Origin of the sequence: Aureimonas glaciei (assembly GCF_014643375.1) — a bacterium.
GTDB lineage: Bacteria > Pseudomonadota > Alphaproteobacteria > Rhizobiales > Rhizobiaceae > Plantimonas > Plantimonas glaciei.
In genome coordinates, this window is the sequence record NZ_BMJJ01000006.1 from 115,344 (window position 1) to 171,876 (window position 56,533).

A 56,533-nucleotide genomic window follows, 5' to 3' on the forward strand; every position below is an offset into this window, starting at 1 on the left:
GAGGCCGCAGCCGAATTTCGGCCCGTTCAGATGGAGATCGTTGCGCAGGACATGCAGAAGCGCGGTGTCGGGCGGCACGGTGACGACGTGGTCTCTGCCGTTGACGTGAAGCGTGATCGGCCGCGCGACCTTGGACGCCATCTCCGCCTCACACCGCCAGGTACTGGTCGCGGAGGCCGGCGTCGGCGTCGAGATCGGCGATGGTCCCGGAAAAGCGGATGCGTCCCTTTTCAAGGATATAGGCACGGTTGCTGATCAATCGCGCGAAGTGCAGGTTCTGCTCGGACAGAAGAATGGCGAGACCCTCCCGCTTCATCGCCAGGATCGCGTCGGCCATCTGCTCGATGATTTTCGGCGCCAGGCCCTCGGAGGGCTCGTCGAGGAGGATGACGGAGGGATTGCCCATCAGGGTCCGGGCGATGGTCAGCATCTGCTGCTCGCCGCCGCTCATCTCGCCACCGCGCCGCCGCCGCATCTCGGCAAGATTGGGGAACAGCGTATAGAGCCGCTCCGGCGTCCAGGCGGCGGCGCCCTCGCGGGTCTTCTGCGTGCCGACCATCAGGTTCTCCTCCACCGTCAGGTCGCGAAAAATGCGCCGGTCCTCCGGCACATAGCCGAGGCCGCGGCGGGCGATGGCATAGGTCGGGAGCGCCGTGATGAGCGCGCCGTCGAACCGGATCTCGCCTTCGCGCCGGACGGTGAGCCCCATCAGGGCGCGAAACGTCGTTGACTTGCCGGCGCCGTTGCGCCCGAGCAGAGCGACGACCTCGCCGGGATGGAGCTCGAAGGCGACGTCGAAGAGGATCTGCGCCGGGCCGTAGAAGGCGTTCAGCGCAGCGACGGAGAGCCTGGTCTGTCCGGTCATGCGGGCACCGTTCTCTCGCCGCTGTCGTAGACGCGGCCGTCGCCGAGATAGACGGCGCGGACTTTGGGATCGCGCCGCACGCTTTCCGGACTGCCCTCGGCGATGAGCCGGCCGCGGTCGAGCACCATCATCCGGTCGGCATGGGAGAAAACCACGTCCATGTCGTGCTCGGTGAACAGGACGCCGATGCCGCGCTCCTTGGCGATGCGGGCCGTCAGCGCCATCAGCGCGACCCGCTCCAGCGGCGCCATGCCGGCCGCCGGCTCGTCCATCAAGAGCAGTTTCGGGCCGGCGGCCAGAGCGATGCCGAGCTCCAGCTTCTTGACGTCGCCATAGGCCATGTCGGCGCATGGGCGCTCGGCCATGTCCGCCATGCCGATCAGCTCGAGCACCGCGTCCGCGGCGGCAACATGCCGTTTGCCGGCGGCGCCCCAAAGTCCGGCCAGTCCGGTATCCCCCGTCATCAGCACCGCCTGGACGTTCTCGCGCACCGTCATCGAGGAAAAAACCTCGGCGATCTGGAAGGTGCGGCCGACGCCGAGGCGAAACACCTGGCGCGGCGACAGGCCTTTGGTGTCGCGGCCGCCGATGCGGATGCGGCCGGTGTCGGCGGGGATCTGGCCGTTGACCATGTTGAAGCAGGTGCTCTTGCCGGCGCCGTTCGGGCCGATCAGCGCCAGCATTTCGCCGGCATGAAGCGAAAAGCAGACATCGACCACCGCGTGCACGCCGCCATAGGATTTCGACAGGTGCTCGACCTCGAGCAGCAGGGCGCCGGTCATGGCTGCGTCTCCGCTGTCACGAGGCGGCCTGTCGTGGCACCCCGCCGGGCGCGCCAGGCCTCGACGGGCCGCATCCCGGCGATCGTGCCGACGATCCCCTGCGGGAAGGCGACCACGAGGAAGACGATGAGGCCGCCGAGAACGAGGCGCGACAGGTCGGTCTGGCTGACCAGCCAGATCGAGGCCAGCGTGTAGACAAGCGCCCCGACGACCGCACCGGAAACGGTGGCGACGCCGCCGAGCAGCACCATCACCAGCGCGTCGATCGAGAAGGGGATCGACAGGACATCGGGAAAGACGCTGCCCTTCAGGAAGGCGAAGAGCGCGCCGGCGAGGCCCGCCAGCGTGCCCGAGATCGCGAAGGCGGCGTATTGCGTGCCGCGCCGGTCGATGCCGATGGCTTCCGCGCGCGTCGGGGAGTCGCGCAGGGCGCGCAGGCGATAGCCGAAGGGCGAGAAGGTGAGGCGGCGCAGCACGACGACCGAGACCGTCGCCGCGGCCAGCGCCAGCCAGTAGAAGGCCTCGGGTCCGGACGCCCATTCCGCCGGCCAGACCCCGAGAATGCCGTTGTCGCCGCCGGTGACGTCGACCCACTGGAAGGCGACCGACCAGGCGATCTGGGCGAAGGCGAGCGTCAGCATGGCGAAGTAGACGCCGGACAGGCGCACGCAGAACCAGCCGAAGACGAGCGCGCCGGCGAGGCCCATCAGCGGGCCGGCCACGAGCGCCAGTTCCATCGGCAGCCCCAGCCATTGCACGCCGAGCGCCGCACCATAGGCGCCGAGGCCGAAATAGGCGGCATGGCCGAAGGAGTCGAGGCCGCCGGTCGACATCATGAACTGCAGGCTGGCGGCGAAGATGACGGCGATCAGCATCTGCGCGCCGACGCCGAGGCCGTAGGTGCCGAGCACCAGCGGCATCAGCGCCGCGATCACGAGCAGCGCCAGGCCTGCCGCCTGCAGGGTCGGCGACAGCGGACGCCAGGGCCGGCTGACGGCGCCGGCCGGGCGGCGGTCCGGCTTGGTCGGGCGGCCGAGAAAGCCCCAGGGCCGCACCACGAGCACCGCGGCCATCACCAGGAACATCAGCACCAGCGAGATGCCGGGGAAGACGAGGATGCCGAAGGCGTTGAGCTCGGAGATCAGGATGGCGGCGAGGAAGGCGCCGGTGATCGAGCCGAGGCCGCCGATGACCACGACGACGAAGACCTCGACAATGATGGTGAGATCCATCAGATGGGTGACGGCGGTGCGCGGGATCTGCAGCCCGCCGCCGAAGGCGGCGAGGAAGACGCCGAGGGTGAAGACGCCGGTGAACAGCCATTTCTGGTTCACGCCGAGCGCGGCGACCATGTCGCGATCCTGCGTCGCCGCGCGCACCAGAACGCCCCAGCGGGTGCGGTGCATCAGCAGCCAGAGACCGGCGAGGACCAGCGGGCCGAGAGCGATGAGCAGGAGATCGTAGGTCGGCACCGGCAGGCCCATCACCTCGACGGCGCCGGCAAGGCCGGGCGCACGCGGGCCGAGAAGGTCCTGCGGGCCCCAGACGAGAATGACGAGATCCTCGACCATCAGCGTCACGCCGAAGGTGGCGAGCAGCTGGAAAAGCTCGGGCGCCTTGTAGATGCGCCGCAGCAGCGTCATTTCGAGCAGCGTGCCCAGCAACGCGACGAAGCCGGCTGCCAGGACGATCGCGCCCCAGAAGCCGATGGCGCCGTCCAGACGCGTCGTCAGGCTGTAGGCGACATAGGCGCCGAGCATGTAGAAGGCGCCGTGCGCGAAGTTGACGATGCGGGTGACGCCGAAGATCAGCGACAGGCCGGAAGCCGCCAGGAAGAGCGAGGCCGCATTGGCCAGGCCCGTCAGAAACTGAACCACGATGAAGGCCATCAGCCGATCCCCGGAACGAGCATGAGGGGGCCGGGCTTAAGGCCCGGCGCCGGGATCAATCCTGCGGCCGCAGCTTTTTCACTTCCTCGTCGGACGGCAGGTAGTCGGCGCCGTCGCGATAGCCGAAGTTCTCCATCACGCCCTTGCCGTCCTTGACCGCGGTGGTGCCGACGAAGGCGCCGAGCGTCGACTGGTGATCGATGGCGCGCATCTCGATCGGCCCGAAAGGCGAGTCGACCGTGATGCCTTCGGCCGCGGCCACCAGATCGTCGGCCTCGGTCGTCTCGGCCTTTTTCAGGATGGCGGCGATCATCATCATCTCGGCATAGCCGACGACCGAGCCGAGGCGCGGATAATCGTCGAACTTCGCCTGATAGGCCTTCACGAAGGCATCATGGGCGGGCGTCTCGATGGCGTACCAGGGATAGCCGGTGACGATCCAGCCGACCGGCGCCTCGCCCTTCATCGGGTCGAGATATTCCGGCTCGCCGGTGAGGAAGCTGACGACGGAGACGTCCTTGAACAGGCCGCGCGTCGTGCCCTCGCGCACCAGCTGGACGAGATCGGCGCCGAAGGTGACGTTGAGAATGGCCTCGGGCTTGGCCGAAGCGATCGCCTGGGAGACGGCGCCCGCATCGATCTTGCCCTGCGGCGGCCACTGCTCCGTGACGAACTCGACGTCCGGCCGGGCCTTCTGCAGGAGCTGCTTGAAGATAGCGACGGCGGACTGGCCGTATTCGTAGTTCGGCGCGATCGTCGCCCAGCGCTTGGCCGGGAGTTTCGCCGCCTCTTCGGCGAGCATGGCCGCCTGCATGTAGTTCGAGGGGCGCAGGCGGAAGGTGTACTTGTTGCCCTGGCTCCAGGTGATGGCGTCCGTCAGCGGCTCGCCGGCGAGGTAGAAGACCTTCTTCTGCTTGGCGAAGTCGGAGATGGCGAGGCCGAGATTGGAGAAGAAGCCGCCAGTCAGGAGCACGACGCCGTCGCGCGAGACCAGCTCGTTGGCCGCACTGATCGCACCGCCCGGCTTGCCGCCATCGTCCTTGGAAATGACGACGAGATCGTCGCCCTTGATGCCGCCCGAGGCATTGATCTCCTCGACCGCCAGCTGCCAGCCCTTGCGGTAGGGTTCGGTGAACGCGGGCAGGGCGGAATAGCTGTTGATCTCGCCGACCTTGATCTCGGCCGAGACCGCAGCGGGCGCGGTCGCGCCGAGCGTCGCGGCGGCGAGGACGAGGCCCGTGGCCACGCCAGCGAGAAGCTTCGACAGGGAAAACGTCTTCGACATAGGTGCCCTCATCTGCGCGGTGGTGCCCGACGGGTCGGACGTTCGGATCGGTCGATGGCTGCCCGTACCATTAGTATACGAATGACGCCGTGCCTCTCGTCAAGCCACTTTCTGACCTCGCCTATTTATTGTTCAGTGCAGCATGGCGTCGGCCATATTTTGCAGTGCGGCAATTCTCTGCTGGTGGCATCCGGGCGATTTCCGCCTAGCGCAGGCGGGCGAGAAGACGCAGAAGCCGCTCGCGTTCGGCGCCGGTGAGGGGCGCGAGCGTGGCTTCCGTCACGCGCGCAGCGTTCGGCAGGTGGTGCCTGAACAAAGCACTGCCCTCCGGCGACATCGAGATCAGCAATTGCCGCCGATCGTCGGGGTCGGGGCGGCGGGCGAGGAGGCCGCGCTCGAAAAGGCGCTGGACCACGCCCTTGATGGTCGCCACGTCCATCGCGGTGTAGCGCCCGAGCAGGTTCTGCGAACACTCGCCGATTTCGCCGAGCTTGGCGAGCACGGCCCACTGCGTCGGCGTGAGATCGCCGCCGAACAGTTCGGCAAAGAGGATGGAATGGCGCTGCTGCACCTGGCGAAGGACGAAGCCGATCTGCGCGTCGAGGGCGTAGTCGTCGCTCTCGCTGGCCGGTCCGGGTTTGACGTCCAATCGATTCTCCATGCCGCAGTCTATGCCGAGAGAGCGGGCGCGCGACAGGGGGCGTCGCGCGACCTGCGGCGGCGTCGCAGCGGGATGCCGGCGAAACCTTGCGATCCCCGCCGGCCGTACGATGGCGTCGACCGGAGGGGCGAAAGCGGGCCGCGGCAGGCCCGCCACACGTCGGCAAGCGGTCCCGCGGCTCGGCGGGAAAAGCCGCCGAGAACATCGCGATTGCCAGTCCCGATCATTTGTGTACCAATAACCGAAGCGCCCTCCCGAAGCGGGCGGCGCGCCGGACGACGGGCCGACAGAGGCAGGGGAGAAGACCATGGCGCATGACGTTCAGCCGACGGCGGCGGCCGACCAGAAGCTCGTGATCCGCAACATCGGCCTGCTGCTGTCCGGCGACATCCACCAGCCGATCCTCGACGCCGACACCATCGTTTCCGTCGGCGGCCGCATCACCGCCATCGGCAAGGCCGCCGACCTCGATCTCGAGAAAGCCGACAGCGTCATCGACGCGAACGGCACGGTGGTCACCCCCGGCCTCGTCGACAGCCACGTGCACCCGGTCTCCGGCGACTGGACGCCGCGACAGAGCCAGCTGAACTGGATCAACTCCTCCCTCCACGGCGGCGTGACGACGATGATCTCGGCCGGCGAGGTCCACACCCCTGGCCGGCCGCGCGACATCGTCGGCCTGAAGGCGATGGCGATCTATGCCCAGCGCATCTTCACCGGCTACCGGCCGAGCGGCGTCAAGGTCCTGGCCGGTGCGCCGGTGGTCGAGCCCGGCATGGTCGAGGCCGATTTCAAGGAAATGGCCGATGCCGGCGTGCGGCTTCTCGGCGAGGTCGGGCTCGGCGGCGTCAAGGACGGCGCGACGGGGCGCCAGATGGTGGCATGGGCGCGCAAGCACGGCTTCAACTCGACCATCCACACCGGCGGCCCGTCGATCCCCGGCTCCGGCCTGATCGATGCCGATGTTGTGCTGGAGGTCGATCCCGACGTCATCGGCCACGTCAATGGCGGCCACACGGCGCTGCCGGACAAGGAGATCCGCTGCATCTGCGAGGGTTGCAAGCGCGGCCTCGAACTCGTCCACAACGGCAACGAACGCGCCGCGCTCTATACGCTTCGGATCGCCAGCGAGATGGGGGAATTGAACCGCGTCATGCTCGGCACCGACGGGCCGGCCGGCTCGGGCGTGCAGCCGCTCGGCATCATCCGGATGATCTCGATGCTGTCCTCGCTCGGCGACGTCAAGGCCGAGACCGCCTTCTGCTTCGCCACCGGCAACACCGCCCGCATCCGCGCCCTCGATACGGCGATGATCGAGGTCGGCCGCGCCGCCGACTTCGTCTTCATGGACCGGGCGCAGCATTCGGCCGGGCGCGATTTCCTGCATTCGATCGAGCTCGGCGACCTGCCGGGCATCGGCATGACCGTCATCGACGGCATCGTCCGCTCCACCCGCAGCCGCAACACGCCGCCGGCGGAGAAGCTGCCGAGCGTGGTGGCGGGGTAAGGCCTGTCAAACTTGGCGCTGGATACCCCCCTCTGCCCTGCCGGGCATCTCCCCCTCAAGGGGGGAGATCGGCTGTGCCGTTGACGGTGTCCGCACGCGCTCGGACGTTGCCGAACAAGCAGAGACATCAAGGCGCCTGATCTCCCCCCTTGAGGGGGAGATGCCGGCAGGCAGAGGGGGGGGATACCGCCCGCAGCCCTCCCACACCCTCAGCGCAGGCCGTCCTCGCCCTTGATTTCCCCGTGCTGCAGGCCGCCGACGCGTGGCAGCGGACGGCCGCCGTCGGTGACGACGATGGCGACCATGATCTCGTCCGCGCGCGGCGCGTCGGCAATCCTGATCTCCATGCCGTCGAAATGACTGCGCACATAGGCCGCATCCTTGTGGCCGAGTGGCACGTCGAGCGTGCCGCCGACGCCGCAGCGCTTCTTCGACGAAGGCACCAGGGCGGCGCCGCCGCCGAGCGCGGCGCGCACCGGCGCGCCCATCTTCGGGTGCAAGATGGCCGCGGCATGTTCCAGCTCGCCGTTCTCGCCGACGGCCGCGGCCTTGCCATAGCTCTGGACGAGGGTACCGTCGATGCCGAGAGCGGCGACGGCGCGAGCCGTCAGGAGGGCGCCAAGTTCCTCGCCGATGTCGATCAGCGGCGTGAGGTCCTCGGCATAGGTGGACGCGAAGGGATTGGCGATGACCGCGATGGCGGCCGCGCGCCGCTGGGGTGGATCGACGGGCCGGCCCATTTCGGTCGCGACTTCCTCGGTGATTGTCACGATCTTGCGGATCTTTGCGCTCATCGCAGTCCGTCCTCGCCTTTGATCTCGGAAGCCTTCAGCCCGCCGGTGCGGGCGTGGATGCGCGCGCCCGTGGTCATCACCAGGACGAAAACGATCTCGTCGGCGCGGGGCCCGTCGGACAGGCCGACTTCCATCGCGTCGAAATGGCTGCGCACGTACGAGGCGTTGATGTGGGTGATCGGCACGTCGAGCCGCGTGCCGGGGCCGCCGACCTTCTTGGCCGAGGGCACGATCGCCCGGGCCTCGCCGAGGAGTTCGCGCATGGCGTAGCCGCCGGGCGCATGCCAGAGCGCGCCGTGCTCCAGCTCGCCGCCGGCGCCGATGATGGCGCCCTTGCCATAGCCCTCGATCGCCTGCGGGTCGTTGCCGAGGGCAGCGAGCAGGGTGCGTGCCATTTCCAGACCGAAGGGCTTCAGGTCGTCCATGAAGGGCATGAGATCCTCGACATAGCGGCCGGCATAGGGATTCTGCAGCACCGCCAGCACCGCGCCGCGGCGCAGAGGCTTCTCCTGCGGCGGGCCGCCCTCGTGAAAGATCTCCTCGACGACGAGGATGCGCTTGCGCATCAGGATGTCCGGCATGTCTGTTCTCCCTCAGGCGGCGATGATGGCGTGGCGGCCGGTGACGAGCGTCTGGCCGGCAAGATGAAGGGCGGCGGCCTGGATCAGGCCGGCGCCGACAAGGCGCTCGGCCCTGTCCAGTCCCCGGCCCAAGGCCCGGTCGATCTCGTCCGGGGCCAGCGGGCCGACGGCGCGCGTCACCAGGCGCTCCCCGAGATCGCTGTCCGGCTGCAGGTCCGCGGCCGGAACCCGAGTGATCGCGGCATGGCCCGGCAGGTCGACGGCGTTGGCGACGATCGTCGCCGCGGCATCGGCCTCGGCGGCGGTCCGCGCCAGGATCGTCACGGCGTCGGCGATCCCGAGTGAGAAGCTGCGGCCGCCGCGGCCGCTGGTGGCGATGCCGCGGACGGGATCGCTTGCGGCGATCTCGCAGCGCCCGAACAAAGACGGGCGCTCGCTCCGGCCGACGAGGCCGGCGGCGAGCCGCTGGCCAAGCCCCAGATGCAGCGCGATGTCGCCGCCATTGTTGACATAGGCGCGGTCGAGCGGCGCGGCTTCGACCATGGCGGCGAGGATCGCGTCGGCCACGGCGCCGGCGACGGCGGCCATCGGCGTGATGAAGTCTTCCACCGCATAGAGCGCGACGGCGTCGTGCATGCGCCGCCCGACGGGATCGGCGGGCGGGGCGCTTCCCGGACTGACCGGCGCCCGCAGCAGTGGCAGCTCCTGGCACAGCGCGTCGAGCAGGCCGTCGAGCCTTTGCGCCGCCGCTCGATAGGCCGCGCCGACAGCCTCCGAAGCGCCAAAGGCCTCGACGATCAGGTCGATCGGCCCGTCCTGCAGGTGCAGACGGCGACCGTCGGCCAGAAGCGCCACCTGGGGTCCGCGCCGCATGGCGGTCGGCGCCGTCAGCTCAGGCGCCTGCCCGCGGGGCCGCGGGCGAAGGGCCAGGGGTTCTCCGCGTGCGGCGCGACCTGCCGGCGCCCGGTGTCTCCGAGCGAGGCGAGCGGGCGGACATGGTCCATATGGCCGCCGAGCGCTTCGTAGTCATCAAGGCGCAGGGTGAACTCGATCGGCGCGACAAGGGCCGGCGTCGGCACGTAGCCGAAGGCATTGGCGGGCAGGCGTGTGACATCGACCATGAAGGTGATGCCGCCGCCCGGCCAGAGATAGACCGGCGCGCCGCCCGAGGTGACCTTCGTCAGCGCCTCTTTGACCGAGCGGGTGAGGCGGACCGGGTTGTCGGTCACCCCCGCCCGGAGCGAGCCGCCGGCGCCGCCGACGAAAAGCACGGTGCACATTGCCGGCTCGCAGTTCTCGGCGATCTTGTCGACCGCCCCGACGAGATCGGCGGGCATTTCCTTCGCCACCGGCACGAGGCTCTCGTCGAGCTCGTAATAGCCGGAATGCTCGCCCGTGGTCGATACCATCAGCAGCCGCAGGCCTGGAAAGGCCGTCTTCGGATCGAAGGGACCGAGGATGTCGAGGGGATCGGAGATATTCGTGCCGCCCCAGCCGGTGCCGGGCTCGGCCACCTGGAAATAGCGGCCGGGAGTCGAGCGGCGTCCCTTCAGCCTTATGCCGGTCGGCGGGATGTCGAGGAGCTTGCCGGCCTGGTGCTCGGAGAGGACGCCGGTGATGTGGTCGTCGACGACCACCACCTCGTCGACCTTGCCCAGCCATTGCCGGGCGAAAATGCCGATCGTCGCCGAGCCGCAGCCGACGCGCATCCGCTGCTCCGTCGTGCCGTTGACGATCGGCGGCTGGCCGGCCTGGACCACCAGCGTCGCGCCGCCGTCGACCTGCATTTCGACGGCTGCGCCGTTGCAGAGGTCGAGCAGCGCCTGGCAGGCGACGCGGCCTTCCTTCTTGGAGCCGCCGGTGAGGTGGTGCACGCCGCCGAGCGAGAGCATCTGCGAGCCGTACTCGCCCGTGGTGACGTGGCCGACGACCTCGCCCTCGACGCGGACAGCATTCGTCTCCGGGCCGACGAAGCGGTCTGTATCGATCTTCACCTTGACGCCGCAATAGCTGAAGATGCCTTCGGTGACGACGGTGACCATGTCGACGCCGTCGACCTCGGACGAGACGATGAAGGGTGCCGGCTTGTAGTCGGGATAGGTCGTGCCGGCGCCGATGGCGGTGACGAAGCGCTGCGGCGGCAGGATCGTGCCGTCCCAGTCGGCGGGCTGGCTGAAGGGCACGAGTTCGCCGTCCCTCGAGACGGTGCGCTCGAGCAGAATGTGCGGATCGACTCGGATCAATTCGCCCGCCAAATTGGCGTAGCGGTCACAGGCGCCGGTCATGCCCAGCTTGATGATGCACATCACCGGGCAGGCGTCGCAGCGGACTTTTGCCTCGCCGAGCTGGGTGCCGGATTGCTCTTCCAGGGACATCGATCGCACCCGCCGCCGCATCTTCCATGACGTTTGTATGCTAACAATACGCCGGACCCGGGCGCTGTCAACTCGGCATGGCCGTCCAGCCTTTGAGCGGTCCCGGACACCGGCAGGCAGCGCGCGGCCGGGCGGAACCCTTCAGGGCGTCCTGATCCGGACGAAATAGTCGTCATGGCCGACCTGGCCGCCCTTCAGTGCGATCTCGATGCCGTCGAAGGCGGCGTCGTCGCTGTACGCGGTGGTCAGCGGCGAGCCGGGGGTCTGCGGGAACGGCTGGCGCACCGTCAGGGCGAAGATGCCGAGCTCGCGCAGCGCATGGCTGGACGTATCGCCGCCGGCGATCACCACCCGCTTCAGCCCGGCCGAGCGAACCATCCGCGCCTGCAGGCGGCCGAGGCCGCGGCCGATCGCATGGCGGGCGCCGTCGATGCCGTCGAGCGCGGAACCCAGATCGCTCTCCGGCCCCATCGCGGTGTGGATGATGACGCTGCGGCCCGCCGCGAGTTCCCGCTCGGCCGCCACCGTGACGGTATCGACGGCAGCGCTGTCTCCGGTCAAAAACGCCCGCGGGTCGAGCGGGAGGACGCAGAAACCTTCAGCCTCCGCGTGACGGATCTGCCGCTCGGTGGTCGGCGAGCAGCTGCCGGAGACGACGACGAGGCGGTCGACGGCGCCGAGCGGCGCGAAGTCGGCCGTGCCGGCAATTCGCCCGGCGGCGGCCCATTCGGCGGCGAGGGCGTATTCGACGCCGGACGAGCCGACGACGAAACGGCTGCCGCGCTCGCCGAGGCGGCGCAGCTGGCGTCCGGCCGCCGCTTGCGTGGCGGCGTCGAGGACGTCGAGGAAGATCGCGTCCGGCAAGTCCGCCAGCAGCGCGTCGACGGCGGCATCGCCCTGGCCGATCGCGAGAGCGGCGCAGTCGACCAGGCCGATTTCCAGCGACGTCTGCAAAGCGAGGTGGCGGCGGAGATCGGCCTCGGCCATCGGCGTCACCGGGTGATGCGCCATCACCGGATGGCGGTCGATGCGAAAGACCTCGCCGCGATAGGCGGCAAACAGCGTGCCGAAGGCGGTGTAACGTTTCAGCTGCGGGCCGCCGACGAGGATCGGCACCGGGGCATGGTCGAAGATCGCCCGGCCGATCTCCATCGCCCGGCCGATGCTGCCGATGCCGGGGCTGGAATCGAAGGTCGAACAGACCTTGTAGTGGCAGAACTCGGCGTCCTCGCTCTTCAGCCAGCCCAGCACCGGGGTGAGGTGCGCGTCCATCCAGGCCGGTGTCTCGCTGCGGCTGGTGCCGGCGATGCCGAGCGCGCGCACGCCGGGAAAGCGGGCCCGCTGAGCGGCCGTCGGGATGTCGGCGAAGAGCACGGTCGGCACGCCCTTCAGCGATAGCGCCTCCATCACGTCAGTCGAGCCGGTGAGATCGTCGCCGTAGTAGCTGAGCAGCAGCCGTTCCCGGTCGTCGTCGGTGGCGGACGCGGCGGCCCCGGTTTCAACGGCCATCACGCGCTCTCCCCGGCGCCGCCGAACTTTTCGATCGACCGGGCAAGCTCCGGATGGTCTTTGGCATAGACGGCGAGGTCGATGCCGGCCACCGCCGCCTCCCAGGCCTGGCGGACGGCGCGCACCCCCGCCGCCGGCCCGTCGGGATGGCTGACGACGCCGCCGCCGCAGAGATACAGGAGGTCCAGGGATCCGCCGGTGGCCGCAAAAGTGTCCGGCGCCTGGCCGCCCCACTGGCCCGAGCAGACCACGGGCAGCGGCCGGTCGGCGGGCGAGAACAAGGGCCGCTGCAGCGCCTGGAAGGAGCGCACGAAGGATTCGTCCGGCTCCCAGTATTTTGCGCGAATGCCGTTGATCTGGAACTGGTCGACGCCGAGGAGGCGCCACAGTGTCTCGTAGACGGAAAAATCCATGCCGAGCGCCGCGTGCCGGGTGAGGATGTCCCAGCCGTTGCGGTGGGCGTGCAGCGCGAGGCGCGAGCGCTTGCGCAGGAAGGACATGCCGCCGAAGCCGACGGAGTTGATGTTGACGACCGCGGCAGTGCCGCCGGCGTCCGCGACGATGTCGTGGTTGCGCAGCATCACCTCGGGGTCGGCGGCGGAGATGCCGAAGGCGTACATCACCTTCCGCCCCGTCCGCTGCTCGGCGTCGAGGACGATCGGCATGATCGCGGCGACGCGGTCGGCAAGGCTGGAATAGGCCGGGCTCATCAGCTTCTCGTCGTCCTTGATGAAATCGACGCCGGCCTCGACGAGGCCGCGCACAATTTCGGCGGTCTCGTGCGGCCGAAGCCCCAGCGCCGGCTTGACGATCGAGCCGATGATCGGACGGCCGTACACGCCGGTGAGGCGCCGGCTGCCCGCGATGCCGAACTGCGGGCCGGGATGGGCGTCCTTGAAGGCGTCGGGCAGCTTCAGCCCGGTGACCCGCACGCCGCTGAACTCGCGGATGGAATAGACGCCGGAGATGGCGATGGTCATCAGCGCCGCCAGATCAGTACCGATGGCCTCCAGCGGAAAGGCGATGTCTGCCTCTGCGCGGTTGAACAGCGCCGCATGGGCGAGGCCGGGATGGTCGCGGCCGAAGCCGGGCTCGGCGACCGGGGAGAGTTGCCGGACATCCAGGACGCGCGCCGCCACCCGCGCCTTCAGCTCGGGCGTCTCGCCCGGCAGGTCGACGAAGGTCCCGGTCGACTGGTCGCTGGCGATCTTGGCGGCAAGGCGTTTGGGATCACCCGGTGTCTCGATGCGATAGGTAACGACGATGGTGTCTGACATCAGGACGATCTCGGCTGGTTGCGGCGGTCGCGGTGCAAAGACCGCAACGGTGAAGGGCTTCGCCAGCCCCGCCACCGGAAGGGCGGGAGCCCGATCATCCTCCGATCGAAAGCGTCGGGCTGGTATGATGACGAGAGCAGGCCGGTGACAGCCGTGTCCACTGTCCCTATTTTCCGCCCGGGCATAGCGAGAACCAGATGATGTCGACACCCTCCGAACCGATCGTTAGGCGAAAACTCTCGAGCGAGGTCTACGACCGGCTGAAGTCGATGATTACGCTGGGGGATCTGAGGCCGGGCGACCAGATGCCGTCGGAGCGCGAACTGATGGAGCGGTTCGGCGTCGGGCGGCCGGCGATTCGCGAGGCGATGCAGGCGCTGAGCAATATCGGGCTTCTCACCATCTCGCATGGCGAGCGCGCCAAGGTGATGATGCTGACGCCGAAATCGCTGTTCGGCCAAGTCGATGCCGCCGCGCAGATCATGCTCTCGACCTCGCCGGATTCGCTGAGCCATTTGAAGGAAGCGCGCCTCTTCTTCGAGCGCGGGCTGGTGCAGCAGGCGGCCGAGCGGGCCGAGGCGGCAGACGTCGCGGCGCTGCGCGCGCTCATCGACGTCCAGCGCGCGGCGCTCGGCGACGCCGACGCCTTCATCGCGGCCGACATGCGCTTTCACACGCGTATTGCTGCCATCCCCCGCAACCCGATCTTCGAAGCGGTGGCCGAGGCCATGCTGGGCTGGCTGAAGACCTACCACACGGAAATGCTGATCTGGACGGGCAAGGAAAACCTGACGCTCGCCGAGCATGTCGAGATTGTGGACGCCATTGCGGCGGGCGATGCGGTCGCGGCCGAGGCCGCCATGGTGCGCCATCTCCAGCGGTCGAGCGCGCTCTACGTCCACCAGTCGGCCTGAGGGCCACCGGCACGGCAAGGGCGGGATTGGGCCAGTGGACAGGCGGCCTACCGTGTTCATGCCAGGCCCGTCAGCCGCGCCACGCCGTAGGCGGGCAGCGTCAGCGGCGAGGCGCGGTCGGCCTCATCCAGCAGACGCCCGGCTGCCGCCGCGTCGAGATCACTGAGACCCAGAACGAAGCCGCGCCAGCCCCCCTCGGGCAGAGCGACGACGGTTTCCTCCGGCCCGAGATTGGCGATCCAAAGCACCGTTTCGCCATGCCATGTCACCGCGGCAAAGCCGTCGACGCGCGAAGCGTCGGACGAGGCGAACGCGATCCGCCGGCAGCCGGCGAGTTGCGCCATGCCCCGCAGCACGTGGAAAGCGGGCACGACGCCCGCCTCGGGTTTCTCGGTATCCAGCCACTGGCCGCGCGGACCGGCCAGCGCGCCCGCCGTCCAGGTCTCGATGCCGGCGCCGGCCAGCCGCGCGGCATAGCCGACGAGCCAGGCCGCGCCGAACAGGCCACGCTGGCGCGAATCGTCGCCGGCCATGGCGATGCGTCGCCCGTCCGGGTTCGGCATGGTGCGCGAGCCGTAGGGGTTCTGGCGCATGCCGATGGTCGTCGGGCCGAGATGGTAGGGGGCCTTGCCGATGATCGCCCGGGTCGAGCGGGTGATGAAGGGGATCGCCTCCAGCGTCTCCATGACGCTGCGGTCGTCGGCAGCATGGACGATCGGGCACGTCGCATGGGTGACGTAGTCGAGCAGCGCCACGGGCGGGCGCTTGCGGTTCAGTTCGGTAAAAAAACTGAACATGCCGCCGCCGAGACGGACGCCGGGAAAGGCGTTTCGCGCCTCGGCATAGATCTCCGCAAGCGGCGGACAGGCCGGCCAGGGGCTGCCGGGCGGCGTCGACTGGCGATCGACGGCGGGGCCGACGGTGACGGCGTCCAGCCGGAGCCCGGCGCGCTCGACGGCGGCGGCGGCGGCTGAAACTTCCGCCCTGACGCCGTCGCGGGCGGGCAGGATGCATTCCAGCACGGCTCTTGCCGAAGGTTGGAGCGCGGCGATCGCGGCGAAGCGCTGGAGATCGTCCACCCCATCGCCCGCCAGCGGATCGTAGGAAAACAGCAGCGACTGAGGCGCAAGATCGTGAAGTGTCGCGGGATAAGCGAGGATCGCGCGGGCGTCCTCGGCGGCGATCACGACGCCGATCGCCGGCATGGCCTCGCCGAGGTTTTCGCCGAGCGTCAGTTGCACCCGGACGGGCGAGGCACTCGCCGGCGCGATGGCCCGCGTCTCCAGACCCGCGACGTCGCCCGCCAGACTGAGCGTCACGCTCTGCGTGAACGGCTGGCCCGCCGGCAGGACATAGGGCCAGGGCAGGGCCAGCGGCCGCACATAGGTCTTGAACGAGGCGTCGGACCAGGCGCGCTGGTCCTCCATCTCGAAGGCGTCGCCCTCCAGGTGGCAGGTGGCGAAGACGCCGGGCGCGATTTCGTGGCGGAGGGCGCGGATGTCCTTGAACGGCTGCCAGGGCGCGATGAGGTCCGGAAAGCAGGCCTGCTCTACCGTGCCGTCGGTGTGGGTCACCTCGACGGGCTGTCCGGCAACGCCGTCGATCGGATGCAGCACGCAGAAGCCGCAGCGGTTGGTCTCGAAATCGCCCCGGGGCTCGGCGGTGACGGTGAAGGTCAGCCGGCCACTGGCATCGCCGGTGATCTCGGCCTCGGCATGCAACTCCGACCCGTCTGTGGCGCGGCAGACGCTCCGCGTCCGCACCGTGAAATCGAATTCCGTCTCCTCCAGCGAGACGATCTCCACCGCCGGGGCATAGGTGCCCCAGTCGCGGTCGCGCACGACATAGGCCACGGTGCGCAGCACTTCGTGCCCGGCAAAGCGGACAGCGCGCAGATTGCCGCCGATGAGCTCGGCCTCCAGGGTGCCCGCCCGCAAACGGTAGATCTCGGGCAGGGGCTCCGCCGTGCCGAAGAGCTTTTGGCGATCGGCTGCGTCCATGCCGGCACTCTCCCTGTTCACAGCGACCGCGGGTCGACCGTCGCCCCGCCGTCGCCGGCGCTGCGATAGGCCGCTTCGACCAGCGCCAGCGTCGAGAGGTTGTCGCGCCCCGACGTCGCGGGCTCGCGGTTCTCGCGCAGGCAGTCGATCCAGTGCTGCTGGATGGTGAGCACGCTCTCCTGGATATTGTGCCAGGGACGGCTCGCCCAGGGCAGCAGCACCGGCGACACGTCGGCGTGCCGGGAGCCGGCGGCGCCGGTCACCGTCAGACGGTAGTCGGCGCCGAGCCGAAGCGAACCGTCGGCTCCGTCGATGTCGACCAGCGTTTGCGGAAACAGCTCGGCCTCGGCGCGGGTGGCATAGGAACAGTCGACGACGCTCGTCATGCCCGAGGCGTGGCCGAGCATCATGGTCGCGACGTCCTCGCCGCGAATGCGAGGATTGACCCGCTGGGTGCGCGCGGTGATCGCCGTCGCTTCGCCGAACAGGAAGCGGGCGGTGTCGAGGGCGTGGATGCCAAGATCCTCGATGATGAAGCGCTCGCCCTCGGCGAGATAGGGCTGGCCGGCATAGACGTCATAGGCCGAGCGGAACGACACCCGGCCGAAGAAGGGCGTGCCGATCTCACCCGTGTCGAGCACGGCGCGCACCGCCTGGATCGGCGTCTGCCAGCGGAAATTCTCGTGCACCATCAGCGGCACGCCGGCTTTCTCGGCGGCTTCAACCATGGCCCGGGCGTCGGCCATATCCGACGCGAAAGGCTTTTGGCAGATCACCGGAATGCCGCGGGCGAGGGCGAGTTCGACCAGCGGCCGGTGGCTTTTCACCGTCGTCGCGATGTCGACGAAGTCCGGCTTCACCTCATCCAGCATTTCCGCCGCATCGTCGTAGCGTGCGGCGATGCCGAATTCGTTGCCGACTGCGGCGAGCCGCGCGGGATCCAGATCGCAGATCGCGACGATCCCGCCTCCCGCCGCATCGCGCCAGGCATGCATCTGGTTGACCGCAAAGAACCCGCAGCCGATCACCGCGCCCCGGAACTCGCCCATGTCAGGCTCCCCCGCTGTCGCTCAGGTGATCCGCCGGATCGAGTCGGCGAGCTCCTGCGGCTCGAAGACGCGCTTCCAGTCATCCTTCATCAGCATCGGCTTGCCGAACTCGATCGCCTTGTTGCAGGCATCGGAGAAGACGCCCGGCGTCTCCTCGAAGATGACGGCGCCGAGCACATTCATGTGGCCGAGCAGAAAATCGCGGGCGGCCTCCTTCGGCACGCCGCGGGTGACGACCTCGTCCATCGCCTCGCGCATGACGGCCAAAAGGCTGGCGCAGACGGTTTCCGACAGGCCGGGCTCGAGCAGCGCCATCTGCTCGACGGTGATGCGGTGCGAGCGCATGACCGGCGCCCAGATGACCTTGGCGACCTCTTCGCCGAGGGCGAAATGTGCGTCGGGACCCTGCATCAGCGCCGAGACGATGTGCTGCTTGGCGGCGACGCCGCCGAAGAAGTCGCGCTTGGCCGCCATCTCGGTTTCGTCATTGAAGATAGGGGGATGGCAGGGATGAGTGACGAAATAGGTGAGGTCCGGACGCTGCGGAAGGTGCCCGGCGAAGGGCGCGGCGGCGTCGAGGATAACGACGATGGTGCCGGCCTTCAGCTTCGGGCCGAGGCTGGTGGCGACCTTGCCGATCAGCGTGTCCGGCACCGCGAGGATCACCACCTCCGCCCCGTCGAGGGCGACCTCGTCGGAGACACAGTCGAAGCCGAGGCCGTCCTTCAGGCGGGTGCGGCCGGCTTCGCCGAGCTCGACATGGCGGACGTCGAAGCGCGAGCCCTTGAGGTTGCTGGCGAGGCGGTAGCCCATCTTTCCGCCGGCTCCGAACAGTGCGACCGAGGTCATGGCATATTCCTTCTGCTGCTTGGACAGTGTGTGTCTCGGGAGGGACTCAGCGGCCGAGAGCGGCCTGGCGCTGCAAGGCGATCTTCTGCTGCAGGCGCTGCTGGAACTGGTCGACGACGACGGCGGCGATGATCACGAGACCCTTGATCACCGTCTGCCAGAAGCTTGAGACGCCCATCATCACCAGGCCGTCCGACAGGATGCCGATCACGAAGGCGCCGACGATGGTGCCGCCGATGCGGCCGCGTCCGCCCGACATCGAGGTGCCGCCGAGCACGGCCGCAGCGATGGCGTTGAGCTCGAAGGTCTCGCCGGTCGCGGGATGCGAGGCGACGAGCTGCGAGGCGATGATCAGCCCGACGATCGCCGCGCAGAAGCCGGAGAACATGTAGACGAACATCTTTGTCCGGTTGACCTGGATGCCCGAGAGGGCCGCGGCACGCTCATTGCCGCCGACGGCGTAGATGTGCCGGCCGAGCGGCGTGCGGGCCGCGAGATAGGCCGCACCGACGCCGACGACGATGAGGGCGCAGATCGAGACCGGAATACCGAACAGCGAGCCGGCGCCGATGAAGGGAAAGCTGTTCGTGCCCCATTCGGCGCTGCCGCTGAGATTGGGAAAGGTCGCGCCGTCCGACGACAACAGCGCCATGCCGCGGGCGACATAGAGCGTGCCGAGCGTGGCGATGAAGGGGGCGACGTTGAGCCTGGTGATCAGGAGGCCGTTGACGACCCCCACGAGCACACCGACGAGGAGCGTCAGGACGACGATCTCGGTGGTGTTGAAGAAGACGGTGTAGCCGAGAAAGCCGAGGTCGACGCCGTTGAGGACGAGATAGCCGGCGACCATGCCGCAGAGCCCAACGATCGAGCCGACGGAGAGGTCGATGCCGCCGGTGATGATGACGAAGGTCATGCCGATGGCGAGGAACGCGTTCAGCGCCACGTGCTCGGACATGATCACGAGATTGGCGGTCGACAGGAAATTCGGCGCCGCCGCCGAGAAGAACAGCACCACAGCGATCAGCGCGATGAAGGTGCGCGCCTTCAGGAGCACGAGGGTGAAGGAGAGGTCGCGGGCGGGCGCGCCGGCGGTCATGGCGTTCGCCGTCATGGAACGAGCTCCGGTTGCGAGGAGGAAGCGGTCGGCCTGGTCGGCGGCGACCCAGGGGCGGAGATGCCGTGGCCGACGGCGGAGAGGGCGACCACCTTCTGCTCCGTGGCCTCGCTGCGGGGCATCTCGCCGGTGATGCGGCCGTTGGACATCACGATGATGCGGTCGGACAGCTCCATCACCTCGTCGAGATTGGAGGTGACGAAGAGGATGCCGAGGCCGTCGGCGGCGAGCTGGCGCATGACGCGGAACACTTCGGCCTTGGCGCCGATGTCGATGCCGCGGCTCGGCTCGTCCATGAGCAGCACTTTCGGGCCGGTCATCAGCGCCTTGCCGATGACCACCTTCTGCTGGTTACCGCCCGACAGCGACAGGATCGGGTTGTCGGGATCGGCGACTTTCACCGCGAGCTTGCGGATGTAGTCGAGGACGCTGGCGCGCTCCCGCTTCACGTCGAGGTGAAAGATCCGCGTGAAGGCCGAGAGGCTGGACAGGCTGGTGTTCTCGGCGACCGAGAGGCTCGGGACGAGCCCTTCCGCCTTGCGGTCCTCGGGGATCAGCGCGATGCCGCGCTTGATGCGGCCGTGGATGGATTTTTCCGTGAGCGGCGCACCGGCGAGCGTCACGGCGCCGGTCGCCAGCGGCTCGCGGCCCATGATGCAGTCGAATAGCTCGGTGCGTCCCGCGCCCATCAGCCCGTAGATGCCGACGATCTCGCCGGCCCGCAGCGACAGGCTGACATGGTCGACGGCAAAGCCGCCGGCGGCGCGCGGCAGGGTCATGTCGGAGACGGAGAGGATCTCGGGCCCGAAGGCGTGGTCGACGGTCTTGGCGAAATCCTTCGACGCCGCCCCGATCATCGCGGTGACGATCCAGGGGACGTCCACCTCCGCCATCTCGCGCGCGCCGGTGACGTGCCCATCGCGCAGCACGGTGATGTAGTCGCCGATCCGCACCAGCTCTTCCAGCCGGTGCGAGATGTAGATGATGGCGACGCCCTGCGCCTTCAGGTCGGCGATGACGCGGAAGAGGATGTCGACCTCGGCCGCGGAAAGCGCCGATGTGGGCTCGTCCATGATCAGGATGCGGGCGTCCTGCGACAGCACTTTCGCGATCTCGACGATCTGCTGCTCGCCGATCCGGAGGTCGCCGACCTTGGTGTCCGGTCCGTTGGCGTGTTCGAGCCGCTCCATCAAAAGGCGGGCCGCCTCGCTCTGCGCCCTGGTATCGATGTCGAAGCCCAGCCGTGTCTTCTCGCGGCCGATGAAAATGTTCTCGGCGATCGTCATGTTGGGGAAGAGGTTCAGTTCCTGGAAGACGATGCCGATGCCGTGGCGCGCGGCATCCGCAGTGCCGTTCAGCGTCACCGGCGTGCCGTCGAGGATGACCTCGCCCTCCGTCGGCTGTTCGACGCCGGCGATGATCTTCATCAGGGTCGACTTGCCCGCGCCGTTCTCGCCGACGAGGACGTTGACGGCGCCGGCGCGCACGTCGAAGTCGACGCCCTTCAGCGCCAGCGTGCCGGGATAGACCTTTGTCGCGCCGCGGACGCTGAGGACGATCTCGTGGCTCACGACGGCGAGCCGCTGAGTTGCAGCGTGACGGGGGTCACCAGGATCTTGTCGGAGCCGGAGCGCAGCGTGAAGACGCCGACGGCCTCGACCTTTTTGCCCACCAGCCCGTCGCGGGAAACGTCCTTCAGCACCTTGTCGTAGGCGACGGTGTTGAAGCTCTTGGCGACGCCGGCGAATTCGATTTGGTTGGTGTATTGCGTGAAGGAGACGAAGGGCAGGGCGTCGCGGATCGAGGTCCCCTTGATGACGGGGCCGAGCTGCAGCGTCACGTCCGCCTTGCCGTCGCCGTCGGTGTCGACGCCGGCGGTCGCCGCGCGCGACGTCGTGTTGGCCTCGACCACGGTGCCGGCAATCCTGGCGACGAAATTGAACGGCGAGCCCTCGGCGTTTTCGCGATAGCCGTACTGCTTGCCCGCCTCGGCATAGTCGGCCGCGAGCGCCGCCCGGACGTCGGCGATCGGAACAGCCTTCTCCGTGAGGTGGGGCACGACCTTGTCGCTCCACATGCCGACCGCATCGGCCGCCGCCGTCGGCTTGGCCGCGGCCGCCGCCCGCTGGGCGAGCGCCTCGGTCTTGATGAACTTGCAGCCCGGCAGCGTCAGCGCCGCCAGCCCAAGCGTCAGGAAAAACAGCGTCTTCCGCGTCATGACGCGCCTTCCGCAAAACAGGAAAAGAGCCGCGGCCAGAGGCTGGCGGCAGGCAGGGCCCGGCGCGCCAAGCGCCCCGGGGCCCGCGGGCACTCTCAGTCCTTCAGCGCGAAGGTTTCGAGCTTTGCGGCATTGTCGGCGTTGATCAGGATGCAGTCCATCAGCTGCTTCTCATCGACGCCGGTCTTGCCAGTGTCGAGGAACAGCTTGGCCTGCTCGACGGCGAGCTGCGCCTGGCGGTAGGCCGGCTGCAAGACGGTCGCCTTGATGCCGCCCTTCATGATGGAGTCGCGCACGTCGTTGGAGCCGTCGAAGCCGACGACGATGACGTCGGTGCGGCCGGCCGCCTCGAGCGCCGCCCAGGCGCCCATGGCCATGGTGTCGTTGCCGGAGATGACGCCCTTGATCTCGGGATTGGCCTGCAGGATCGTCTGCATCTTCTCGAAAGCCTCGGTCTGGCTCCAGTTCGCCGACTGCTTGGCGGCGAGCTTCATGTCCGGATACTGGTCGATCACGTCGTGATAGCCGCCCGAGCGGATGCCCGCATTGGTGTCGGCCTCGCGGCCGACGAGCTCGGCATAGGGACCCTTCTCGCCCATCAGCTTGACGAATTCCTCGGCGCCGAGCTGGGCACCCTGGTAGTTGTTGGAGACGATCTGCGACACGGCGATGCCGGTCTCGTTGATCTCGCGGTCGATCAGGAAGGTCGGGATGCCGGCGGCCTTGGCCTTGGCGACCGGGGCGGTGGTGGCGGCAGCCCCGGCATTGTCGAGCACGATCGCCTTGGCGCCGCGCGCGATGGCGGTGTCGAAGAGCTGGCTCTGCTTGTTGGCGTCGTCGTCGTGGACGAGGATCAGGGTCTCGAAGCCGAGCTCCTTGGCCTTGGCGTCGGCACCCTCGGCCTCGGCCTTGAAGAACGGGTTGTCATGGCTCGGCGTGATGATGGCGAGGAGGTCGGCGGCCTGCGCACCGATCGGTGCCGCCAGCGTCCACAGGGCCAGCGCAGCCGTCGACAGCATGATCTTCTTGAACATTCCGTTCCCTCCCGAACGTTGTTGAACTCCGAAGGGCGGCCCGGTCCATGCCGGTGCGCGTCGCCTTCTCCGACCGGCGTTTTGACGCTCGGCGGTCCGTCCTGCCTCCCAGCAGCCGACGCGAAAAGACATCGCATGGGGGTAGGGGGTCGTCAACTGGTATAATGAGGTGCCATGTCGCGTCGTCGGCGGCGGTTGCTTTCGGGCAAGCGGAGGCACCCGCCCGACGTGGTCGGCAGGGCACTGGGTACTCGAGGAGAGAAAGGAAGGGCAGGGAACGGGGTAAGCGGCACCGGCGGCGACGGTCGCGGGAGGCCAGCCGCCGATCGGTATCTTCAGCTGCGGGCCTCGCGGCCACTCGATCAGCCGAAACCCGGGGCGAGGCGGAGGATTGCTCCCGGGAAGCGACCGCCCGCAAGGGGCGGCGCTTCCCGATGAGGCCTCAGCGGCCCGCGTGATACTTGGCGTCGAGGGCGTCGATCGCGTGGACATTGTCCGCCGATCGGCCGGTCGCGTCGAATTCCGCCGCGAGATAGACGTCGGCGATGGATTTCGCCAGTTCCGTGCCGATCACGCGGGCGCCCATGGTGATGATCTGCGCGTTGTTCGACAGGGCGGCCCGCTCGGCCGAATAGGTGTCGTGCGTCTGGGCGGCGCGGATGCCGGGTACCTTGTTGGCCGACAGCGCTACGCCGATGCCGGTGCCGCAGCACAGGATGGCGCGGTCATAGGTGCCGTCGAGCACGCCGCTCGCGACCCGGTCGGCGAGGTCGGCATAGAATTTTTCGGCGCCTTCCGGCGGCTGGCTGACCTCGAACACCTCGAGATCGGGGCGGCTGGCCAGGTGATCGGCCAGAATTTTGGCGAGCGGGGCTCCGGCGCTGTCGCCGGCGATTGCAAGTTTCATCGAAGTTTCCTCGATCGGGCGGGTTGTCCTGCGCGGCGGCCACCGCGCGGAGCGATGCGTCGGACGGGATGAGCGAAGGCTCTTCCCATCCGCCGCGGGCAGGAATGCGGCGGCTTCCTCTAGCTCGTCCAGAAGGCCTCGTTCAACGGGAGTCGGGCGATTTCCAGTTTGTCGGGGTCGAGAAGCCGGACATGCGTCTCCTCGCCCTGCGTATAGCCGAGCTCTGTCAGGGCCGTGCGAAGGCTTCCTTTAGCGGCCGTGTCGTCGGCGGCGTTGAACGCTTCGTGAAAGCTGCCGGCGGTCCAGCCACCCGTCGCATCGGTCCCGGTCTCGATCACATATCGTGTTCTGGGCATGGCATCGTCCTCCCTTTACGCCGGCCTTGTCGCGCGCCGGCTCCCTTCATGTAGAGCGCTTCTTGGCGGTGCCATCAAGGCGGCGCCGGCGTCACGACAGGCCCATCGCCCGCCGGCGGCGACGCCCGCCGGCGGCGGCCTGCGGCCGCGTCGCGCCTCCCGCGGAGGCGAGAAGCCAAGCCGGCCGAACGACCTACCGCAGCGCGATGAATCACTTTCGCAGGTCCTTGATTCCCGATGGAAACGCGGCGGCGGGCCACCGGGCGCTCAGCCTGTGGCGGGTGATGCGCCTTTCTCGGCCATAGCGCATAGCAGCTCGAACAGCATGGTGGCGCCGGTCAGCGCGGTCAGCCCGGTCGGGTCGAGCGGCGGCGAGACCTCGACGAGATCGGCGCCGACTATGTCGAGCTACTGAGGCCACGCACCAGCGACTGCGCCTGGAAGGCCGAGATGCCGCCGATCTCCGGTGTGCCGGTGTGCCGGTGCCCGGGGCATAGGCCGGGTCGATCACGTCCACGCCGACGGCGTGACTATCGGCCGGCGTTTGCACTGCGAAAAGGAAATTCGCTGCTGCCGCCGGAGATTTTGGCGGGCAGGGATTGAAGACCTGGCCCGCTCCCGTCGGTCCTCTCGCGAGCCGGAACGGCACCCCGGGAGGGCGGGTCATGCCGCGACGGCTCGCCCGCGGCAGGTCTCGCGCTATGGCCGCAAGCGGCATTGCTCCGCCGCTGGTGCCGGGCTCGGCCGGGCTTTCACGGTCGGGACGACTGCGGGCTGGTTGTCCGACGGCGCCCGCGGATGCTTTACCTCTGCCACGAGAATCGCAGGGAGGAGCCCACCATGGACCGCACCGACACGGAAGTCAGTCTCGACATCGACGGCGGCATCGCCGTCGTCACGGTCGATTCCCCACCGGTCAACGCCTTGTCCCAGGTCGTCCGCGCCGGCCTCGTCAACGCGTTCGAGGCGGCGAGGCGAGATCCCGCCGTCGAGGCCGTCGTGCTGGTGTGCGCCGGAAAAACCTTCATCGCAGGGGCCGACATCACCGAGTTCGGCAAGCCGCCGCAGGCGCCGTCACTGGCCGAGGTGCAGGCGGCGATCGAGGCGATGGATCGGCCAGTCACCGCCGCGATCCACGGCACGGCGCTCGGCGGCGGCCTGGAACTGGCGCTCGCCTGTCATTTTCGCGTGGCCGTGCCCTCGGCGAAACTCGGCCTGCCCGAAGTGAAGCTCGGCCTCCTGCCGGGAGGCGGCGGGACGCAGCGCCTGCCGCGCCTCGTCGGCGCTGCCCGGGCGCTGGAGATGATCCTGTCGGGCACGCCGATCGGTGCTGCGGCGGCGAAAGCTGCCGGTCTCATCGACGCCGTGCTTCCCGACGAGGATCTCAGGGCGGGCGCGCTCGCCTTCGCCCGCAGCATCGTCGCCGAGGACGCGCCGCGGAACCGCACGCGCGACCGCACGGACTGGACCGACCGCGATCGCGGCGACGAGACGATTTTTGCCGCGGCGGAGAAGGCCCATGGCCGTAAATTTCGCGGTACCAGCCAGCTCGGCCATGTCGTCGCCGCCGTCCGGGGCTCGCTTGAGCTGCCGTTCGAGGAGGGGCTGGCGCTGGAGCGAAAACTGTTCGCCGAACTGGTCGCCAGCCCGCAATCGGCGGCGATGCGCCATGTCTTCTTCGCGGAGCGGCAGGCGGGCAAGGTGCCGGGGCTGAAGGCGGGAACGCCGACGCTGTCCGTCGAGACGGTCGGCGTCATCGGCGCCGGCACGATGGGCGGCGGCATCGCGATGAACTTTCTCAACGCCGGCCTGCCGGTCACGCTGGTCGAAACGACGCAAGCCGCGCTCGACCGGGGAATGGCGACCATCCGCGCGAACTACGAGGGATCCGTGCAGCGCGGGCGGATGAGCGAGACGGATGCCGCGGCGCGGCTGGCGCTGCTCTCGGGCGCGCTGGACATGGAGGCGCTGGCGGGTTGCGACCTTGTCGTCGAGGCGGTGTTCGAGACCATGGCGGTCAAGCAGGCGGTTTTCTCCCGGCTCGACGCCGTGGCCAAGCCCGGCGCGATCCTCGCCACCAATACCTCCTATCTCGACGTCGATGCGATCGCCGCGCTGGCGAACTGGCCAGAGCATGTGCTCGGCCTGCACTTCTTCTCGCCGGCCAATGTCATGAAGCTGCTCGAGGTGGTGCGCGGCGCCAAGACGGCGCCCGCCGTGATCGCCACCGCGATGCAACTGGCCAAGCGCATCGGCAAGACCGCCGTCGTCGTCGGCGTGTGCCACGGCTTCGTCGGCAACCGCATGCTGGCGCAGCGCAAGCTCCAGGCCGACGCCCTGCTGCTGGAGGGCGCCATGCCCTGGGACGTCGACCGCGTGCTCACCGATTTCGGCCTGCCGATGGGCCCCTTCGCCATGTCGGACCTCGCCGGCCTCGACCTCGGCTGGAGCGCCGAGACGTCGAAAGGCGAGACCGTGCGCGAAATCCTCTGCGAGCGCGGTCGCCGCGGCCAGAAGACCGGCGCCGGCTTCTACGACTACGACGCCGCGCGCAAGGCGACCCCGTCCGCCGATGTCGAGGCGCTGATCCTCGAAGTCTCGGCCCGGGACGGGTACGTGCGCCGCTCCGTCAGCGATCAGGAAATCCTCGAGCGCTGCCTCTATCCCATGATCAACGAGGGAGCGAAGATCCTCGACGAGGGCATCGCCGCCCGGGCGTCCGACATCGATATCGTCTGGATCCACGGCTATGGCTGGCCGGCCTATACCGGCGGGCCGATGTACTACGCCGACCGGCTCGGCCTCGGCACCGTGCTCGCCGGCCTTCGCCGCTACGAAGCCACGCACGGCGAAGCGTTCCACCCGGCGCCACTGCTGGAGCGCCTGGTGGCCGAGGGCAGGGGCTTCGGCGACCTCTGAGGCTGTCGGTTGGCTCCTGATGAGGGCATTGGGGCCACCGTGAGCTTCACCTCGCTTCCGTATCGTCATCCTCGGGGCCCTGGCCCCGGGGATCTATGCCTCAGCGGAAGCGCGCCTATCCGGTGCCGGAATGCCACGGCCTCGTTGGGGAATGGGTCCCGGCTCAAGGCCGGGGTGACTATTTGGAAGGGACAGTGCTTCGCGCTCGGCAGGCAATGAAGCTTCCTGCGACCTTCCAAGTTTAGTCATTCCGGGCTTGACCCGGAACCCATGCCGAGGCGTCGTCACTGCCCAATCGGGTCAGGATCGGGAATGTCCGCCGTCCTCGATCATGTTCAGCGATTTGGAATGGGTCCCGGATCAAGTCCGGGATGACTATCCGGAGAGGACGGCGCTTTGCGTTCAACAGGCAGTGACCTCTTCCGCCACCCTCCAACATCAGTCGTTCGAGGCTTGACCCAGTTCCCATGCCGAGGCGCTCGTCCCTGCGAAAAAGGCTCGTCACTCTCAACGCCATCGCCCGAGACAACGAGCCATGAAAACATCAAAACGCTTGACGGTAAAGACGCGAGATCCCCGGCCTTCGGCCGAGGAGGACGACCTCTGGGGTTCGTGGCTGGGTGTGCAGACGCTCTGTGAGGTGCAGGTTGAGGCATGCGAGGGCGCGCAATCCTGTCACGCTAAGTCGGCCCGACGTGCCGCTCCGCCGCGACCGATCGTCCCGTGGTCACAACGACCCCACCGCCCCCTTGCGCGAAAATACTTTAACTCTAAACTATCTCCGGACACCGAAGCTCAGGAGACATCGGATGCGCATCACCGTGATCGGCAGCGGCCCCGGCGGTCTCTATTTTGCCCTTCTCACCAAGAAGCGGCGGCCGGATTGGCAGATCGATCTCTACGAGCAGAACCAGGCCGACGACACGTTCGGCTTCGGCGTCGTCTTCTCCGACGAGACGCTGCACGAGTTCCTGGCGCGCGACCCGAAGAGCTTCGACCGCATCCGCCACGAATTCGCCTATTGGGACGACGTCGCCGTGCACAAGCAGGGCGCCGAGATGCGCTGCGGTGGCAACGGCTTTGCCGGCATTTCCCGGATGAAGCTGTTGAACATCCTGCAGGCGCGCTGCCGCGAGGAAGGGATCGGCCTGCATTTCGGCGTGTCCGTGCCGCCGGAGGCGATCGCGACCCGCTTTGCCGATAGCGACATCGTCGTCGCATCCGACGGCGTCAACTCGCGCATCCGGGAGCATTTCCGGGAAAGCTTCCAGCCGGAGGTGACGATCAAGGCGAACCGCTTCTGCTGGATGGGCTCGACCCGGCCGATGGACGAGTTCAACTATTTCTTCCGCGAGACCGAGCACGGCGTGATCTGCGCCCACACCTACCAGTACGAGGCCGGCCGCTCGACCTGGATCTTTGAGATGGACGACGCCTGCTGGCGCGGCCACGGTTTCGACGGCATGGACGAGACACAGTCGAAGGCGGCGCTGGAAGCGCTCTATGCCGAGGAACTGCAGGGCCATCCCTTGCTCCTCAACCGCTCAGCCTGGCGGCAGTTTCCGCGCATCTACTGCCGCCAGTGGAGCCACGACAACATCGTGCTGCTCGGCGACGCCAAGGCCTCGGCGCATTATTCCATCGGCTCGGGGACCAAACTGGCGATGGAATGCGCGATCGCGCTCTCCGACGCCGTCGTCGACAAGGCCGAGAGCGACGTCCAGGCGGCCTTTGCCGCTTACGACAAGGCGCGGCGCACGCCCTGCGAGATCACCCAGCACAATGCCGACGTCTCGCTCGCCTGGTTCGAGCACATGAACCGCTCCTGGGACATGAGCCCGGAGCAGTTCGCCATGGTGGTGATGTGCCGGGCGAAGGCGATCACCTATGACAACCTCCTCGTCCGCGATCCCGGCTTCGTCGAAAAGGTCGACACCGCCTTCTATGAGGAGCTCTTCCAGGCGACCGGCGACGACTACCGGGAGAGCCGTCCGACGCCGATGTTCACGAATTTCCGGCTGCGCGGCATGGAACTCGCCAACCGCGTCGTGATGGCGCCGATGGCGCAGTACTGCGCCGACGCGGAGGGCAATCTCACCGACTGGCATTTCGTCCACTACACCTCCCATGCGCTGGGAGGTGCCGGCATGGTCTTCACCGAAATGACCTGCCCCTCGGCCGATGCGCGCATCACGCCGGGCTGCCCGGGCCTGTGGACGGACGAGCACGAAGCGCAGTGGAAGCGCATCGCTGACTTCGTGCATGCCAACAGCCGGACCAAGATGGTGATGCAGCTCGGCCATGCCGGCCGAAAAGGCTCGACGCAGCTCGGCTGGGAGAAGATGGACCGGCCGCTGGTCGACGCCGCCGCCAACTGGCCGATCACCTCGGCCTCGCCGATCCCCTATCTCGACGGCGTCAGCCAGGTGCCGGCCGAGCTCGACCGCGCCGGCATGGACCGCATCCGCGACGAATTCGTCGCCGCGACCGAGCGCGCCGCGCGGGCCGGCTTCGACATGCTGGAGCTGCACTGCGCCCACGGCTACCTCATGGCCTCCTTCCTGTCGCCGCTGACCAATTTTCGCCAGGACGAATACGGCGGCTCCATCGAAAACCGGCTGCGCTACCCGCTAGAAGTGTTTTCCGCCATGCGCGCGGCCTGGCCCGCGGACAAGCCGATGTCGGTACGCATCTCGGCGACCGACTGGATCGACGGCGGCATCGAGGAGGCGGACGTCTTCGCCATCTGCGAGGCTTTTGCGGCCGCCGGCTGCGATCTCGCCGACATCTCCGCCGGCCAGACGGTCGCGGGCCAGAAGCCGCTCTACGGCCGCATGTTCCAGGTGCAGTTCGCCGAAGCCGTGCGCAACGTGCCGAGGATGGCGGTGATGGCCGTCGGCGCGATCACCGAGGCGGCGCAGGTCAACACCATCCTCCACACGCGCCGGGCCGACCTCGTCGCCCTCGGCCGCCCGCACATGTGGAACCCGGCCTTCACCCTGCAGGCCGCCGCCTCCTATGACGCGCGCAACCAGCACTGGCCGAAACAGTATCTGGCGGGCCGCGACCAGGCGCACCGCGAACTGACGAAGAAGCGCGAGCAGGAGACCGAGCTCCGCCGCAAGGCACGCCTGCGCCCGGCCGAACTGGCCAAAGCCACGTCGGCAGACGGGGCCCGGCGCGAGGCGGCGGAATAATGGACAGGTCCGCGACGGATCCCGTGTCTGGCAACGCTGCCGATGCAGAGAAAGAGGATGCCCTGGACCGGAACGCAGGCGCGTCGGGGCAGGGCGGAAAAACCTTCACCGCCGACTACACGCTGCGTTTCGGCCAGTGCGATCCCGCCGGCATCGCCTTCTTCCCCCGGCTGATCGAGATGCTCAACTGGGTCGTCGAGGACTGGTTTGCCAAGGCCCTCGACGCCGACTTCCGCTCCATCCACATCGCCCGCGACGAGGGCGTGCCGGCGCGGTCGCTGTCGATCGACTTTATCGGCCCGGCGGAACTCGGCGACGTGCTCACCTACCGCCTGCAGGTGGCCTCGCTCGGCCGCTCGTCGATCAACCTGGCGATCGCGGCGGAGCGGGAGGGCGGGCGCCCGGTGCTGACGGCGACGCACACGATCGTCTACTGCGACCTCTCGGGGGCGGCGCCGAAGTCGATGGCGATCCCCGACGCGCTGCGGGAGCGGATGGCCGTTTTTCTCGTCCCTGCCTGACAGCGGAGACGCGGATTTGCAGCTGATGATCTCCGGGATGGGGTCGGCGGGCCGCTAGCGGCCCGCCGCGTGCTCTACAGGCTGGGATCGAGCAGATACTTCTGGCCGGTCGCCTTCTTCGTGACCTCCGTGATGATCGCGGGGTCGAGCAGGTCCTTGAGCGAGATCGTTTTCGTGTAGTGGCTGGCGAAGGTGGTGGTGAGTTCGCGCGCGACGCGCTCGCGAAGTCTTTTCGCCACCTCGGGGCCGGCCTTGCCGAGAAAGTTCATCAAGAGGAACCCACTGACCGCCCAGGTCAGGCCAAAACCGCGATCGAGCTGGGTCGGCCCGGTGTCGAGCATGCCGTAGATATAGACCTGCTTGAAGGTGGAGGAGCCGTAGCGGTTGTAGGCGGTGGCATGCCGGCTGGCCGAGGCTTCCATCGCGTGCAGGACGCTGTTGGCCATCCAGCCGCCGCCGATGGCGTCGAAGCAGATCGTTGCGCCGGTCTCGTCGACCGCGCGGGCGAGGTCCTCGGCAAAGCTCTCGCGGCTGCTGTCGACGACGTGGCGGGCGCCGGCGCCGCGAAGGAGCTCGGCCTGCGCGTCGCTGCGCACGATGTTGACGAGCTCGACGCCGTCGGCAAGGCAGATCCGGTTCAGCATTTGCCCGAGATTGGAGGCCGCGGCGGTGTGCACCAATGCCGTATGGCCTTCCCGCCGCATCGTCTCGACCATGGCGAGGGCCGTCAGCGGATTGACGAACATCGACGCGCCGTCGGCGGCACTCGCCCCTTCGGGCAGCACGATGCAGTCGCGGGCCGGAAGCCGGCGGACCTGCGTGTACATCGCGCCGCCCCACATGCCGACGCGCTGGCCGAGCAAAGCCTGCACGTTCTTGCCGGCAGCGACGACCGTGCCGGCACCCTCGTTGCCGACCGGCAGCGACTGGCCGAGCCGCGGCGCCATAGCGGCCATGCGCGCCGGCGGTACCGTGGCGATCAGCTCGGGACGGTCGGGCGAGCCGGTCTTGCGCATGGTCGAGAGATCCGCCGGGCCGGTCAGCAGGCCGAGATCGGACGGATTCAGCGGCGCGGCTTCGACCCGGACCACCACCTCGTCATCCCCGGGTTCGTCAATCGCAACAGTTTCCAGCGAGAGCCGGAGTTCGCCGTCCGGCGTGATCGTCGTTCGGAGTTCAAGGCCCTGATCGGGTTTGTCGGTCATCGCGATATCCTTCGTGCACGGTTCGCTGAGGTGCGAGAAAATGCAGGCCGCCGCGAGAAAATCGGTCGATCCCGGCGCCCGTCCTTTCGCCAGCTATGGTGCCGGCCCCGGATTGCAATGGCGCCTCCTTCCCGAGGCGAAACGAGCGTCTGCCCCGAACGTCCGGCGTTGATGCGCCGTCTCGATACACAAACGCCGCCCCGGGCTCGGGGCTCGGGACGGCGGTTCGAAAGGCTGAGCGGGGCAGTGCCCCGGGATCTGGAGGGTTCAGAAGAACGCCTGAATCCCCGTCTGCGCCCGGCCAAGGATCAGCGCGTGGACGTCGTGCGTGCCCTCGTACGTGTTCACCGTCTCGAGGTTCTGCGAGTGGCGGATGACGTGGTATTCGCCCATGATGCCGTTGCCGCCGTGCATGTCGCGGGCCTGGCGGGCGATGTCGAGCGCCTTGCCGCAGTTGTTGCGCTTGACGAGGCTGATCATCTCCGGCGCCATCTTGCCCTCGTCGAACAGGCGGCCGACGCGCAGGCTCGCCTGCAGGCCGAGCGCGATCTCGGTCTGCATGTCGGCGAGCTTCTTCTGGATCAGCTGGGTGGCGGCCAGCGGGCGGCCGAACTGCTGGCGCTCCAGCGTGTAGGAGCGGGCGCGGAACCAGCAGTCCTCGGCGGCGCCCATCGTGCCCCAGGAAATGCCGTAGCGGGCGCGATTGAGGCAGCCGAACGGGCCCTTCAGGCCGGAGACGTTCGGCAGGAGGTTCTCCTCCGGCACGATCACGCCGTCCATGACGATCTCGCCGGTGATCGAGGCGCGCAGCGACAACTTGCCCGAAATCTTCGGCGCCGACAGGCCGGCCATGCCCTTTTCCAGGATGAAGCCGCGGATCTTGTCGTCATGGGCGGCGGACTTCGCCCAGACGACGAAGACGTCGGCGACGGGCGAGTTGGAGATCCACATCTTCGCGCCGGTCAGGCGGTAGCCGTCGGCGACCTTCTCGGCCCGCGTGGTCATGCCGCCGGGATCGGAGCCGGCATCCGGCTCGGTCAGGCCGAAACAGCCGATCCATTCGCCCGAGGCGAGTTTCGGCAGATATTTCATCCGCTGCTCTTCCGAGCCGTAGGCGTAGATCGGGTACATCACCAGCGAGGACTGCACCGACATCATCGAGCGGTAGCCCGAGTCGACCCGCTCGACCGCGCGGGCGACGAGGCCGTAGGAGACGTAGGAGGCGGCGGCGCAGCCATATTCCTCCGGCAGCGTCACACCGAGGAGGCCGAGCTCGCCCATCTCGTTGAAGACCGCGCGATCGAAGCTCTCGTCGCGATAGGCGTCGACGATGCGGGGGCGCAGCTTCTCCTCGGCATAGGCGGCGGCCGAGTCGAAGATCATCCGCTCGTCTTCCGAGAGCTGGTCGTCGATCAGGAAGGGATCGGCCCAGACGAAGGCGGCGTCGGCCTTCGGCTGCGTGCCGAAGCTCTGGGCGGGGGTGGTCGGGGCGGCGGCGGACATGGCGCTCTCCTTGCAGACACGACCGTCGGCCGCGTCGATATCAGGTCTTCAATGGCAGGGCCGGGAGGGTTCCGGCAAGTCCCGGCCGGTGTTTCCGGTCGCGGCATTTCAGCGTCCCGGCGCCAGCGGCGCCCGGCAATGGCGGTCGCGCGGCGTTAGTCCGGGATGATGGCCGTCGCCTCGATCTCGACCAGCGCCTTCGGCTCGACGAGATTGGCGACTTCGACCAACGCCATGGCGGGATAATGGCGGCCGAAGGTGGCGCGGTAGATCGGCCCGAGATCCGCCAGCGATTCCCGGTAGGTCTCGACGCTGCGAACGTACCAGGTGAGCCGGGCGACATGCTGCGGCCCGCCGCCGGCCTCGGCGACGACGGCGAGGATATTCCTCAGCGTCTGCTCGACCTGCGGCAGGAATCCGTCGGCCAGAACCTCGTCGGCGTCCCAGCCGATCAGGCCGCCGGTCATCACCACCGTGCCGCGGCCGGCCATGCCGTTGGCGTAGCCGCGCGGCTTTTTCCAGCCCGCGGGCAGGAGCACGGTGAGAGGGGGCTCGGCGGTTTCGCCCGGTTCGGCGGGGCCGCCGATCGGCCTTGTCAGGTTCACGCAGTCTCTCCCAGGCTGGCTTCTTGTTCCGCCCGGCTGCGCAGCGCAAAACGCTGCAGCTTGCCGGATTCGGTCTTGGGCAGGGCATCGACGATGGCGATGGCCCGCGGGTATTTATAGGGCGCCAGTTCCGCTTTCACATGGTCCTGCAACGCCTTGACCAGATCGGGCGTCGCCTCGGCGCCGTCGCGCAGCACGACATAGGCCTTCACGATCCGGCCGCGCTCGCCGTCCGGCGCGCCGACAACGCCGCATTCGGCGACGGCGGCATGGGCGAGCAGGCAGGATTCCACCTCCGGCCCGGCGATGTTGTAGCCGGAGGAGACGATCATGTCGTCGTTGCGCGCCTTGAACCAGAAGATGCCGTCCTCGTCCTCGACATAGGTGTCGCCGGTGATGTTCCAGCCATTCGAGACGTAGACCCTCTGCCTCTCGTCGGCGAGGTAGCGGCAGCCGATCGGGCCGCGCACCGCGAGACGTCCCGGCGTGCCGGGCGGGCAGCGCTCGCCGTTCTCGTCGATGACGCGCGCCTCGTAGCCCGGCACCGGACGCCCCGTGGCGCCGGGGCGCACGTCCTCCTCGCGCGCGGCGATGAAGATGTGCAGCATCTCTGTCGCGCCGATGCCGTCCATCAGCGTCAAGCCGGTCGCGGCAAGCCAGGCATCGAAGGTCGGCGCCGGCAGCGTCTCGCCGGCCGAGACGCATTTGCGCAGGGAAGACAGGTCGTAGTCGTCGATCTTGCCGAGGATGGCGCGATAGGCGGTCGGCGCGGTGAAGCAGATGGTAGCGCGGTGCTCCTCGATCGCCTTGGCGAGGTCCGGCGGCGAGGCGCGTTCGAGCAGCACGACCGAGGCGCCGACGCGGAAGGGGAACAGCACGAGGCCGCCGAGGCCGAAGGTGAAGGCAAGCGGTGGCGAGCCGATGAACACGTCGTCCGGTTCGGCCCGGAGGATCTCCTTGGCATAGGCGTCGCAGATGACGAGGAGGTCGCGCTGGTAGTGGATGGTCGCCTTCGGCAGGCCGGTGGTGCCGGAGGTGAAGCCGAGGAGGCAGGGATCGTCGGCCCGCGTCGGCGCCGCCTCGAACGTTTCGGGCACGCCCTGCATCAACGTGCCGAGCTCGCCGCCGCCAGCGCCTTCCCAGAAGACGGTGCGCTGGAGCATCGACGTGCGCGCCGCCGCCTTCTCCATCTCGTCGCGGAGGCTGGCATCGCAGAGCGCGAGGCGGATCTCGGCCTTGTCGATGATCTGCACCAGCTCGCCGGCCCTCAGCAGCGGCATGGCAGCGACGACGATGCCGCCGGCCTTGATTACCGCCATGTAGAGCGCCACCATCACCGGATTGTTGGCCGAGCGCAGCAGCACGCGGTTGCCCGGCACGAGGCCGAGTTTGCCGGTGAGGACATGCGCCATCCGGTTGATCTGCCGCGAGAGCTCGGCATAGGTCCAGCGAAGCCCCGGCGCGACCAGCGCAATCCGGTCGCCCCGGCCCTCGGCGACGTGCCGGTCGACCAGCTCGACCGTGGCGTTCAGGTGCTCGGGATAGCCGAGGCGATCGAGGTTGATGAAGTCCGGCTGAAGCTCGGCGGGCGGCAGGTTGTCGAGGACGAAGGTGTCGACATGGCAGGAGCCGGTCATGGAAACCTCCTCAGGCGGGTTGGGTCAGGAGTTGACGGGCGATGACGAGCTTTTGCACTTCGCTCGCGCCCTCGTAGATCCGAAGCGCCCGGATCTCGCGGTAGAGCGTCTCGGGCACCGAGCCCGAGCGCACGCCTTCGCCGCCATGCAGCTGCACCGCACGGTCGATCACGGCCTGCGCGTTTTCGGTGGCGACCATTTTCGCCATCGCCGCCTCGCGGGTGATGCGCGGCGCGCCGCGGTCGCGGGCCCAGGCGGCGCGGTAGACGAGGAGGGCGGAGGTATCGATCGCCGTCGCCATCTCGGCCAGCGCCGTCTGCGTGAGCTGCATGTCGGCGAGCGGCGCGCCGAACAGTTTTCGGCTCCGGCAGCGTTCCAGCGTCACGTCGAGGGCGCGGCGGGAGAAGCCGAGCGCCGCAGCGCCCACCGTCGAGCGGAAGACGTCGAGCGTCGCCATGGCGATCTTGAAGCCGTCGCCACCGCCGCCGATGCGGTTCGACGCGGGGATGCGGCAATCGTCGAAACGCAGCCGGGCGAGGGGATGCGGCGCGATCGTCTCCAGCCGCTCGGCGATGGAGAGGCCGGGCGTGTCGGCCGGGACATGATAGGCGGAAAGGCCGCGCGCGCCCGGCGCTTCGCCGCTGCGGGCGAAGACGACGTAGTGGCCGGCGATGCCGCCGTTCGAGATCCAGGTTTTTTCGCCGTCGAGCCGGACCATGCCGCTCTCGACGGAGGTCGCCGCCAGCGCGATCTGCGCGACGTCGGAGCCGGCCTCCGGCTCGGTCAGCGCGAAGGCGGCAAGGCTGGTGCCGGCGCGCACGCCGGGCAGCACGGCCGCCTTCAGCGCGTCGGAGCCGAACAGCGTCAGCGCGCCGGTGCCGAGGCCCTGCATGGCGAAAGCGAAATCGGCCAAGCCGTCGTGCCGGGCAAAGGTCTCGCGCAGGATGCAGAGGCTGCGCACGTCGAAATGCCCGTTCTCGGGCGCGGCATACTGGAGGAAGCCGGCCTCGCCCATGGCGACGGCGAGGCGCCGGCAGGAGCCGTCGACGTCGTGATGGTCGGCGAGCCCGGGTATATGCGTCGCCGCCCAGGCCTCGGCTTCGGCCGCCAGCGTCCGGTGGAAGGGGTCGAAGAAGGGCCAGTCGAGAAAGCTCGTGTCCGCCATGGTCTCAGTTCCCCTCGAAGACGGGCGTGCGCTTCTCGGCGAAGGCCTCGAAGGCCCGGCGGAAATCATCGGTCTTCATGCACAGCGCCTGCGCCATCGCCTCGGCATCGATCGCCGCGTCGACGCCCATCGCCCATTCCATGTGGAGCATCCGCTTGGTCACGCCGTTGGCGTATGTCGGGCCCTGGTTCAGCTGAGCCGCCATGGCCGCGGCGGCGGCAAGCGCGCCGCCCTTGTCGGTGACGCTGTTGAAAAAGCCCCAGCGCTCGCCTTCCTCCGCCGGCATGAACCGGCCGGTGTAGAGCAGCTCGGAGGCTCGGCCCTGGCCGATAATGCGCGGCAGCATGGCGCAGGCGCCCATGTCGCAGCCGGCGAGGCCGACGCGGTTGAACAGGAAGGCGACCTTCGCGCCGGCGCCGGCGATGCGGATGTCGGAGGCCATGGCCATGATCGCCCCGGCGCCGGCGCAGATGCCCTCGACGGCGGCGATCACCGGCTGCGGGCAGCCGCGCATCTCCTTGACGAGGTCGCCGGTCATGGTGGTGAAGGCGTGAAGCTCGGACGCGCCCATTTTGGTCAGCGGCTCGATGATCTCGAACACGTCGCCGCCGCTGGAGAAATTGCCGCCGGCGCCGGTGACGACGACGGTCTTCACCTGGTCGTCGAAGCGCAGCGCGTGAAAGGTGTCGCGCAGCTCGGCATAGCTCTCGAAGGTGAGGGGGTTTTTCTTCTCCGGCCGGTTCAGCGTGATCGTGGCGACGCCGGCCTCGATGGCGAGGAGAAAATGCTCTGGCGCGGTCTGGCCGAGCGGGGCGCGGGTCTTGGTCTGGCGCGTCATGGGGATTCCTCGGATGCGGGGACGGCGCGAGACGGGTGGGTGGCGCCGCGGATCGAAAGTTTCAGCGCGCCGAGGCGCGACCACAGCGCTTCCTGGTCGCCGGGAGAGAGGCCGGCGAGAAGCTCGGCGACCCAGTCGCTGTGGGCGGCCGCCATTTTGGCGAAGGTGCTGCGGCCGATCGGCGTCAGCCGGACGCGCGCGGCACGGCGGTCGCTTTCCAGCACCTGCCGCTCGATCAGGCCTTCCAGCACCAGCCGGTCGACGAGGCCGGTGATGTTGCCGTTCGAGACCATCATCCGGCGCGACAGCTCGCCGAGCAGGATGCCGTCGACCGAGCGCTCCAGCTGCGCCATCAGGTCGAAGCGCGGCAGGGTCGTGTCGAACTCCTCGCGCAGACGCTTGCGGATCTCGGCCTCGATCATGTTGGCGCAGGTGAGGAGCCGGAGCCAGAGCCGCAGTTCCGCCCGGTGGTCGTTCGGGCTCTCGCGCACCTTGGATTCGGCATCGATCGGATGGGCGCCGGCGGCGTGGTCGAGGCTCACAGCTCGCCTCCCGCCACCGCGATCGCCTGGCCGGTGATCGCGCCGGCGCCGCGGCCGGACAGCCAAAGCACGCAATCGGCGACTTCCTCGGGGCGGATCAGCCGGCCCATGGGATTGACCTTGGTGAATTCAGAAAGGAGCGCCGCGCGGTCCCGGCCGGTCTTCGCCTCCAGCTGGTCGAGCGAGCCGGAGACGAGATCGGTGTCGGTGAAGCCGGGGCAGACGGCGTTGACGGTGACGCCCGTCGTCGCGAGTTCCAGGGCCAGCGCCCGCGTCAGGCCGACCACGGCGTGCTTGGCGGCGCAATAGGCGCCGACATAGGGATAGCCCTTCAGCCCGGCGGTGGAGGCCACGGTGACGATCCGCCCGAACTGCCGCTCCTTCATCGCCGGTAGCACGGCGCGCACGGCCGTCAGCAAGGGCTCGACGTTCAGCGCCATCATCCGCCGGAGCTGGTCGACGTCGAGGCGCGAGACGGGCGCCGTCTCGGCCCCGCCGGCATTGTTGACGAGGACGTCGATCGGCCCGCCCTCTGCCGCTGCCGAGACGAGTGCCGCCGTCAGCGCCTCGGCATCGGTGACGTCGGCCGCCACGGACCCGGCCGCGCCGATCGCCGCGGCGGCAGCGGCTGCGCTCTCCGGGTTGCGGCCGAGCACCGTCACGCGGTGGCCGGCGGCGACGAAGGCGAGCGCGATCGCCCGGCCGATGCCGCGCGAGGCGCCGGTGACGAGAACATGGGAAGAGGCGTGGCTCACGGGCGGGTCCCTGCCGAAAATAATACTTTAATCATAAACTATCGTCGCGTGCGAGCAACGCCCAATCCGGCTTTCGCCTCTCAGGCGTTGGCCGCGCGTCGCTCGGCGGGAGACGAGGGATCCCGGCCAAAGCCGGCCTTTCCGGCATAGCCGCCGACGATCGCCTGCCGCTCCGCCCGGCTCATCACCGCGTCGATGTCGTCGAAGCCGCCGGGGGCGCGCTTCTCCACTTCGTCGATCACCCGCTCCGGCCCGCCCTTGCGGTTGAGGCGGACGACCTCGGCCGTCTTGTCCAGCCGCTCGCGCTCGTAGCGCCACAGCGCCTGCGCGGGATGCTCGGACTCCGCCAGCGCGTCGGACAGCGCCCGCGCGTCGAGGATAGCCTGGCTCGCGCCGTTGGAGCCGACCGGGTACATCGGATGGGCGGCGTCGCCGAGGAGGGTCACGCGGCCGAACGTCCAGCGCGGCAGTGGGTCGCGGTCGCACATCGGGTATTCGAAGGCCTGCGGCGTGGCCTCGACGAGCGCGGAGACGTCGAAATCGGGAATGCTGAAGCGGCGGGCATAGGGCAGGACGAGCGAGCGCAGCGCCGGGCGCGACCAGCTCTCCTTCGGCGGCGGCGAAACCGCGGCGTCCGCCATCTTGACGTTGACCACCCAGTTCATCAGCTGGCGGCCGTTGGCCGCTTCCGCAATCGGATAGAGCACGAACTTCGCGCCCATGCCGCCGCCGATGGCCATGGTCTTGCCGTCGCCCCAGGGCGTCCATTCGGTGGCCCCGCGCCACATCAAAACGCCGTTCCAGCAGGGCGCGGCCTCGCCGGGATAGAAGTGCCGGCGCCCGGCCGAGTGGATGCCGTCGGCGCAGATCAGCACGTCGCCGGTGACCGTCCTGCCGGCATCGCCCTTCACCGCATCGGTGAAATGCGCGGTGACGCCGCCCTCGTCCTGCTGGAAGCCGGATAGGGCAAGGCCGGTCTTCACCGCGCCGGGGCCGAGACGCTCGATGACGGCGTCGTGGATCAGCTTCTGCAGCCGCCCCCGGTGGATGGAGAACTGCGGCACGGGATGGCCGGCTTCGGTGCCGCGCGCCTCGCGCCAGACTTCCTGGCCCTGCCGATTGTAGTAGACGAGCTCGCGGGTGCGGATGCCGGTCGCGTCGAGCGCGGGCAGAAGGCCGATCTCGGCCAGCTCCCGGATGGCGTGGGGCAGGGTGTTGATGCCCACGCCGATCTCGCGGACCTCGGGCGACTGCTCGTAGATCTCCGCCTTGATGCCGCGCCTGTGCAGCATCAGGGCCAGAGTGAGCCCGCCGATCCCGGCGCCGGTGATGATGACCTTCATGCCCGTCTCCTCAAGTTCCGCATTCCGCCAGAGGTTACGCGGCGTCTGGCGGCGGCAGGAAATCCACCTCGTGCCGTGCTGCGATGGCGACGACGTCGGCCGGATTGGCCGCGGGGCCGAGATTGTGCAGGGCCCAGAACAGGTCGTAGAGCCGGCGGGCGGGCGAGACCCAGAAGAAGCACTTCACGTCGGATTGGCTCTTGTTGAACAGGCCGTGCGGGATGCCGCGCGGCAGCCGGATCAGATCGCCCGGCTCGGCCGCGCCTTCCTTGCCGTCGTTGATGAAGTCGAGCCGTCCCTGGAGGATGTAGACGAACTCCTCCTGCGACGGATGGATGTGCGGCGGCACGAAAGTGCCGACCGGGAAGGTCGCGTGCCAGGACAGCGAGCTCTCGCTGTGCTGCTTCGGCACATAGATCTGGCCGAGGATGTTCCACTTGATCCCGTCGATGCCGTCGCCGGCGAGGGTGACCCCGGGTGTCATCAGCGTCATGTCGTTCTCCCTTCTGTGCCGCAGGAAAGAGCTTGGATGCGGCAGGTGCTACTCTTGTGTCCGGAATGCCTGGCCCCGCTGGGCGTCTCAGACATGCAGGAATCGATCCTTGATCTCGGGCGTCGCGAGAAGCTCGGGCGTCGTTCCCGTCCACACCACGCGGCCCTTCTCGATGACGACGTGGCGGTCGGCGAAGCGGGCGAGGGCGTCGACATTCTTGTCGATGACGAGGATCGCCTCGCCCTCGTCCTTGATGGCGCGAAGGCAGGCCCAGATTTCCTCGCGGATCAGCGGTGCCAGACCCTCCGTCGCCTCGTCGAGAACGACGAGGCGCGGATTGGTCATCAACGCCCGGCCGATCGCCAGCATCTGCTGCTCACCGCCGGAAAGCTGGTTGCCCATGTTGCGGCGCCGCTCCTTCAGCCGCGGAAACAGCCGGTAGACGCTCTCCAGCGTCCAGCGTGCCGCGCCGGTCCGGGTGCGGCGGGTGGCGACGAGATTCTCCTCGACCGACAGCGTCGGAAAGATCTGCCGCCCCTCGGGCACGAGGCCGAGGCCGCGCTGGGCGATGGCGTGCGGCGAGCGGCCGGTCATGTCCTCGCCGTCGATGACGACGCGGCCGCCGAGCGGCTTCAGCAGGCCGAAGATCGACTTGATCGTCGTCGTCTTGCCCATGCCGTTGCGGCCGAGCAGCGTCACCACTTCGCCGGCGGCGACATCGAGATCGATGCCAAAAAGGATGCGGGACTGACCGTAAGCGCTTTCGATCGCTTCGAGTTTCAGCATTGGGCTGCCTCCTCCTCGCCGAGATAGGCGCTGCGGACCTCGGGATCGCGGCGCACTTCTTCGGCCGAGCCGGTGGCGATCAGCCGGCCGTAGACGAGGACGCTGACCTTGTCGGCGAGGGCGAAGACGGCCTCCATGTCGTGCTCGATGAGGACGATGGTGTGCGTCGCCTTCAACTCGCGCATGAGCTCGACGAGGACCGCCGATTCCTCGTGTCCGGTCCCGGCCAGCGGCTCGTCGAGCAGCAGCAGCTTTGCGCCCGTCGCCAGCGCGATGGCGATTTCGAGCTGGCGCTTCTCGCCATGCGACAGGCTGCCGGCGAGGCGGTCGGCGCGGTCGTCGAGCCGCACGCGGGAAAGCGCCGCCATGGCCTGATCGTTCAGCCCGCGGTCGCGGGCGACCGGCGCGAAGAAGCGGAAGTTGGATCCCGAGCGCGCCTGCACCGCCATCGCGGCGTTTTCCAGCACGGTGAAGCCCTCGAAGACCGAGGTGATCTGGAAGGAGCGGGCGAGCCCGCCCTGCACCCGCTCGACCATGCCGAGGCGGGTGATGTCGCGGCCGGAAAAGTGGACGCTGCCGGCATCGCTCGGCAGGCTGCCGGAGAGCTGGTGGATCAGCGTCGTCTTGCCGGCGCCGTTCGGCCCGATGATCGCATGCAGCGCGTTCTCGGCGACGTCGAAACTGACATCGTCGGTGACGGTGAGGGCGCCATAGGCCTTGTGCAGGCTCCGGACGGAGAGGAGCGGCGCGGTCATGCCGTGCCCCTGGCGAACAGGCGCCTGAACAGGCCGGCGACGCCGCCGCGGCTGAACAGGACGAGGAGGACGAGGATCACGCCGAGGCCGAGCTTCCAGTGTTCGGAGAAGTGCGACAGCCATTCCTCCAAAAGCAGGAAGGCGACGGCGCCGGCGACAGGCCCGATCAGCGTGCCCATGCCGCCCATCACCACCATGACGATGAGCTCGCCCGAGCGCTGCCAGGTCATGTAGGCGGGCGAGACGAATTCCGCCTGATTGGCGAGGAAGACGCCGGCAACGCCCGCGATCGCGCCGGAGATGACATAGGCGGTGAGCTGGTAGCGGTAGGGCGAGAAGCCGATCGCCTGCATCCGTACCGGATTGTCGCGCGCCCCGCGCAGGACGCGGCCGAAGCGCGAGCCGGTCAAGAGCGACAGGCCGAGGAGGGCGAGCGCGAGGAAGCCGAGGACGAGGTAGAACAGCGTCTGGTCGCCCTCCAGAATGGCCTGTCCGAACAGCGTCGAGCGGGCGCCAAGGGTCATGCCGTCGTCGCCGCCATAGGCCGAGAGCGAGACCATGAAGAAATAGGCCATCTGCCCGAAAGCGAGCGTGATCATGATGAAATAGACGCCCTTGGTGCGCAGCGAGATCGCGCCAGTGACGAGGGCGAAGAGCGCCGAGGCGCCAATGGCGAAGAGGGCCTGCAGCAGGATGTCGTCGATGCCGAGCGTGGCAAGGATGGCGACGCTGTAGGCGCCGATGCCGAGATAGGCGGCGTGGCCGAAGGAGACCATGGCGCCGTAGCCGAGCACGAGATCGAGCGACAGCGCGGCGATGGCGAAGATCAGGATGCGCGTCGCCGTCACCAGGATGAAGGGATCGCCGATCAGCACGGCCAGCCAGGGAACGAGGGCGAAGGCGAGCAGCAGGACGACCGCGGCGGTGACCGTCCCGGGACGGCGACCGGACGTTGCACGGGACGGGGCGGCGGCAAGGCCAGGCCGGGCGAGGTCGGCGCTCATCGTGCGCCCCGCTGCGCCGGGAAGAGGCCCGTCGGCTTCAGGCAGAGGATCGCCGCCATCAGGATGTAGATCAGCATCGGCGCGAGGGTCCGCCCGGCCTGCGAGGCGGCGGCGGGGTCCATGAGGCTGCGCAGGACGATCGGGCCAAAGGTGCGGCCGAGCGTGTCGACGAGGCCGACGAGGAGGGCGGCGACGAAGGCGCCGCGGATCGAGCCGACGCCGCCGATGACGATGACGACGAAGGTGAGGATCAGGATGGAATCGCCCATGCCCGGCTCGACCGAGAGGATCGGCGCGACCATCGCCCCGGCAAAGCCGGCGAGCATGGCGCCGAGACCGAAGACCAGCATGAACAGGAGGCGGATGTCGACGCCGAGCGCCGAAACCATCGCCGCATTGGTGGCGCCGGCCCGCAGCAGCATGCCGATGCGGGTGTGGTTGACGAGGACGTAGAGGCCCACGGCCGTGGCAAGGCCGGCGACGATGATGGCGATGCGGAACACGGGATAGCGCAGCATGCCGACGAGCGGCACCGAGCCGGACAGGATGTCGGGGATCGGCACGCTCAAGGGCGCGGCACCCCAGAGCATCTTCACGCCCTCGTTGACGATGAGGATTAGGCCGAAGGTCGCCAGCACCTGGTCGAGATGGTCACGGTCGTAAAGTCTTCGGAAGACGAGGAATTCCATGAGGATGCCGAAGGCAAGGGCCGCCGGCAGAGCGAGCGCCAGGCCGATGAAGAAGCTGCCGGTCATCGCGGCAAAGCTCGCCATGAGATAGGCGCCGACCATGTAGAGCACGCCATGCGCCAGGTTGATCAGGTCCATGATCCCGAAGATCAGCGTCAGCCCCGCCGCCACCAGGAAGAGCAGGATGCCGAGCTGGACGCCGTTCAGCGCCTGGAGGAGGAAGAGGTTGAGCATGCGGTTCCGTTGTTGCGGGTGCGGGGGCGTGGGGCCCGGTTGACGGGCGGAGGCGTCGGTCGTTCGCTCCTGGCGAAGGGGATGCGCTGTCGGCAACGAATTGCCGCCGTTGGCTGCTCGCGACGCGTCCCTTGCCTGCCCGCGATGCGTCGTTGCCTATGCCGTGCGGCCGAAGGGCGCTCCCGCCGCGTGGGAGACAGAATGGCTCTCCCCTATGAGTTCGTCATCCCGGCCTTGAGCCGGGATCCACGCCGAAGCCTGTGACGCTGCCAAATCGGTTCAGGAGCCGGTGTCTGCGGTCGCGGAAAGAGCCCTCGACCGGTTTGGAATGGATCCCGGCTCAAGGCCGGGATGACGATCCTTGAGAGGATGGCGCCTCCGGCTCAAGCCCGGGATGACGAACCGTCAGGGGGAGGCGCCCCTTCACAGCATGAGCGGGCGACGCACGCAGGAACCCGCGCCGCCCCCTTCCTCACATCTTGCAGGACGCCGCGTAGTTGTCCTGGAAGTCCGAAAACACCTTCTCGACGATCTCGGTCTGGTACTTGCCGTCCTCGCGCTTGGCCGCCTTGACGAGGTAGAAATCCTGGATCGGGTAGTGGTTGTTGCCGATCTTGAAGTTGCCGCGCAGCGAGGGGAAGTCGGCGGCCTTGAGGCCGGCGCGGATGGCGTCCTTGTCCTCGAGCTTGCCGCCGGCGGCCTTCACCGCGGCGTCGATCATCTGGGCGGCGTCATAGGCCTGCATGGCGTAGGTGCCGGGCACCTTGTCGTATTTCGCCTCGTAGGCGGCGACGAAGGCCTTGGACTGCGGATTGTCCATGTCGGGCGCCCAGTTGGCGCCGCCGAAGAAGCCGAGCGCGGCGTCCTTCTGGCCGGGCAGCGTCGTCTCGTCGACGGTGAAGGCGGAGAAGAAGGGGATGCTCTCGAGCCCGGCCTGGCGGTACTGCTTGACGAGGTTCACGCCCATGCCGCCGGGCTCGAAGGCGAAGACGGCGTCCGGCTGGACCGCGGCGATCTGGGCGAGTTCTGCGGAGAAGTCGAGCTGGCCGAGCGGCGTGAAGATCTCGCCGACGACTTCGCCCTTGTAGGAATGCTTGAAGCCGGCGAGCGAATCCTTGCCGGCCTGGTAGTTCGGCGCGAGCAGGAACATGCGGGCATAGCCCTTGTCCTGCGCCACCTTGCCCAGCACCTCGTGCACCTGGTCGTTCTGGTAGGAGGAGACAAAGAGGTTCTTGTTGCAGTCGGCGCCGGCGAAGTTCGACGTGCCGGCGTTCGGGCTGATCAGGAAGGCGCCGGAATCGGTCACCGGCTTGGCGATCGCCTGCAGGATATTGGAGAAGATCGGACCGACGACGAAGTCGACCTTGTCGCTCTCGACGAGCTGGCGTGCCTTGTTGGCGGCGACGTCGGGCTTCTGCTCGTCGTCGATGACGACGAGCTCGGTGTCGAGACCGCCGAGCTTCTGGTTCATCGTCTCGACCGCCAGCAGGAAGCCGTCGCGACCCTGTTCGCCGAGCACCGCTGCCGGGCCGCTCAAGGTGAACATCAGGCCGATCTTCAGCTTGCCATCGGCGGCCTCAGCGCCCCCGGAAAGAATCGTAGCGGCGAGGAGCCCGAGGGCGACGGTTCGTATCGACTTCATGGTGGATCTCCGCTTTGATCGCATCTGCCCGCCGCTCCGGCGCCGGCTTCATGCATGGCCGCGAAAATTAGTTTACGCATAAAATAATTCGAGGCAAGGACGGCTGCCGAGTTTTCTTTCATGCCGTTTTTATGTGCAGTGCGGGATGATTTTGCGGCACTGCAGGGGGAGGGGCGGGAGCGCACTGGTCGGAGTGCCGGCTGGAGGAGTGCCTTTGCGCGCAGGCCGGCCACACCTATGCAGAGGGAAGGCGTCCGTCGAGAAAATGGCCATTGCCCTGACCGCCCCGGCCCCACGGTTCGGCTGCCCTCCAGCGCGATCGGCTGCCAGACGGAAGCGGTGTCGGGATGCCGGGCGGCGGGTGTTCATCTTCCCGTCGGACAAGAAGCGGCGCCTTCAGTCGAGGCTCGCGCGCTCGTCTTGGCCAGCGGCGGTGTCCTCGTCGAGGGCCCGCCCGATCCCCATGCCGCGGCGCTGCAGGCCATTCTGGACCTCATCCCGTCGAAATGACAGCCGGTGTCTCCCAGGTCTGTGCTGTCGTCGGCGCGAGCGGGGCGATGAGGCGGGGGTAATGATGCGGCTGGCGCATCAGGACGAGATCCTTCCGCCGGACGACATGGGTCGGGTAGACGCTGCCGAGATTGCCCGTGTCGGCGGACAGCACCGCCAGCCGGCGGTTGCCGGCGACCACCGCCTCCTGCCGCGGAAAGGCAAAACTGTCGGGACCGAAGACGCCGCTGTGGCTGGGCGCGCCCGAGGCGGGGCGGGCGTTCGCGAAGGCGAAATAGCAGTTGTTCTCGCCGCCGCGCACGCGGAAATGATGCCAGTGCAGGGGATCGGCGCCGGTCGGGATCGGTGCGGGCTGCACGACCAGCGTGCCGCCATGCTGGCCATGGAAACCGCCGTCGATCGCCGCCGGGCAGGCGATGACGTCGCAGCCGCGCAACGCCAGCACCCGGCCGACTTCTGGAAAGCTCGCATCATGGCCGACCATCACGCCGAGCCGGGCGAAGGGCAGGTCGACGACCGTGAAATCGTCGCCCGGCGTCGCCCAGGCCCGGTCGGCGGCCGTGACATGCGTCTGGCGGGCGACGCCGAGGAGGCCGGCGGGGCCGCAGACGATGGCGGCGTTGAAGACCTGGCCGCCCTCGCGGAGCGCCAGACCGGCAACCATGTGCAGCCCGGTCTTTTCGGTCAGAGCCAGGAGATCGTGCACCCGCGGATCGTCCAGCCCGATGGCCGTCTCGCCGGGCGCCTCCAGCCCGGTCAGGCAGCGCTCCGGCAGGACCAGGAGTTCGGCACCCTCCGCAAGGGTCTCGTCCGCGAGTTCCCGGATGGTGGCGAGATTGGTCGCCGCGTCGCGTGACGGGGAGAATTCGCCGACGGCGATCCTGGCCTTTCGCCCCTCGGGAAGCGGTTTTTCGCCGTACAGGCGAAAAAAGTCGCCGGGATTCCAGCTGAACGTGTTGGTGAGAAGCTCCATGTAGAGCGCCGGCCGCCGCTGCTCGAAGACGGGTTCGCCGAACACCATGCCCGTGCCGGGGCCGGCCGGATCGACGGTCGCGACGACGAAGCCGTCTCCGGAATCGATCGCGGCGAGTATCGCCCCGTCCGGTCCGATGATGCAGGAGCCGCCCGAGAACTGGACACCGCGCTCGAGCCCCCAGCGATTGCTCTCGACGAGATGCACGCCGTTCTCGAAGGCCCGGCTGATCCAGTAGGGGGCGGGCGTGCGCTCGGCCAGCCAGTTGGAGATATGGCAGATCACCTCGGCGCCGCCGAGCGCGACGAGCCGCGCCGTCTCGACGAAATGGATGTCCATGCAGATGAGGAGGGCGATGCGGCCGAGGGGCGTTTCGAACACCTGGTGGCCGAGATCGCCGGAGGCCGCCCACTTCGGCTCGCTGATGTAGGGATGCGTCTTGCGGTGGGTGCCGACGACGCCGTCCGGCCCGATCAGCACGGCGCTGTTGTAATAGAGGTCCGTCGCCGGATCGACCTCGGGCAGGCCGATGACGATGTGGATGCCGAGCCGCTTGGCGAGGGCCGCGAAGCGGTCTGTGGTCGGGCCTGGCACCGGCTCGACCATCGGCTTCACCTCCGCCCGGTCGAACCAGCAATAGCCGGTCGTTCCCATTTCGGGCGTGACGATCAGTTTTCCGCCCGCCGCGGCGGCTTCTTCCACGAGGGCGAGAAGGCCCGCGATGTTCGCCTCCTTCGCGCCGAGACTCGGCTCGAATTGCACGGCGGCGGCCTGGAAGGCGGGACTCGGCATGGCGGCATCCTGGCGGGAGGAATCTCTGGATCCCCGGGGCGCCTGAAAGGCCAGAGGCCCTCGGCACCCCGGCGAAAACGGCTGTCAGCGGGGCGAGCCGACGATGCTTTTGAGGACGGAGGCGCCCATGGTGTATTTCGGGTCGACCATGTTGCCGAGGCGGACGCGGCCGCACTGCGTGAGCAGCATGTAGGCGTCGATCTCGTCGAATCCGAAATCGGCGGCCATCCACCGGATCAGCTCGCGATAGGCCTGGCGCGTCGCATCCTCCATCGGCCGGGCCGAGCCGATGGTCATGAAGAACTTGTCGTTCTCCAGCCGCGGCGTCTTGATCGTCCAGCCCTTGATCAGGTCGATCTTCAGCGTCGTCACGGTCGGGTGCTCGATGGCGACGCCGCAGAGCTCGCCGTCGCCCTGCGCGGCATGGCAGTCGCCGACATAGAGATAGGCGCCGGCGGTGTTCACCGGTAGGTAGATGACGGCGCCGGGCGCGACGTCCGGCAGATCCATGTTGCCGCCGTAATAGTCCGGGACGAGCGAGGAGATCGCCTCGATCTCCGGCGCGGTGCCGATGGTGCCGATGAAGGGCTCGTAGGGCAAAGTGATGCGGTCGTTCCACTTCACGCCGGTGACGGGATCGACATGCAGCTTCTTGACCCGCTCCGGGAGCGGCGCGGTGAGGAGGGCGGTGTCGTGCGTCGGCACCAGGCCGCCGAATTCCGGCATGATCACGGTGGTGCCGCAGGGCTGCGGTCCGCGCGGGACGATGCTGTCGATATAGACCGCGAGCGTGTCGCCCTTCTCGGCGCCGTTGACCCAGATCGGCCCGTTCTGCGGGTTGAGATAGGGAAAATTCAGGATCTCGCTCGGTCTGTCGGTCTCGTGCCGGATCGCGCCCTCGAAGGCGTCGTGCGTCTCGGCGGAAACGACGGCGCCGGGATCGACCCGCAGGATCGGATCGACGAAGGCGCCGTAGACATAGTGGTACTTGCCCTGGCTTTCCTCGGTGATGGCGTAGGTCTCGCCGGCCTTGCCGCGGGCCACGCCCTTGCGGGCCATGATCGAATCGTCGAACCAGTTCATGTCTCTCTCCTCCATTCTTTTGTCAGACGGCCAGGAAGCGGCGGACGGCATCGCGGTCCTCCAGCGTCTCGGGCGGGATTTCGTCGGTGATGCGGCCCTTGTCCATGACGTAGCAGCGCTGCGCCATGGCCCGGATCATGTCGATGTTCTGCTCGACGAAGACGATCGACACCCCGGTCTTGAGGTTCAGCTCGACCATGATGCGGGCGATGTCCTGGACGATGTTCGGCTGGATCCCTTCCGACGGTTCGTCGAGCAGGATCAGCGACGGGCTGCCCATCAGCACGCGGCCGATGGCGAGCTGCTGCTGCTGGCCGCCGGACAGGGTGCCGGCGCGCTGGTCGCGGCGCTCGGAGAGGATCGGGAAATAGCCGAAAATTTCCTCGATCCGGCCCTCGGGCGCCGCCTTTCCGGAGATCGACAGGCCGACGGCGAGGTTCTCGAACACGCTCATGCGCGGGAAGACGTCGCGGCCCTGCGGCACATAGCCGATGCCGAGGCGGGCCCGCTTGTGGGCGGCGAGTGCGTCGATCGCGGTGCCGCCGAAGACGACGGAGCCCTTGTCGGTCGGCAAAAGGCCGATCAGGCTTTTCATCAGCGTCGACTTGCCGACGCCGTTGCGGCCGATCACGGCGACGATCTCGCCCGCCCGGACGTCCATGTCGACGCCCTGCAGCACCGGCTTGCCGCCATAGCCCGACCAGAGACCGACGGTGTTGAGAAGGATCTCAGTGCGCATCGGACTGCCCCAGATAGATGGCGGCGACCCGGTCGTCCGCGACGATCTCGTCGATCGTCCCTTGCGCGAAGATCTTGCCGAAATGCAGCACGGTGACCTTGCGGGCGATCTGGCGGACGAAGGCCATGTCGTGCTCGACGGCCAGCACCGTGACGCCGCCGGCGTTCAGCGCCTGCACCATCTCGCCGGTCGCATGCGTCTCGTCCGGCGTCATGCCGGCGGTCGGCTCGTCGAGCAGCAGGAGTTCCGGCTTCAGGCTGATCGCCATGCCGATCTCCAGCCACTGCTTCTGGCCGTGGCTGAGATTGCCGGCGAGCTGCGTGGCCGCATCGGTGAGGTTGAGGAAGGTCAGGAGTCGGTCGATCTCGGCGTTAAGGTCCGCCTTGGCGAGATGGTGCTGCAGCGCGATTTCGAGGTTCTGCCGGACGCTCAGCGCCTTGAAGATGCCCGGCACCTGGAATTTCACCGAAATGCCGCGGCGGATGCGCTCGAAGGGTTTGCGCTTGGTGATGTCCTCGCCCTTGTAGAGGATCTGCCCGCTCGTCGGCAGGTGCTCGCCGAGGACGAGGCGGAAGAAGGTGCTCTTGCCGGCGCCGTTCGGCCCGATCAGGCAGTGGATCTCGCCGGGTTCGAGCGCGAAGTCGACGCCGCCGGTGACGTGCAGGCCGCCGAACCACTTGTTGAGGGCCCGTGTTTCGAGGATCGCCATCAGCCTTCTCCCCGCACGGGCCTGCGCCTGAACACTCTTGCGACCACCGAGCCGAGCCCCAGGATGATGCCGCGGGGCGCGACGAGGACGGTGACGACGAGCAGAAAGCCCATGACGACCAGCGCGTACTGGCTGCCGTAGATGGTCAGCGCCTGGAAACCGGCGAGGACGAGCAGCGTGCCGAGCAGCGTCGCCGTGAGATCGCTGCGACCGCCGACGGCGACCCAGACGATCGGCAGCGCCGCTGCGGTCATGCCCATCGAGGAGGGCGTGATGTACTGGCCCCAGGCGGTGTAGAGGACGCCGGAGAGGCCGGCGAGGCCGGAGCCGATGACGAAGGCGCCGAGCTGGTATTTCCGGATGTCGTAGCCGAGCATTTCCGCCCGCTCCGGGTTCTCGCGGATGGCGACGAGGACGTTTCCGAAGCGCGAGTTCACCAGCATGCGCAGGGCGAGATAGGCGATCACCATCAACGCGAGGGTGACGTAGTAGAGGCCGACATCGGGAAACAGCGTGATGTCGCCGCCGGGGAAGGGGATGGTCAGCGGCGACATGCCGCCCATGCCGTTGAAGCCGTTGAGACGGGCGGTGCCGATCTTCCATTCCGGACCCGCCGTCTGCGCCATGAAGCGTTCGAGGACGAGCGTGACGGACAGCGTGACGATGCCGAGGAAGACGCCGCTGATCCGCCCGAAGAACAGGAAATAGCCGAGCACGGCGGCAAACAGCGCCGAGATCGCCACCGCGGCGACAAGGGCGAAGACGGTCAGGCCGTAGGCGTCGCCGAGATTGATCGCGATGATGCCATAGGCATAGGCCGCGACGCCGAAGAAGGCGGTCTGGCCGAAGGAGAGCGCGCCGCCATAGCCCCAGATCAGGCTGAGCCCGAGCGCCATGAAGGTCCAGTTGAAGAAGTAGACGTTGTTGCCGACGTCGTAGCCGTCGGCAAACAGCGGATAGGCGCAGGCCAGAACGAGGACGAGGGCGAAGGCGGACCAGAAGCCGCGGCCGCGACCCAGGGTCTGCGGGCCCTCGATGAGCGACAGCGTCGATGCCAGACGGGAAGGCGCGGCCATCTCAGCTCCTCTCCCGCAGGATCCAGCCCGACAGGCCGCGCGGCAGGATGCGGATGACGATGATGACGGCGACGAGGAGGCCGATCTGGCCGGCCATCTGGCCCTGCCAGGAGGTCAGCGCGGCCTTGGCGATGCCGAGAATGGCCGCGGCCGGAGCGGTGCCGAGAAAGATGTCGGCGCCGCCGACGACGACGGTGACGAAGGCCTCGACCACGAAGGTGCTGCCCATGGTCGGCACCAGCGTCATCGTCGGCGCGTAGAGCCCGCCGCAGAGGCCAGCGAGCGCCGCGCCGAGGCCGAAAGTGAGGCTGTAGATCAGCCGCGTGTCGACGCCGAGCGCCTCGGCGATGTGCGGCACCTGGATGGTCGCCCGGGCGAGGATGCCGAAGCGCGTGCGGGTGAAGATCAGGAACAGGAGGGCGAGGGTCGCCAGCGCGGCGCCCATCAGCACGAGGCGATAGACGGAATAGGAATAGGGGCCGACCTCGAAGCTGCCGAAGGGCGTGCCGGAGCCCTGCATCGTCGAGCCGAGGAGGATCAGCGTGCCTTGCGTCGCGATCATCGAGATGCCCCAGGTGGCGACGATGGTGTCGAGCGGCCGGTCGTAGAGATGACGGATGACGAGCCGCTCCAGCGCCATGCCGACGAGACCGGCGACCGCCATGCCGACGAGGATCGACAGCGGCAGGGGCAGGCCGAGATGCGTCGCCGTCGTCGAGACATAGGCGCCGCAGAGGATGAATTCGCCATGCGCGAGGTTGATCACGCCCATCATGCCGAAGATCACGGCGAGGCCGCAGGCGGAGAGAACGAGAAAGGCGAAGGCGTCGCCGGACTGGTAGAGGAAGCTGAAGACGGCGTGCAACGCGTCCATGCGAAATCCTTGTGGGCGAGGGGAAGTCCGTCCGGCTTTGCCGAAGCGGCGCCGGACGGCGAGGCGGGGAGGGACGCGAGAAACGCGCGCCCCTCCGGCGCGATCAGCCCTTCGGGGGCGGGTTCGACGGCGTGTACTGCGCCTCGGGATTGCTCTTGGTCAGGTCGCAGCCCGCCTCGCCGAGCCAGTAGGGCTTGATGTCCTGCCAGACCTTCGGGAAGGTGATCGAGTGATCGTCGCCGACTTTGGCGAGGTAGATCGTGTGCGACATGTGCTGGCTCTTCGGGTCGATGCAGACCCGGCCTTCCGGCGCGTCCATGCAGACGTCGCCCTCGGCGATCACCTTGCGGATGGCGTCGTGATCGGTCGACTTCGCCCGCTCGACCATCTGCTTGTAGAGATAGACGGCGAGATAGGAGTTTTCGGCCTCCTGGTTGACGTAGGGCTCGTCCGGGAATTTCGCCTTCCACTTGGCGAGGAAGGCCTTGCTCTCCGGCGTGTCGACTTCCTCGATGTAGTTGGTGGTGACGTACATGTTGGCGAGCGACGGTGGCTTGAAGCGCTTGTGCTCGTAGCCCTGGCCGACATTGACCGAGGAGGCCATCGGCACCTTCAGGTTCGCCGCGCCCGCCTGCTCGTAATAGGAGGCCTGGGCGGTGCCGACGAGCAGCGTGACGAGGACGTCGGGCTTGGCGGTCTGGATGTTCTGGATGGTCTGCGAGAACTGCGACACGCCGAGCGGGATGAACTCCTCGCCGGCCATCTCGCCGCCGTTCTCCTTGACGATGTTGCGCACCCATTCGGCCGAGATCTGGCCGAAATTGTAGTCGGCGGCGATCGTGTAGACCTTCTTGCCGTACTTCTCCATCATGTAGGGGATGAGCGTCGAGAACTGCTGCTCGGGCACCGCGCCGGTGACGATCATGTTGGCGTCGCAGACCCCGCCCTCGTACTGGTTGTTGTAGAAGGCGAGGCCCTTGAACTGGTCGACGATCGGCCGGTAGGCCTCGCGCGAGGCCGAGGAGAAGCCGGCGAAGACGGCGTCGACCTTATCGCGCTGCAGGACGCGGCGCATGAACTCCTGGTAGCGCGTGTTGTCCGACTGGGTGTCGTAGATGACGAGCTCCAGCGGCCGCCCGTCGATGCCGCCGCCGGCATTGATCTCTTCCGCCGCGAGCTGGATGCCGTGGACCTTGCCGATGGTGGCAACGGCAAAATCGCCGGACTGGTCTTCGAGCACGCCGAGCTTGATCGGATCGGCGGCGAAGGCGGCGCTGGAAACGAGCAGCATGGTGCCGAGCGCCGCGAGGGCGCCTGAGGCTCTGAATCGCATGAAGGGCTCCTTGGTTGACGGGCCGGCAGGCTCCCGGAGGGGCGAGGCCGGCGGTTCGAGGGCGAGCGGGGTCGGTGGCCGGCGCGGGTGCTCCTTCCGCGGCCTTCCCTGGCGTTTCGGAGGAGCGGACATTGGTCCTCCGAGATGAAGCTCTGAAGGGCGGTCGGCCCTGAGCCGAAGCGCCGGACGGCGGTCCCGCGAAGGACCCGCGCCTATTCCCCGATGCCCTGCCGAGGCACGGCCGCGGCGTCGCAGGGGGCTTCCTCGCCGGCCCATTGCTGGACCAGCATTTCGCTCAGCGTCTCGACGCTGACCCGGAGGCGCATGCTCTCGCGCCGCAGCCGCTCATAGGCGATCTCGTCGCTGACATGCTCTGTTGTGACGATGCCGACGACCGCCTTGACGACATGCCGGCGCTGGCGCCGACGCTGCTCGTGCTCGGCGATGTCGGAGAGCATGCGGCGGCGGCGGGCAAAGGCGTTGACGCCGAGAACCAGCGCCGAATAGAGCGTCGCGCCGTGCACGGGCTTCGGCACGAAGGCCGTCGCGCCGATCTGGATCAGCGCCTTCAGCCGGCTCGGCGCCTCGACGCCGACGATGCCGACCACGGGGATCGGCGGCACCGCGCCGAGCCCCGCCGGCCACTGCAGCGGCCGGTGCAGGTCGCCGTCGACGAAGAGGATGTCACGCTCGGGGTCGAGATCCTCGAGCGGCAGAGAGACCTCGTCGTCGACGAGGGCCAGGGTGGTCACGGCGAGGCCGAGCTTCGGCAGCGTCGCTTCCAGCGCCTCGAGCGCGCGGCTGTCGCGCGACACCAGCAGTGCCCGGCACTGGCTGAAATTCTGGACGAAGCGGGGCGGGCTCACGACACCACCCTCAGCATCGGCCGCCGCGCGACGGCCGCGATCGGCGCCAGATTGCGGACGAGATAGGGGTCCGGCCGCAGGGGGGATTTGGCCTCGACCACGATGTCGAACTGGCCGTCCTTGCGCGAGCGGGCGATGCGCGGCGTGAGATAGGCGTGAAAGGTTTCCTTGTCGATGTGCACGCGCCCCTGCGGCGCGTCGATCGCCTGGCGCGCGACGGCGGCCTGCACCGCCTGGACATCGTCGCTGCCGGCTGCCCGGAGCGCCAGGGCCAGCAGGCGGACCGCGACATAGGCGGCCTCGGCCTCGGAGGAGGGGCCCGGCGCGCCGGGAAAGGAGGCGGCATAGGCGGACGCGAAGGCGCGGTTGGCCGGCGTGTCGATCGAGGCGAAGTAGACGCTGGAGCTCAGATGGCCGTCGACCGCCTCGGTGCCGATCTCCTGCAAATCCGGCTCCGAAAGGTTGCAGCTGGCGACGGGGTAGCGCGCCACCTGGTCGATGCCGCGGGCCTGGCAGGCCTGGCGGAAGGCGCGGAAGAAGGCGTAGGCCGACTGCCCGATGAGCGAATTGAAGATGAAGTCCGGCTCGGCCGAGAGGATCGTCTCGATCACCCGGTCCATGTCGGTTTCGCCGACCGCCACGTAGCGCTCGCCGAGAACCGTGCCGCCGCGCGCCAGAAGGTCCTCGCGCAGCACGCGGTTGCTCTCCCAGGCCCAGATGTAGTTCGAGCCGATGCAGAAGGCGCGGGTTCCGTGGCAGGCCACGAGATGGTCGATCAGCGGCGAGATGTGCTGGTTCGGGGCCGAGCCGGTATAGACGACGTTCGGCGAGGATTCGAAGCCCTCGTAGTGTGTCGGGTACCAGAGCAGCGCGTCGCGCTTTTCGAAGAGGGGGATCACCTCCTTGCGGCTCGACGAGGTGTAGCAGCCGACGACATGGCGGATGCCCTGTGCCAGCATGGCTTCGGTGCCCGCCGCGTAATCGGCGAGGACACCCCCGGGATCGGCATGGACCGGCTCGAGGGCGAGCCCGAAATCGGCATCCTCATTGATCTCGCGGCAAGCCAGCAGCGCTCCGTTCAGCGCCGTCCGGCCGACCGTTCCATAGGAGCCGGTGGTCGAGAGCAGCAGGCCGATGGGGGTGGACTTGCGAGTCATGCCGGGGACCAAACGCCAAAAGCCTCTCAGCACCGAGTGCTGCGAGGCGAAGTTGCCAAACGGAAAATCAAGGAGTCAACGATCTTCTGGCGCAATTGCGGGCAGCTCTGCCCAACGCCTAGGATTTAAGCTAGGCGCGTGGCCGCCGGCTTGTCAAGCGGCAAAAATCGGAACGCGCCTCAGTAGGCCCAATCGGCCCCTGTCGGACGGTGGAGGCGCACGGAGAGCGGCTTGCCAAGGCGGCGCGAATGCGGAAAGTTGGGCGTCATCGGAAACCCTCCGCCCTTCTGACGGCCTCGAGGATCCCCGGCATTCACCTCATCAGGCGTCAACGGAAAGGGATTTCCATGGATCTCGGCTTGCGCGGCCTCAAGGCCATCATCACCGGCGGCAGCAAGGGCATCGGCCTCGCCATCGCCGACACGCTGGCGGCGGAAGGTTGCGATATTGCCATCTGCGCACGCAACCCGGCGGATCTCGAGGCTGCGGCGGAGAAGCTGCGCGGTCGCGGCACGACGGTCCTCGCCCGGGCGGTCGACGTCGCCGACGCCGCGGCGCTGAAAGGCTGGGTCGCCGAGGTCGGCGCGGAATTCGGCGGCCTCGACATCGTGGTCGCCAA

At 68.3% G+C, this 56,533-nt stretch carries 52 protein-coding genes (2 of these 52 only partly in view); 6 read left to right on the forward strand and 46 right to left on the reverse strand.

What is annotated here, in order from left to right; all coding sequences use genetic code 11:
* From IEX88_RS13645 to IEX88_RS13670, 6 genes are all read right to left on the reverse strand, one after another.
* Window positions 1-141: the 5' portion of a (2Fe-2S)-binding protein gene (locus IEX88_RS13645; RefSeq protein WP_188851530.1), read on the reverse strand. It extends 354 nt beyond the left edge of the window; the window shows 141 of its 495 coding nt (coding positions 1-141); its start codon is at window positions 139-141; the stop codon falls past the left edge of the window.
* A 7-nt stretch (window positions 142-148) separates the two neighbouring features.
* The gene (locus tag IEX88_RS13650; protein WP_188851532.1) at window positions 149-865 is read right to left on the reverse strand and encodes an ABC transporter ATP-binding protein; all 717 of its coding nucleotides are present in this window, start codon (window positions 863-865) and stop codon (window positions 149-151) included.
* On the reverse strand, window positions 862-1,647 hold the full coding sequence (locus IEX88_RS13655) for an ABC transporter ATP-binding protein (protein ID WP_188851534.1): 786 nt from the start codon (window positions 1,645-1,647) through the stop codon (window positions 862-864). The genes IEX88_RS13650 and IEX88_RS13655 overlap by 4 nt, the downstream gene beginning before the upstream one ends.
* A complete protein-coding gene (locus IEX88_RS13660) occupies window positions 1,644-3,536 on the reverse strand; it encodes an ABC transporter permease (protein ID WP_188851536.1) in 1,893 nt (630 codons plus the stop codon). The genes IEX88_RS13655 and IEX88_RS13660 overlap by 4 nt, the downstream gene beginning before the upstream one ends.
* Before the next feature lie 55 nt (window positions 3,537-3,591).
* Window positions 3,592-4,821, reverse strand: coding sequence for an ABC transporter substrate-binding protein (locus IEX88_RS13665; protein WP_188851538.1), 1,230 nt, complete (start codon window positions 4,819-4,821; stop codon window positions 3,592-3,594).
* Between the two features lie 205 nt (window positions 4,822-5,026).
* A complete protein-coding gene (locus IEX88_RS13670; RefSeq protein WP_188851540.1) occupies window positions 5,027-5,482 on the reverse strand; it encodes a MarR family winged helix-turn-helix transcriptional regulator in 456 nt (151 codons plus the stop codon).
* Window positions 5,483-5,789: 307 nt separating this feature from the next.
* On the opposite strand from IEX88_RS13670, the gene IEX88_RS13675 reads away from it, so the two are divergent.
* Window positions 5,790-6,989, forward strand: coding sequence for an amidohydrolase family protein (locus IEX88_RS13675; protein ID WP_188851549.1), 1,200 nt, complete (start codon window positions 5,790-5,792; stop codon window positions 6,987-6,989).
* 209 nt (window positions 6,990-7,198) lie between these two features.
* On the opposite strand, the gene IEX88_RS13680 is transcribed toward IEX88_RS13675, so the two are convergent.
* The 6 genes from IEX88_RS13680 to oiaX form a co-directional block, all read right to left on the reverse strand.
* Window positions 7,199-7,783, reverse strand: coding sequence for an amino acid synthesis family protein (locus tag IEX88_RS13680; RefSeq protein ID WP_188851552.1), 585 nt, complete (start codon window positions 7,781-7,783; stop codon window positions 7,199-7,201).
* The gene (locus IEX88_RS13685) at window positions 7,780-8,364 is read right to left on the reverse strand and encodes an amino acid synthesis family protein (RefSeq protein WP_188851554.1); all 585 of its coding nucleotides are present in this window, start codon (window positions 8,362-8,364) and stop codon (window positions 7,780-7,782) included. Before IEX88_RS13685 ends, IEX88_RS13680 begins: the two co-directional genes overlap by 4 nt.
* A 12-nt stretch (window positions 8,365-8,376) precedes the next feature.
* Entirely contained in the window at window positions 8,377-9,237 is an 861-nt protein-coding gene (locus IEX88_RS13690) for a UPF0280 family protein (RefSeq protein ID WP_188851556.1), read from the reverse strand.
* A 14-nt stretch (window positions 9,238-9,251) separates the two neighbouring features.
* Window positions 9,252-10,739, reverse strand: a complete 1,488-nt coding sequence (locus tag IEX88_RS13695) for a 6-hydroxynicotinate reductase (RefSeq protein WP_188851558.1) — start codon at window positions 10,737-10,739, stop codon at window positions 9,252-9,254.
* A 141-nt stretch (window positions 10,740-10,880) separates the two neighbouring features.
* Window positions 10,881-12,248: a four-carbon acid sugar kinase family protein gene (locus IEX88_RS13700; protein WP_188851560.1), complete on the reverse strand. Its 1,368-nt coding sequence runs from the start codon at window positions 12,246-12,248 to the stop codon at window positions 10,881-10,883.
* A complete protein-coding gene (oiaX, locus tag IEX88_RS13705) occupies window positions 12,248-13,525 on the reverse strand; it encodes a 3-oxo-isoapionate-4-phosphate decarboxylase OiaX (RefSeq protein WP_188851562.1) in 1,278 nt (425 codons plus the stop codon). Before oiaX ends, IEX88_RS13700 begins: the two co-directional genes overlap by 1 nt.
* 200 nt (window positions 13,526-13,725) lie before the next feature.
* Between oiaX and IEX88_RS13710 the strand changes: the two genes are divergently transcribed.
* Window positions 13,726-14,439 carry a transcriptional regulator NanR gene (locus IEX88_RS13710; protein WP_188851883.1) on the forward strand — a complete coding sequence of 238 codons (714 nt, stop codon included), beginning with the start codon at window positions 13,726-13,728 and terminating at the stop codon, window positions 14,437-14,439.
* Between the two features lie 56 nt (window positions 14,440-14,495).
* Here the strand turns inward: IEX88_RS13710 and apnL are convergent, their stop codons facing one another.
* The 10 genes from apnL to IEX88_RS27285 all read right to left on the reverse strand — a co-directional run bounded on the left by apnL (window position 14,496) and on the right by IEX88_RS27285 (window position 24,371).
* Window positions 14,496-16,439, reverse strand: coding sequence for a D-apionate lactonase (apnL, locus tag IEX88_RS13715; RefSeq protein WP_188851564.1), 1,944 nt, complete (start codon window positions 16,437-16,439; stop codon window positions 14,496-14,498).
* 17 nt (window positions 16,440-16,456) lie between these two features.
* Window positions 16,457-17,488 carry a Gfo/Idh/MocA family protein gene (locus IEX88_RS13720; RefSeq protein ID WP_188851566.1) on the reverse strand — a complete coding sequence of 344 codons (1,032 nt, stop codon included), beginning with the start codon at window positions 17,486-17,488 and terminating at the stop codon, window positions 16,457-16,459.
* Window positions 17,489-17,509: 21 nt separating this feature from the next.
* Window positions 17,510-18,337, reverse strand: a complete 828-nt coding sequence (locus tag IEX88_RS13725; RefSeq protein WP_188851568.1) for a phosphogluconate dehydrogenase C-terminal domain-containing protein — start codon at window positions 18,335-18,337, stop codon at window positions 17,510-17,512.
* A gap of 46 nt (window positions 18,338-18,383) precedes the next feature.
* Window positions 18,384-19,451 carry an ABC transporter permease gene (locus tag IEX88_RS13730; RefSeq protein ID WP_210319278.1) on the reverse strand — a complete coding sequence of 356 codons (1,068 nt, stop codon included), beginning with the start codon at window positions 19,449-19,451 and terminating at the stop codon, window positions 18,384-18,386.
* On the reverse strand, window positions 19,448-21,025 hold the full coding sequence (locus IEX88_RS13735; protein ID WP_188851570.1) for a sugar ABC transporter ATP-binding protein: 1,578 nt from the start codon (window positions 21,023-21,025) through the stop codon (window positions 19,448-19,450). Before IEX88_RS13735 ends, IEX88_RS13730 begins: the two co-directional genes overlap by 4 nt.
* Complete coding sequence (locus IEX88_RS13740; protein ID WP_188851572.1) at window positions 21,022-21,672, reverse strand: DUF2291 family protein; 651 nt, start codon at window positions 21,670-21,672, stop codon at window positions 21,022-21,024. Before IEX88_RS13740 ends, IEX88_RS13735 begins: the two co-directional genes overlap by 4 nt.
* 95 nt (window positions 21,673-21,767) lie before the next feature.
* Window positions 21,768-22,706, reverse strand: coding sequence for a D-ribose ABC transporter substrate-binding protein (locus IEX88_RS13745; protein ID WP_188851574.1), 939 nt, complete (start codon window positions 22,704-22,706; stop codon window positions 21,768-21,770).
* 442 nt (window positions 22,707-23,148) lie between these two features.
* The gene (gene derI / locus IEX88_RS13750) at window positions 23,149-23,613 is read right to left on the reverse strand and encodes a D-erythrulose-4-phosphate isomerase (protein ID WP_188851576.1); all 465 of its coding nucleotides are present in this window, start codon (window positions 23,611-23,613) and stop codon (window positions 23,149-23,151) included.
* A 119-nt stretch (window positions 23,614-23,732) separates the two neighbouring features.
* The gene (locus IEX88_RS13755; RefSeq protein ID WP_188851577.1) at window positions 23,733-23,969 is read right to left on the reverse strand and encodes a hypothetical protein; all 237 of its coding nucleotides are present in this window, start codon (window positions 23,967-23,969) and stop codon (window positions 23,733-23,735) included.
* A gap of 267 nt (window positions 23,970-24,236) precedes the next feature.
* The gene (locus IEX88_RS27285) at window positions 24,237-24,371 is read right to left on the reverse strand and encodes an arginase family protein (protein ID WP_373289594.1); all 135 of its coding nucleotides are present in this window, start codon (window positions 24,369-24,371) and stop codon (window positions 24,237-24,239) included.
* Between the two features lie 438 nt (window positions 24,372-24,809).
* Between IEX88_RS27285 and IEX88_RS13765 the strand changes: the two genes are divergently transcribed.
* From IEX88_RS13765 to IEX88_RS13775, 3 genes are all read left to right on the forward strand, one after another.
* Window positions 24,810-26,888 carry a 3-hydroxyacyl-CoA dehydrogenase NAD-binding domain-containing protein gene (locus tag IEX88_RS13765; protein ID WP_188851579.1) on the forward strand — a complete coding sequence of 693 codons (2,079 nt, stop codon included), beginning with the start codon at window positions 24,810-24,812 and terminating at the stop codon, window positions 26,886-26,888.
* Between the two features lie 809 nt (window positions 26,889-27,697).
* Window positions 27,698-30,085, forward strand: a complete 2,388-nt coding sequence (locus tag IEX88_RS13770; RefSeq protein WP_188851581.1) for an oxidoreductase — start codon at window positions 27,698-27,700, stop codon at window positions 30,083-30,085.
* Window positions 30,085-30,606: an acyl-CoA thioesterase gene (locus tag IEX88_RS13775; protein WP_188851583.1), complete on the forward strand. Its 522-nt coding sequence runs from the start codon at window positions 30,085-30,087 to the stop codon at window positions 30,604-30,606. Before IEX88_RS13770 ends, IEX88_RS13775 begins: the two co-directional genes overlap by 1 nt.
* Before the next feature lie 74 nt (window positions 30,607-30,680).
* Here IEX88_RS13775 and IEX88_RS13780 read toward each other — a convergent pair whose 3' ends face one another.
* From IEX88_RS13780 to IEX88_RS13895, 24 genes are all read right to left on the reverse strand, one after another.
* Window positions 30,681-31,811 (reverse strand): zinc-binding dehydrogenase, encoded by a 1,131-nt coding sequence (locus IEX88_RS13780; RefSeq protein ID WP_188851585.1) that lies wholly within the window; start codon window positions 31,809-31,811, stop codon window positions 30,681-30,683.
* 267 nt (window positions 31,812-32,078) lie between these two features.
* On the reverse strand, window positions 32,079-33,314 hold the full coding sequence (locus tag IEX88_RS13785) for an acyl-CoA dehydrogenase (RefSeq protein WP_188851587.1): 1,236 nt from the start codon (window positions 33,312-33,314) through the stop codon (window positions 32,079-32,081).
* Window positions 33,315-33,469: 155 nt separating this feature from the next.
* Window positions 33,470-33,913, reverse strand: coding sequence for a RidA family protein (locus IEX88_RS13790; RefSeq protein WP_244640195.1), 444 nt, complete (start codon window positions 33,911-33,913; stop codon window positions 33,470-33,472).
* Between the two features lie 2 nt (window positions 33,914-33,915).
* On the reverse strand, window positions 33,916-35,556 hold the full coding sequence (locus tag IEX88_RS13795) for a benzoate-CoA ligase family protein (protein ID WP_188851589.1): 1,641 nt from the start codon (window positions 35,554-35,556) through the stop codon (window positions 33,916-33,918).
* 10 nt (window positions 35,557-35,566) lie between these two features.
* Window positions 35,567-36,721, reverse strand: coding sequence for an acyl-CoA dehydrogenase family protein (locus IEX88_RS13800; protein ID WP_188851591.1), 1,155 nt, complete (start codon window positions 36,719-36,721; stop codon window positions 35,567-35,569).
* Between the two features lie 4 nt (window positions 36,722-36,725).
* Window positions 36,726-37,559, reverse strand: coding sequence for an enoyl-CoA hydratase family protein (locus IEX88_RS13805; protein ID WP_188851592.1), 834 nt, complete (start codon window positions 37,557-37,559; stop codon window positions 36,726-36,728).
* Window positions 37,556-38,101, reverse strand: coding sequence for a MarR family winged helix-turn-helix transcriptional regulator (locus IEX88_RS13810; protein ID WP_244640174.1), 546 nt, complete (start codon window positions 38,099-38,101; stop codon window positions 37,556-37,558). Before IEX88_RS13810 ends, IEX88_RS13805 begins: the two co-directional genes overlap by 4 nt.
* The gene (locus IEX88_RS13815; protein ID WP_188851594.1) at window positions 38,098-38,856 is read right to left on the reverse strand and encodes an SDR family NAD(P)-dependent oxidoreductase; all 759 of its coding nucleotides are present in this window, start codon (window positions 38,854-38,856) and stop codon (window positions 38,098-38,100) included. The genes IEX88_RS13810 and IEX88_RS13815 overlap by 4 nt, the downstream gene beginning before the upstream one ends.
* Before the next feature lie 80 nt (window positions 38,857-38,936).
* Window positions 38,937-40,199, reverse strand: a complete 1,263-nt coding sequence (locus tag IEX88_RS13820; protein WP_188851596.1) for a flavin-dependent oxidoreductase — start codon at window positions 40,197-40,199, stop codon at window positions 38,937-38,939.
* Between the two features lie 34 nt (window positions 40,200-40,233).
* A complete protein-coding gene (locus IEX88_RS13825) occupies window positions 40,234-40,692 on the reverse strand; it encodes a cupin domain-containing protein (protein ID WP_188851598.1) in 459 nt (152 codons plus the stop codon).
* Window positions 40,693-40,779: 87 nt separating this feature from the next.
* Window positions 40,780-41,478, reverse strand: a complete 699-nt coding sequence (locus tag IEX88_RS13830) for an ABC transporter ATP-binding protein (protein ID WP_188851600.1) — start codon at window positions 41,476-41,478, stop codon at window positions 40,780-40,782.
* Window positions 41,472-42,233, reverse strand: a complete 762-nt coding sequence (locus IEX88_RS13835) for an ABC transporter ATP-binding protein (protein ID WP_188851602.1) — start codon at window positions 42,231-42,233, stop codon at window positions 41,472-41,474. Before IEX88_RS13835 ends, IEX88_RS13830 begins: the two co-directional genes overlap by 7 nt.
* Complete coding sequence (locus IEX88_RS13840) at window positions 42,230-43,237, reverse strand: branched-chain amino acid ABC transporter permease (protein ID WP_188851604.1); 1,008 nt, start codon at window positions 43,235-43,237, stop codon at window positions 42,230-42,232. Before IEX88_RS13840 ends, IEX88_RS13835 begins: the two co-directional genes overlap by 4 nt.
* The gene (locus IEX88_RS13845) at window positions 43,234-44,160 is read right to left on the reverse strand and encodes a branched-chain amino acid ABC transporter permease (protein ID WP_188851606.1); all 927 of its coding nucleotides are present in this window, start codon (window positions 44,158-44,160) and stop codon (window positions 43,234-43,236) included. The genes IEX88_RS13840 and IEX88_RS13845 overlap by 4 nt, the downstream gene beginning before the upstream one ends.
* 472 nt (window positions 44,161-44,632) lie before the next feature.
* Complete coding sequence (locus IEX88_RS13850) at window positions 44,633-45,802, reverse strand: ABC transporter substrate-binding protein (protein ID WP_188851608.1); 1,170 nt, start codon at window positions 45,800-45,802, stop codon at window positions 44,633-44,635.
* 493 nt (window positions 45,803-46,295) lie between these two features.
* Window positions 46,296-48,077: a nitrilase-related carbon-nitrogen hydrolase gene (locus tag IEX88_RS13855; protein WP_188851610.1), complete on the reverse strand. Its 1,782-nt coding sequence runs from the start codon at window positions 48,075-48,077 to the stop codon at window positions 46,296-46,298.
* An 84-nt stretch (window positions 48,078-48,161) separates the two neighbouring features.
* Window positions 48,162-49,160 (reverse strand): acetamidase/formamidase family protein, encoded by a 999-nt coding sequence (locus IEX88_RS13860; RefSeq protein ID WP_188851612.1) that lies wholly within the window; start codon window positions 49,158-49,160, stop codon window positions 48,162-48,164.
* 22 nt (window positions 49,161-49,182) lie between these two features.
* Window positions 49,183-49,899, reverse strand: coding sequence for an ABC transporter ATP-binding protein (locus IEX88_RS13865; protein ID WP_188851614.1), 717 nt, complete (start codon window positions 49,897-49,899; stop codon window positions 49,183-49,185).
* Window positions 49,889-50,608, reverse strand: a complete 720-nt coding sequence (locus tag IEX88_RS13870; protein ID WP_188851615.1) for an ABC transporter ATP-binding protein — start codon at window positions 50,606-50,608, stop codon at window positions 49,889-49,891. Before IEX88_RS13870 ends, IEX88_RS13865 begins: the two co-directional genes overlap by 11 nt.
* Window positions 50,608-51,684: a branched-chain amino acid ABC transporter permease gene (locus tag IEX88_RS13875; protein ID WP_188851617.1), complete on the reverse strand. Its 1,077-nt coding sequence runs from the start codon at window positions 51,682-51,684 to the stop codon at window positions 50,608-50,610. Before IEX88_RS13875 ends, IEX88_RS13870 begins: the two co-directional genes overlap by 1 nt.
* A 1-nt stretch (window position 51,685) precedes the next feature.
* Complete coding sequence (locus IEX88_RS13880) at window positions 51,686-52,558, reverse strand: ABC transporter permease subunit (RefSeq protein ID WP_188851619.1); 873 nt, start codon at window positions 52,556-52,558, stop codon at window positions 51,686-51,688.
* Between the two features lie 103 nt (window positions 52,559-52,661).
* Entirely contained in the window at window positions 52,662-53,849 is a 1,188-nt protein-coding gene (locus tag IEX88_RS13885; RefSeq protein ID WP_373289595.1) for an urea ABC transporter substrate-binding protein, read from the reverse strand.
* Between the two features lie 254 nt (window positions 53,850-54,103).
* Window positions 54,104-54,757 (reverse strand): ANTAR domain-containing response regulator, encoded by a 654-nt coding sequence (locus IEX88_RS13890; protein ID WP_188851623.1) that lies wholly within the window; start codon window positions 54,755-54,757, stop codon window positions 54,104-54,106.
* Window positions 54,754-55,914 carry a transporter substrate-binding domain-containing protein gene (locus IEX88_RS13895; RefSeq protein WP_188851625.1) on the reverse strand — a complete coding sequence of 387 codons (1,161 nt, stop codon included), beginning with the start codon at window positions 55,912-55,914 and terminating at the stop codon, window positions 54,754-54,756. The genes IEX88_RS13890 and IEX88_RS13895 overlap by 4 nt, the downstream gene beginning before the upstream one ends.
* 347 nt (window positions 55,915-56,261) lie before the next feature.
* Here IEX88_RS13895 and IEX88_RS13900 point away from each other — a divergent pair, with 347 nt between their 5' ends.
* Window positions 56,262-56,533: the beginning of an SDR family NAD(P)-dependent oxidoreductase gene (locus IEX88_RS13900; protein WP_188851627.1), read on the forward strand. The gene runs 490 nt beyond the window's last position; only the first 272 of its 762 coding nucleotides appear in the window; the start codon lies at window positions 56,262-56,264; the stop codon falls past the right edge of the window.

Bases quoted from the DNA above. Each gene is read 5' to 3' on its own strand.
- IEX88_RS13685 (WP_188851554.1), bottom strand. From the start codon at position 8,364: ATGCCGGACATCCTGATGCGCAAGCGCATCCTCGTCGTCGAGGAGATC.
- IEX88_RS13840 (WP_188851604.1), bottom strand. From the start codon at position 43,237: ATGAGCGCCGACCTCGCCCGGCCTGGCCTTGCCGCCGCCCCGTCCCGT.
- IEX88_RS13880 (WP_188851619.1), bottom strand. From the start codon at position 52,558: ATGGACGCGTTGCACGCCGTCTTCAGCTTCCTCTACCAGTCCGGCGAC.
- IEX88_RS13765 (WP_188851579.1), top strand. From the start codon at position 24,810: ATGGACCGCACCGACACGGAAGTCAGTCTCGACATCGACGGCGGCATC.
- IEX88_RS13865 (WP_188851614.1), bottom strand. From the start codon at position 49,899: ATGCGCACTGAGATCCTTCTCAACACCGTCGGTCTCTGGTCGGGCTAT.
- derI (WP_188851576.1), bottom strand. From the start codon at position 23,613: ATGAAACTTGCAATCGCCGGCGACAGCGCCGGAGCCCCGCTCGCCAAA.
- IEX88_RS13660 (WP_188851536.1), bottom strand. From the start codon at position 3,536: ATGGCCTTCATCGTGGTTCAGTTTCTGACGGGCCTGGCCAATGCGGCC.
- IEX88_RS13690 (WP_188851556.1), bottom strand. From the start codon at position 9,237: ATGCGGCGCGGACCCCAGGTGGCGCTTCTGGCCGACGGTCGCCGTCTG.
- IEX88_RS13830 (WP_188851600.1), bottom strand. From the start codon at position 41,478: ATGCTGAAACTCGAAGCGATCGAAAGCGCTTACGGTCAGTCCCGCATC.
- IEX88_RS13885 (WP_373289595.1), bottom strand. From the start codon at position 53,849: ATGCTGCTCGTTTCCAGCGCCGCCTTCGCCGCCGATCCGATCAAGCTC.
- IEX88_RS13680 (WP_188851552.1), bottom strand. From the start codon at position 7,783: ATGAGCGCAAAGATCCGCAAGATCGTGACAATCACCGAGGAAGTCGCG.
- IEX88_RS13845 (WP_188851606.1), bottom strand. From the start codon at position 44,160: ATGCTCAACCTCTTCCTCCTCCAGGCGCTGAACGGCGTCCAGCTCGGC.
- IEX88_RS13730 (WP_210319278.1), bottom strand. From the start codon at position 19,451: ATGACGGCGAACGCCATGACCGCCGGCGCGCCCGCCCGCGACCTCTCC.
- IEX88_RS13745 (WP_188851574.1), bottom strand. From the start codon at position 22,706: ATGTTCAAGAAGATCATGCTGTCGACGGCTGCGCTGGCCCTGTGGACG.
- IEX88_RS13835 (WP_188851602.1), bottom strand. From the start codon at position 42,233: ATGACCGCGCCGCTCCTCTCCGTCCGGAGCCTGCACAAGGCCTATGGC.
- IEX88_RS13740 (WP_188851572.1), bottom strand. From the start codon at position 21,672: ATGACGCGGAAGACGCTGTTTTTCCTGACGCTTGGGCTGGCGGCGCTG.
- apnL (WP_188851564.1), bottom strand. From the start codon at position 16,439: ATGGACGCAGCCGATCGCCAAAAGCTCTTCGGCACGGCGGAGCCCCTG.
- IEX88_RS13700 (WP_188851560.1), bottom strand. From the start codon at position 12,248: ATGGCCGTTGAAACCGGGGCCGCCGCGTCCGCCACCGACGACGACCGG.
- IEX88_RS13825 (WP_188851598.1), bottom strand. From the start codon at position 40,692: ATGACGCTGATGACACCCGGGGTCACCCTCGCCGGCGACGGCATCGAC.
- IEX88_RS13795 (WP_188851589.1), bottom strand. From the start codon at position 35,556: ATGACCGGCTCCTGCCATGTCGACACCTTCGTCCTCGACAACCTGCCG.
- IEX88_RS13650 (WP_188851532.1), bottom strand. From the start codon at position 865: ATGACCGGACAGACCAGGCTCTCCGTCGCTGCGCTGAACGCCTTCTAC.
- IEX88_RS13895 (WP_188851625.1), bottom strand. From the start codon at position 55,914: ATGACTCGCAAGTCCACCCCCATCGGCCTGCTGCTCTCGACCACCGGC.
- IEX88_RS13675 (WP_188851549.1), top strand. From the start codon at position 5,790: ATGGCGCATGACGTTCAGCCGACGGCGGCGGCCGACCAGAAGCTCGTG.
- IEX88_RS13805 (WP_188851592.1), bottom strand. From the start codon at position 37,559: ATGACGCGCCAGACCAAGACCCGCGCCCCGCTCGGCCAGACCGCGCCA.
- IEX88_RS13780 (WP_188851585.1), bottom strand. From the start codon at position 31,811: ATGACCGACAAACCCGATCAGGGCCTTGAACTCCGAACGACGATCACG.
- IEX88_RS13775 (WP_188851583.1), top strand. From the start codon at position 30,085: ATGGACAGGTCCGCGACGGATCCCGTGTCTGGCAACGCTGCCGATGCA.
- IEX88_RS13870 (WP_188851615.1), bottom strand. From the start codon at position 50,608: ATGGCGATCCTCGAAACACGGGCCCTCAACAAGTGGTTCGGCGGCCTG.
- IEX88_RS13770 (WP_188851581.1), top strand. From the start codon at position 27,698: ATGCGCATCACCGTGATCGGCAGCGGCCCCGGCGGTCTCTATTTTGCC.
- IEX88_RS13855 (WP_188851610.1), bottom strand. From the start codon at position 48,077: ATGCCGAGTCCCGCCTTCCAGGCCGCCGCCGTGCAATTCGAGCCGAGT.
- IEX88_RS13820 (WP_188851596.1), bottom strand. From the start codon at position 40,199: ATGAAGGTCATCATCACCGGCGCCGGGATCGGCGGGCTCACTCTGGCC.
- IEX88_RS13755 (WP_188851577.1), bottom strand. From the start codon at position 23,969: ATGCCCAGAACACGATATGTGATCGAGACCGGGACCGATGCGACGGGT.
- IEX88_RS13850 (WP_188851608.1), bottom strand. From the start codon at position 45,802: ATGAAGTCGATACGAACCGTCGCCCTCGGGCTCCTCGCCGCTACGATT.
- IEX88_RS13665 (WP_188851538.1), bottom strand. From the start codon at position 4,821: ATGTCGAAGACGTTTTCCCTGTCGAAGCTTCTCGCTGGCGTGGCCACG.
- IEX88_RS13800 (WP_188851591.1), bottom strand. From the start codon at position 36,721: ATGGCGGACACGAGCTTTCTCGACTGGCCCTTCTTCGACCCCTTCCAC.
- IEX88_RS13725 (WP_188851568.1), bottom strand. From the start codon at position 18,337: ATGACCTCGGTCGCACTGTTCGGAGCCGGCGGAAAGATGGGCTACCGC.
- IEX88_RS13860 (WP_188851612.1), bottom strand. From the start codon at position 49,160: ATGAACTGGTTCGACGATTCGATCATGGCCCGCAAGGGCGTGGCCCGC.
- oiaX (WP_188851562.1), bottom strand. From the start codon at position 13,525: ATGTCAGACACCATCGTCGTTACCTATCGCATCGAGACACCGGGTGAT.
- IEX88_RS13875 (WP_188851617.1), bottom strand. From the start codon at position 51,684: ATGGCCGCGCCTTCCCGTCTGGCATCGACGCTGTCGCTCATCGAGGGC.
- IEX88_RS13655 (WP_188851534.1), bottom strand. From the start codon at position 1,647: ATGACCGGCGCCCTGCTGCTCGAGGTCGAGCACCTGTCGAAATCCTAT.
- IEX88_RS13710 (WP_188851883.1), top strand. From the start codon at position 13,726: ATGTCGACACCCTCCGAACCGATCGTTAGGCGAAAACTCTCGAGCGAG.
- IEX88_RS13720 (WP_188851566.1), bottom strand. From the start codon at position 17,488: ATGGGCGAGTTCCGGGGCGCGGTGATCGGCTGCGGGTTCTTTGCGGTC.
- IEX88_RS13695 (WP_188851558.1), bottom strand. From the start codon at position 10,739: ATGTCCCTGGAAGAGCAATCCGGCACCCAGCTCGGCGAGGCAAAAGTC.
- IEX88_RS13670 (WP_188851540.1), bottom strand. From the start codon at position 5,482: ATGGAGAATCGATTGGACGTCAAACCCGGACCGGCCAGCGAGAGCGAC.
- IEX88_RS13785 (WP_188851587.1), bottom strand. From the start codon at position 33,314: ATGTCCGCCGCCGCCCCGACCACCCCCGCCCAGAGCTTCGGCACGCAG.